Annotated in this window: 53 protein-coding genes and 1 other annotated feature (2 of these 54 cut by a window edge); of the genes, 31 read left to right on the plus strand and 22 right to left on the minus strand. The window is 50.1% G+C overall.

Features of this window, described 5'->3' with window-relative positions:
- The 6 genes from tesA to OH773_RS16535 all read left to right on the plus strand — a co-directional run.
- Positions 1-64, plus strand: partial view of a multifunctional acyl-CoA thioesterase I/protease I/lysophospholipase L1 gene (gene tesA, locus OH773_RS16510; protein ID WP_270140099.1) — the end only. Its footprint begins 566 nt before the window's first position; 64 of the gene's 630 nt are visible here — the last part of the coding sequence; the start codon falls outside the window, past its left edge; it ends in the stop codon at positions 62-64.
- 28 nt (positions 65-92) lie between these two features.
- The gene (locus OH773_RS16515) at positions 93-863 is read left to right on the plus strand and encodes an SDR family oxidoreductase (RefSeq protein WP_270140102.1); all 771 of its coding nucleotides are present in this window, start codon (positions 93-95) and stop codon (positions 861-863) included.
- A 58-nt stretch (positions 864-921) separates the two neighbouring features.
- Positions 922-1,776 (plus strand): co-chaperone YbbN, encoded by an 855-nt coding sequence (locus OH773_RS16520; protein WP_270140104.1) that lies wholly within the window; start codon positions 922-924, stop codon positions 1,774-1,776.
- 619 nt (positions 1,777-2,395) lie between these two features.
- On the plus strand, positions 2,396-3,190 hold the full coding sequence (locus OH773_RS16525; protein ID WP_270140106.1) for a DUF4225 domain-containing protein: 795 nt from the start codon (positions 2,396-2,398) through the stop codon (positions 3,188-3,190).
- A 217-nt stretch (positions 3,191-3,407) separates the two neighbouring features.
- Positions 3,408-4,322: an SPFH domain-containing protein gene (locus tag OH773_RS16530; protein ID WP_270140108.1), complete on the plus strand. Its 915-nt coding sequence runs from the start codon at positions 3,408-3,410 to the stop codon at positions 4,320-4,322.
- Positions 4,319-4,765 carry an NfeD family protein gene (locus OH773_RS16535; RefSeq protein WP_270140110.1) on the plus strand — a complete coding sequence of 149 codons (447 nt, stop codon included), beginning with the start codon at positions 4,319-4,321 and terminating at the stop codon, positions 4,763-4,765. Before OH773_RS16530 ends, OH773_RS16535 begins: the two co-directional genes overlap by 4 nt.
- On the opposite strand, the gene cueR is transcribed toward OH773_RS16535, so the two are convergent.
- Positions 4,762-5,172, minus strand: a complete 411-nt coding sequence (cueR, locus tag OH773_RS16540) for a Cu(I)-responsive transcriptional regulator (protein WP_270140112.1) — start codon at positions 5,170-5,172, stop codon at positions 4,762-4,764. The two genes, OH773_RS16535 and cueR, sit on opposite strands and share 4 nt — an antisense overlap.
- Positions 5,173-5,243: 71 nt before the next feature.
- Here cueR and copA point away from each other — a divergent pair, with 71 nt between their 5' ends.
- The 4 genes from copA (at position 5,244) to OH773_RS16560 (ending at position 10,356) form a co-directional block, all read left to right on the plus strand.
- Entirely contained in the window at positions 5,244-7,751 is a 2,508-nt protein-coding gene (copA, locus tag OH773_RS16545) for a copper-exporting P-type ATPase CopA (protein WP_270145923.1), read from the plus strand.
- Between the two features lie 101 nt (positions 7,752-7,852).
- Positions 7,853-8,647, plus strand: a complete 795-nt coding sequence (locus OH773_RS16550) for a TraB/GumN family protein (protein ID WP_270140114.1) — start codon at positions 7,853-7,855, stop codon at positions 8,645-8,647.
- Positions 8,648-8,897: 250 nt separating this feature from the next.
- Positions 8,898-9,377, plus strand: a complete 480-nt coding sequence (ybaK, locus tag OH773_RS16555) for a Cys-tRNA(Pro)/Cys-tRNA(Cys) deacylase YbaK (protein ID WP_270140116.1) — start codon at positions 8,898-8,900, stop codon at positions 9,375-9,377.
- Between the two features lie 91 nt (positions 9,378-9,468).
- Positions 9,469-10,356 (plus strand): AraC family transcriptional regulator, encoded by an 888-nt coding sequence (locus OH773_RS16560; RefSeq protein WP_270140118.1) that lies wholly within the window; start codon positions 9,469-9,471, stop codon positions 10,354-10,356.
- An 80-nt stretch (positions 10,357-10,436) separates the two neighbouring features.
- On the opposite strand, the gene ushA is transcribed toward OH773_RS16560, so the two are convergent.
- Entirely contained in the window at positions 10,437-12,089 is a 1,653-nt protein-coding gene (gene ushA / locus OH773_RS16565) for a bifunctional UDP-sugar hydrolase/5'-nucleotidase UshA (RefSeq protein ID WP_270140120.1), read from the minus strand.
- A gap of 189 nt (positions 12,090-12,278) precedes the next feature.
- Between ushA and OH773_RS16570 the strand changes: the two genes are divergently transcribed.
- Both OH773_RS16570 and ybaL read left to right on the plus strand, forming a co-directional pair.
- Positions 12,279-13,487 carry an MFS transporter gene (locus tag OH773_RS16570; RefSeq protein WP_270140122.1) on the plus strand — a complete coding sequence of 403 codons (1,209 nt, stop codon included), beginning with the start codon at positions 12,279-12,281 and terminating at the stop codon, positions 13,485-13,487.
- 219 nt (positions 13,488-13,706) lie between these two features.
- Positions 13,707-15,383: a YbaL family putative K(+) efflux transporter gene (gene ybaL, locus OH773_RS16575; protein WP_270140124.1), complete on the plus strand. Its 1,677-nt coding sequence runs from the start codon at positions 13,707-13,709 to the stop codon at positions 15,381-15,383.
- Between the two features lie 103 nt (positions 15,384-15,486).
- Here ybaL and OH773_RS16580 read toward each other — a convergent pair whose 3' ends face one another.
- The 6 genes from OH773_RS16580 to OH773_RS16605 form a co-directional block, all read right to left on the minus strand.
- Positions 15,487-16,791: an inosine/guanosine kinase gene (locus OH773_RS16580; protein ID WP_183271277.1), complete on the minus strand. Its 1,305-nt coding sequence runs from the start codon at positions 16,789-16,791 to the stop codon at positions 15,487-15,489.
- Between the two features lie 63 nt (positions 16,792-16,854).
- Complete coding sequence (gene hemH, locus OH773_RS16585; RefSeq protein WP_270140128.1) at positions 16,855-17,817, minus strand: ferrochelatase; 963 nt, start codon at positions 17,815-17,817, stop codon at positions 16,855-16,857.
- A 134-nt stretch (positions 17,818-17,951) separates the two neighbouring features.
- Positions 17,952-18,596, minus strand: coding sequence for an adenylate kinase (adk, locus tag OH773_RS16590; RefSeq protein WP_270140130.1), 645 nt, complete (start codon positions 18,594-18,596; stop codon positions 17,952-17,954).
- A 209-nt stretch (positions 18,597-18,805) separates the two neighbouring features.
- Entirely contained in the window at positions 18,806-20,680 is a 1,875-nt protein-coding gene (gene htpG / locus OH773_RS16595) for a molecular chaperone HtpG (protein WP_270145925.1), read from the minus strand.
- Between the two features lie 115 nt (positions 20,681-20,795).
- Positions 20,796-21,401: a recombination mediator RecR gene (gene recR, locus OH773_RS16600; RefSeq protein WP_270140132.1), complete on the minus strand. Its 606-nt coding sequence runs from the start codon at positions 21,399-21,401 to the stop codon at positions 20,796-20,798.
- A gap of 107 nt (positions 21,402-21,508) precedes the next feature.
- A complete protein-coding gene (locus OH773_RS16605; RefSeq protein WP_270140134.1) occupies positions 21,509-22,378 on the minus strand; it encodes a pirin family protein in 870 nt (289 codons plus the stop codon).
- 110 nt (positions 22,379-22,488) lie between these two features.
- Between OH773_RS16605 and OH773_RS16610 the strand changes: the two genes are divergently transcribed.
- The gene (locus OH773_RS16610; protein ID WP_270140136.1) at positions 22,489-23,394 is read left to right on the plus strand and encodes a LysR family transcriptional regulator; all 906 of its coding nucleotides are present in this window, start codon (positions 22,489-22,491) and stop codon (positions 23,392-23,394) included.
- 144 nt (positions 23,395-23,538) lie between these two features.
- Here OH773_RS16610 and OH773_RS16615 read toward each other — a convergent pair whose 3' ends face one another.
- The 4 genes from OH773_RS16615 to OH773_RS16630 form a co-directional block, all read right to left on the minus strand.
- On the minus strand, positions 23,539-23,868 hold the full coding sequence (locus OH773_RS16615; RefSeq protein ID WP_124024797.1) for a YbaB/EbfC family nucleoid-associated protein: 330 nt from the start codon (positions 23,866-23,868) through the stop codon (positions 23,539-23,541).
- A gap of 86 nt (positions 23,869-23,954) precedes the next feature.
- The gene (gene dnaX / locus OH773_RS16620; RefSeq protein WP_270140143.1) at positions 23,955-25,871 is read right to left on the minus strand and encodes a DNA polymerase III subunit gamma/tau; all 1,917 of its coding nucleotides are present in this window, start codon (positions 25,869-25,871) and stop codon (positions 23,955-23,957) included.
- Positions 24,558-24,622: a sequence feature (DnaX frameshifting element), on the minus strand. Its footprint overlaps the gene before it by 65 nt.
- A 99-nt stretch (positions 25,872-25,970) precedes the next feature.
- Positions 25,971-26,522, minus strand: coding sequence for an adenine phosphoribosyltransferase (gene apt / locus OH773_RS16625; RefSeq protein ID WP_034458083.1), 552 nt, complete (start codon positions 26,520-26,522; stop codon positions 25,971-25,973).
- 149 nt (positions 26,523-26,671) lie between these two features.
- A complete protein-coding gene (locus tag OH773_RS16630) occupies positions 26,672-27,049 on the minus strand; it encodes a DUF454 family protein (protein ID WP_270140146.1) in 378 nt (125 codons plus the stop codon).
- Between the two features lie 103 nt (positions 27,050-27,152).
- On the opposite strand from OH773_RS16630, the gene priC reads away from it, so the two are divergent.
- Positions 27,153-27,689, plus strand: coding sequence for a primosomal replication protein (gene priC / locus OH773_RS16635; protein ID WP_270140148.1), 537 nt, complete (start codon positions 27,153-27,155; stop codon positions 27,687-27,689).
- A gap of 157 nt (positions 27,690-27,846) precedes the next feature.
- Entirely contained in the window at positions 27,847-28,002 is a 156-nt protein-coding gene (gene rsmS / locus OH773_RS16640; protein ID WP_183271287.1) for a pleiotropic regulatory protein RsmS, read from the plus strand.
- 2 nt (positions 28,003-28,004) lie between these two features.
- On the opposite strand, the gene mscK is transcribed toward rsmS, so the two are convergent.
- Together mscK and acrR are read right to left on the minus strand one after the other, a co-directional pair.
- Positions 28,005-31,385, minus strand: coding sequence for a mechanosensitive channel MscK (gene mscK / locus OH773_RS16645; protein WP_270140150.1), 3,381 nt, complete (start codon positions 31,383-31,385; stop codon positions 28,005-28,007).
- Positions 31,386-31,515: 130 nt separating this feature from the next.
- Complete coding sequence (acrR, locus tag OH773_RS16650; RefSeq protein WP_270145927.1) at positions 31,516-32,157, minus strand: multidrug efflux transporter transcriptional repressor AcrR; 642 nt, start codon at positions 32,155-32,157, stop codon at positions 31,516-31,518.
- Positions 32,158-32,299: 142 nt separating this feature from the next.
- On the opposite strand from acrR, the gene acrA reads away from it, so the two are divergent.
- From acrA to OH773_RS16680, 6 genes are all read left to right on the plus strand, one after another.
- Positions 32,300-33,499: a multidrug efflux RND transporter periplasmic adaptor subunit AcrA gene (gene acrA, locus OH773_RS16655; protein ID WP_270140154.1), complete on the plus strand. Its 1,200-nt coding sequence runs from the start codon at positions 32,300-32,302 to the stop codon at positions 33,497-33,499.
- Positions 33,500-33,521: 22 nt separating this feature from the next.
- A complete protein-coding gene (gene acrB / locus OH773_RS16660; protein WP_270140156.1) occupies positions 33,522-36,671 on the plus strand; it encodes a multidrug efflux RND transporter permease subunit AcrB in 3,150 nt (1,049 codons plus the stop codon).
- Positions 36,672-37,221: 550 nt separating this feature from the next.
- Entirely contained in the window at positions 37,222-37,596 is a 375-nt protein-coding gene (gene tomB, locus OH773_RS16665) for an Hha toxicity modulator TomB (RefSeq protein WP_034458068.1), read from the plus strand.
- Between the two features lie 29 nt (positions 37,597-37,625).
- Positions 37,626-37,844 carry an HHA domain-containing protein gene (locus OH773_RS16670; protein WP_121265420.1) on the plus strand — a complete coding sequence of 73 codons (219 nt, stop codon included), beginning with the start codon at positions 37,626-37,628 and terminating at the stop codon, positions 37,842-37,844.
- Between the two features lie 170 nt (positions 37,845-38,014).
- On the plus strand, positions 38,015-38,581 hold the full coding sequence (gene maa / locus OH773_RS16675) for a maltose O-acetyltransferase (protein ID WP_270140161.1): 567 nt from the start codon (positions 38,015-38,017) through the stop codon (positions 38,579-38,581).
- 102 nt (positions 38,582-38,683) lie between these two features.
- The gene (locus tag OH773_RS16680; protein WP_270140163.1) at positions 38,684-39,142 is read left to right on the plus strand and encodes a YlaC family protein; all 459 of its coding nucleotides are present in this window, start codon (positions 38,684-38,686) and stop codon (positions 39,140-39,142) included.
- A 40-nt stretch (positions 39,143-39,182) separates the two neighbouring features.
- Here the strand turns inward: OH773_RS16680 and ykgO are convergent, their stop codons facing one another.
- Positions 39,183-39,323 carry a type B 50S ribosomal protein L36 gene (ykgO, locus tag OH773_RS16685; protein ID WP_034458060.1) on the minus strand — a complete coding sequence of 47 codons (141 nt, stop codon included), beginning with the start codon at positions 39,321-39,323 and terminating at the stop codon, positions 39,183-39,185.
- 317 nt (positions 39,324-39,640) lie between these two features.
- Between ykgO and OH773_RS16690 the strand changes: the two genes are divergently transcribed.
- From OH773_RS16690 to OH773_RS16705, 4 genes are read left to right on the plus strand one after another with little or no spacing between them, the layout of a single operon-like run.
- Positions 39,641-40,678 (plus strand): isopenicillin N synthase family dioxygenase, encoded by a 1,038-nt coding sequence (locus tag OH773_RS16690; protein WP_270140167.1) that lies wholly within the window; start codon positions 39,641-39,643, stop codon positions 40,676-40,678.
- A gap of 18 nt (positions 40,679-40,696) precedes the next feature.
- Entirely contained in the window at positions 40,697-41,506 is an 810-nt protein-coding gene (locus tag OH773_RS16695; protein WP_270140169.1) for a MetQ/NlpA family ABC transporter substrate-binding protein, read from the plus strand.
- The gene (locus tag OH773_RS16700; RefSeq protein ID WP_270140172.1) at positions 41,503-42,294 is read left to right on the plus strand and encodes a methionine ABC transporter ATP-binding protein; all 792 of its coding nucleotides are present in this window, start codon (positions 41,503-41,505) and stop codon (positions 42,292-42,294) included. Before OH773_RS16695 ends, OH773_RS16700 begins: the two co-directional genes overlap by 4 nt.
- Complete coding sequence (locus tag OH773_RS16705; protein ID WP_270140175.1) at positions 42,279-42,950, plus strand: methionine ABC transporter permease; 672 nt, start codon at positions 42,279-42,281, stop codon at positions 42,948-42,950. Before OH773_RS16700 ends, OH773_RS16705 begins: the two co-directional genes overlap by 16 nt.
- Positions 42,951-42,952: 2 nt before the next feature.
- On the opposite strand, the gene OH773_RS16710 is transcribed toward OH773_RS16705, so the two are convergent.
- On the minus strand, positions 42,953-44,323 hold the full coding sequence (locus OH773_RS16710) for a PTS transporter subunit EIIC (RefSeq protein ID WP_270140178.1): 1,371 nt from the start codon (positions 44,321-44,323) through the stop codon (positions 42,953-42,955).
- 315 nt (positions 44,324-44,638) lie between these two features.
- On the opposite strand from OH773_RS16710, the gene OH773_RS16715 reads away from it, so the two are divergent.
- Entirely contained in the window at positions 44,639-45,838 is a 1,200-nt protein-coding gene (locus tag OH773_RS16715) for an enolase C-terminal domain-like protein (protein ID WP_270140180.1), read from the plus strand.
- On the opposite strand, the gene OH773_RS16720 is transcribed toward OH773_RS16715, so the two are convergent.
- Positions 45,826-46,548 (minus strand): GntR family transcriptional regulator, encoded by a 723-nt coding sequence (locus tag OH773_RS16720; RefSeq protein WP_270140182.1) that lies wholly within the window; start codon positions 46,546-46,548, stop codon positions 45,826-45,828. The two genes, OH773_RS16715 and OH773_RS16720, sit on opposite strands and share 13 nt — an antisense overlap.
- Before the next feature lie 142 nt (positions 46,549-46,690).
- Between OH773_RS16720 and OH773_RS16725 the strand changes: the two genes are divergently transcribed.
- Entirely contained in the window at positions 46,691-48,250 is a 1,560-nt protein-coding gene (locus tag OH773_RS16725; protein WP_270140184.1) for an EAL domain-containing protein, read from the plus strand.
- A gap of 24 nt (positions 48,251-48,274) precedes the next feature.
- On the opposite strand, the gene norR is transcribed toward OH773_RS16725, so the two are convergent.
- On the minus strand, positions 48,275-49,789 hold the full coding sequence (gene norR, locus OH773_RS16730) for a nitric oxide reductase transcriptional regulator NorR (protein WP_270140187.1): 1,515 nt from the start codon (positions 49,787-49,789) through the stop codon (positions 48,275-48,277).
- A 218-nt stretch (positions 49,790-50,007) separates the two neighbouring features.
- Here norR and norV point away from each other — a divergent pair, with 218 nt between their 5' ends.
- Both norV and norW read left to right on the plus strand, forming a co-directional pair.
- Positions 50,008-51,447 (plus strand): anaerobic nitric oxide reductase flavorubredoxin, encoded by a 1,440-nt coding sequence (gene norV / locus OH773_RS16735; RefSeq protein WP_270140189.1) that lies wholly within the window; start codon positions 50,008-50,010, stop codon positions 51,445-51,447.
- Entirely contained in the window at positions 51,444-52,577 is a 1,134-nt protein-coding gene (gene norW / locus OH773_RS16740; RefSeq protein ID WP_270140191.1) for an NADH:flavorubredoxin reductase NorW, read from the plus strand. The genes norV and norW overlap by 4 nt, the downstream gene beginning before the upstream one ends.
- A gap of 49 nt (positions 52,578-52,626) precedes the next feature.
- On the opposite strand, the gene OH773_RS16745 is transcribed toward norW, so the two are convergent.
- The 3 genes from OH773_RS16745 to yczE all read right to left on the minus strand — a co-directional run bounded on the left by OH773_RS16745 (position 52,627) and on the right by yczE (position 54,548).
- On the minus strand, positions 52,627-52,980 hold the full coding sequence (locus OH773_RS16745; protein WP_270140194.1) for a DUF1428 domain-containing protein: 354 nt from the start codon (positions 52,978-52,980) through the stop codon (positions 52,627-52,629).
- A gap of 96 nt (positions 52,981-53,076) precedes the next feature.
- Positions 53,077-53,898 carry a GNAT family N-acetyltransferase gene (locus OH773_RS16750; protein WP_270140197.1) on the minus strand — a complete coding sequence of 274 codons (822 nt, stop codon included), beginning with the start codon at positions 53,896-53,898 and terminating at the stop codon, positions 53,077-53,079.
- Positions 53,899-53,933: 35 nt separating this feature from the next.
- A complete protein-coding gene (gene yczE, locus OH773_RS16755) occupies positions 53,934-54,548 on the minus strand; it encodes a membrane protein YczE (protein ID WP_270145929.1) in 615 nt (204 codons plus the stop codon).
- Between the two features lie 90 nt (positions 54,549-54,638).
- On the opposite strand from yczE, the gene yczR reads away from it, so the two are divergent.
- Positions 54,639-56,069, plus strand: coding sequence for a MocR-like transcription factor YczR (gene yczR, locus OH773_RS16760; protein ID WP_270140200.1), 1,431 nt, complete (start codon positions 54,639-54,641; stop codon positions 56,067-56,069).
- A gap of 19 nt (positions 56,070-56,088) precedes the next feature.
- On the opposite strand, the gene OH773_RS16765 is transcribed toward yczR, so the two are convergent.
- Positions 56,089-56,727, minus strand: coding sequence for a helix-turn-helix domain-containing protein (locus OH773_RS16765; protein ID WP_270140202.1), 639 nt, complete (start codon positions 56,725-56,727; stop codon positions 56,089-56,091).
- A 290-nt stretch (positions 56,728-57,017) separates the two neighbouring features.
- On the opposite strand from OH773_RS16765, the gene OH773_RS16770 reads away from it, so the two are divergent.
- On the plus strand, positions 57,018-57,671 hold the 5' portion of the coding sequence (locus tag OH773_RS16770; RefSeq protein ID WP_270140204.1) for an alkyl/aryl-sulfatase. 1,323 nt of this gene lie beyond the right edge of the window; 654 of the gene's 1,977 nt are visible here — the first part of the coding sequence; its start codon is at positions 57,018-57,020; its stop codon lies beyond the right edge, outside the window.

The raw sequence follows: 57,671 nt of genomic DNA on the forward strand, positions 1-57,671 counted from the left end.
CCAGCCGTTTATTGCCGACTGGATGTCCTCCCGTCTGGCACCTTTAGTAAAACACGACTCATAACCAATCGGAGCTTCGCGCGGGTAAAGTTATGCAAAAATCAGTTTTAATTACAGGTTGTTCCAGTGGTATTGGTCTTGCCTGCGCACAAGATTTAAAACAACAGGGTTACCGCGTTCTGGCCGCCTGCCGCAAGAGCGAAGATGTCGAACGCATGAATCAAGCCGGATTTACCGGCGTATTGCTCGATCTCGACTCCCCTGAAAGCGTGCAAGCCGCGGCAGCAGAGGTTATCGATCTTACGGGTAATCGTCTGTACGGGCTGTTTAATAATGGTGGATTTGGTGTTTATGGGCCGCTACAAACGCTTTCTCGCGAACAGCTTGAGCAGCAATTTTCGACCAATTTATTTGGCACCCATCAACTGACAATGCTGTTGCTTCCGGCGATGATCCCGCATCGTGAAGGGCGAATCGTGATGACCAGTTCGGTCATGGGATTGGTTTCCACGCCGGGTCGTGGAGCCTATGCTGCCAGCAAATATGCGCTGGAAGCGTGGTCTGATGCGCTGCGCATGGAACTGCATCACAGCGGTATTAAAGTCAGTTTGATTGAGCCAGGGCCAATTCGTACGCAGTTTTCGCAAAACGTAAACCAGACGCAAGCCGACCATCCGGTAGAAAATCCGGGGATCGCCGCACGCTTTACGCTTGGCCCGGAAGCAGTGGTGGTAAAAGTGCGCCATGCTTTTGAGAGTCCGAATCCAAAATTACGCTATCCGGTCACGCTAGTCGCCCATGCTTTAACATGGTTGCGTCGTCTGTTACCGGGTCGCATGTTAGATAAAATTTTACGTGGTTAGTTGAAGCACCCGCCGCCAACCCCCATGTAAAAAACAAATCTTGAAAAGAGAGTGACTCATGTCTGCACAGTACAATATCGATATCACCGAAGCGAACCTGCACCAGACGCTAGAACAATCCGTTACTACGCCGGTGCTGTTTTACTTCTGGTCGGCGCGCAGCCAACATTGCGAACAACTCACGCCGGTTCTGGACAAACTTGCCGCACAGTATCAGGGGCAATTTCTGCTCGCCAAAGTGGACTGCGATGCCGAGCAAATGGTCGCATCACAGTTTGGTTTGCGCAGCATTCCTACCGTGTACTTGTTCCAGAATGGCCAACCGGTAGACGGTTTCCAGGGGCCGCAACCAGAAGAAGCAATTCGCGCCCTGCTGGAAAAAGTGCTGCCGCGTGAAGAAGAGTTGAAAGCGCAAGAAGCGATGCTGCTGATGCAAGAAGGCAAACACGCTGAAGCGCTGCCGTTGCTCAAAGATGCGTGGCAACTGTCTGAGCAAAACAGCGAAATTGGCCTGATGCTGGCGGAAGTTCAAATTGCGCTTAATCGCAGCGAAGACGCTGAAGCGGTGCTGAAAACCATTCCATTACAGGATCAAGACAGCCGTTATCAAGGGCTGGTTGCTCAGATTGAGCTGCTGAAGCAAGCGGCTGACACCCCCGAGATCCAATTGCTGCAACAACAGGTTGAGCAAGATCCTGAAAATGCACTGTTAGCCAGCCAACTGGCGCTGCAACTGCATCAGGTCGGGCGCAATGAAGAAGCGCTAGAATTGCTGTATATCCATCTGAAAAAAGACCTCGGTGCCGCAGATGGGCAAGTGCGCAAAATGATGATGGAAATCCTTGCCGCCCTCGGAACAGGTGACGCACTAGCATCTAAATATCGCCGCCAAATTTATTCGTTGCTCTATTAATTCAATTTTCTTTCCGGTGCGGGAATCGAATAGATTTCCGCATTTATTATTAAGCGTAGCACCTAAAAAGGCATAGCCATTTTCTGGCAATAAATTCAATAAAGTACAAAATATTTTATTTATCATCACACTCCTTTACTAATTATTTCTCATTTCTTCACGTGAAATCATTTCGGGAAAGCAGTATTGTTGACAATCATTTTTCGATGTTATTACATAAAAAAATTGATTTGATATCAGCACGCTCAAAAATTTGATCAAGATCGTTTACTTTATGTTTCCCCAGAAAAAGGATTTCATATGGAAGATGGTGAGTTAAAAAAAAGGCTAATTAAGCTTGGATTAAATGAATTTGAAGCAAAAACCCTTATGCAAACATCTGAATACCAGAAAATCAGCATCACCAGGGCATTTGCAAGAAGCTTCGTCGGTACATATACATGTGTATTCGCCTTATTGATAGTTTACATACTTTTCATTTGGAACATGAATAGTAAAGAGATTGCACTATTTTCATTCTTGTATTTATCTTTAATAATTCTCATGTGTTTTCTTACTCCTATTTTCAAAGGGTTATTCTGGAGTCTGAAAGTTTTAATTAATCTAAGAGGCTTGTAACATGAATGGATACTCTGTCGATGCCCTTAACAGAAAAAGAGATGATATTTATAATCTAGCAGTACGTATCACATTCGATTATATGATTACACCACAGATGAGAAGTGGTTTTGTCGCCTCACAATATGCAGAGTCAACTTTCTATATTAAAGAATACTACGCTGGAAGTTCATCTTTTGGCGAAGCTATGTCAGAATTAGATAAACAACATACAGAGCTTAGATCAAGAGAAATAGATTTACTATATGAAAGACTGAATTTTTTTGTAATAGCTGAGAAAAATGAAGATCGAAATTCTTTTAAAACAATAACGCTGAAAAGAGTTGGTTTTGTTGGGGGTGCATTGCAATTTTTCGGAGGGGTGGGAGTATGTTATGCAGGTAAAGGTGCTGCTTGTGCGCGTTACGGAACCCCAATGATGGCACATGGAGCAGAGAATTTTTGGGAGAATGGCTATTATCTTGTATACCGGGAAGATCCCAAAAGTATGCCTCTCCGAAATGCCTACAGAGATGTAGCCAAGCTTCTTGGAGGCGATAATAGATCGGGTGATATTTCTTACTCTATAGGGGATCTTGCGCTATCGACAGCATCCTTATTCAGGCCATCCCTTAAAGCTGACACTGGGAAATTGTTTCATTACATCAAAGATGATTTCATCATTGGCTGGAAAGAAATGGGGCTTTCCGGATTAATTGCCGAAGGTGTCGGAGACGGGGCTACAGGATACTCGATTCAACAACTCAGCCAAACTAATGACATACAAAATATTTTAAATAAAGAGAAAAATAAGTAATACATAAATTTCACGACCTCATCAACAGCATAGTTAATGGGGTTGTGTTTGCCATGAATAAACTCTCGTTTCGAAAACTCTACGGTCGATAGCAAATCACCACTTCTGTAAAGTCTAAGTTCGCTCCTCTTAAAAACGAAATCAGGACCGGGAAGTCGCTGTATGTTTCTGCATAACGGGTTAGACTTACATCAAAATAACAATGGAGGTTTTTTTGATGTTAATCGTCATTCCTGTACTGATCCTCGTCGCGCTGATTATCGTCGGCGCCGGGGTAAAAATCGTGCCGCAAGGTTACCAATGGACCGTGGAGCGCTTCGGCCGGTACACCAACACACTGATGCCAGGCTTAAGCCTTGTGGTGCCGTTCATGGACCGCATTGGCCGCAAAATCAATATGATGGAGCAAGTCCTGGACATCCCTTCCCAGGAAGTCATCTCTAAAGATAACGCCAACGTCGCCATCGATGCCGTGTGCTTTATTCAGGTTGTTGACGCGCCGCGTGCGGCCTATGAAGTCAGTAATCTTGAACTCGCCATCATTAACCTCACCATGACCAACATTCGTACGGTGCTGGGTTCTATGGAGCTTGATGAAATGCTATCGCAGCGTGACAACATCAATACGCGCCTGCTGCATATCGTGGATGAAGCGACGAATCCATGGGGGATCAAAATCACCCGTATCGAGATCCGTGATGTGCGCCCACCGGCTGAACTGATTGACGCGATGAATGCTCAGATGAAAGCCGAGCGTACTAAACGTGCATATATTCTGGAAGCCGAAGGGATCCGCCAGGCTGAAATTGTTAAAGCCGAAGGGGATAAGCAGTCGAAAATCCTGAAGGCTGAAGGTGAACGCCAGTCTGCCTTCCTGCAAGCGGAAGCTCGTGAACGTAGTGCTGAAGCGGAAGCACGTGCAACGCAAATGGTGTCCGAAGCTATCGCCAAAGGGGATATTCAGGCGATTAACTACTTTGTAGCCCAGAAATATACCGACGCGTTGCAGCACATTGGCTCATCCAATAACAGCAAAGTGGTGTTAATGCCGCTGGATGCCACCAGCCTGATGGGGTCTATTGCCGGGATTAGCGAACTTATCGCGCAAAGCGGTAACGAGCGTAAAAAATGATAACCCTGCTGTTTGCTCATGCACATATCTTCTGGCTGACGTTAGGTGGCCTGTTGCTGGCCGCTGAAATGCTCGGTGCCAGCGGTTATCTGCTGTGGAGCGGCGTTGCAGCAGTGTTGACCGGTTTGCTGGTATGGATTGTGCCATTAGGCTGGGAATGGCAAGGCGTTTGCTTTGCCGTTCTCACGCTGGTTGCTGCATTTTTGTGGTGGCGCTGGCTGTCAACACGTAAGCAGCAAGAGCCGGGCGAAGTGCTCAATCAGCGCGGCCATCAGCTCATTGGCAGGCGCTTGCGTCTGGAAACCAATCTGGTGAATGGCCGGGGCCATATCCGCGTGGCGGATAGCTCATGGCCCGTCATGGCCGAGAGTGATTTAACCGCGGGCACTGAAGTTGTGGTGGTCGCGGTTGAAGGCATCACGTTGAAAATACAGGCGGTTTAAGCCTTTTCCTGGCGATGACAGCAGCCTGAAAGATTGTCGATAATGGGGCAATCTGCGCTGTCATCACCCGGGCAGGATTCGGCAAGTGCCAACAATTGCTGGCGCATGGCCTGCAATTCGCTGATGTGTTTCTCAATGTCTGCCACTTTCTGCAACGTGCGCGCTTTTACATCCGCACTGTGTCGCGCCGGATCATTGAACAAGTTAACCAGTTCCCCGCATTCTTCAAGATTAAACCCGACCTGGCGCGCCTGGCGCAGTAATGTCAGCTCATCCAGTTGCTTTTGCGTGTAAGTTCGGTAGCCGTTTTCGCCACGGCTCGGCACCGTCACCAACCCCTTCTCTTCGTAAAAACGGATCGCTTTGCTGGTTAAACCGGTCTTTTTGGCAACATCGCTAATATTCACTTTTCCCCCTTGACCTTCCCCTGACTGGAAGGTTTAAGCTTACCACAATCTCAAAAACAAGGAGTCTGATGATGTCTCATGTAATCGATCTCAACCTTGATGGCCTGACTTGCGGCCATTGCGTTAAACGCGTGAAGGAAAGCCTGGAAAAACGTCCTGACGTTGAACAGGCCGAGGTGACGCAAACTCACGCCAGCGTAACGGGTACTGCTTCCGCTGAGGAGTTAATCGACACGGTGAAACAAGCTGGGTATGAAGCAACGGCGGCCAGCCACCCAAAGTCTGATCCGCTGGTAGAGTCATCAATCCCGTCGGAAGCACTGACAGCGGCATCCACCTCGCTTCCGACAGCCACCGAAGATGACGACGATAGCCAACAGTTGTTGATCAACGGGATGAGCTGCGCCAGTTGTGTGACCCGGGTACAAAGTGCGTTACAAAACGTCCCCGGGGTCAGCATGGCGCGGGTAAACCTTGCCGAGCGCAGCGCCCTGATTATGGGCTCTGCCTCCGCCGAATCATTAGTTAAAGCCGTTGAAAGCGTCGGTTACAGCGCTGAAGCCATTGAAGATGATGCGAAACGCCGTGAACGTCAGCAAGAAACCGCCAACGCTGCCGTTAAGCGTTTCCGCTGGCAGGCGATTCTGGCGCTGGCCGTCGGTATTCCCGTGATGGTATGGGGAATGTTCGGTGACAATATGATGGTTACCGACGACAACCGTTCGTTGTGGCTGGCTATCGGCATTGTCACGCTAGGCGTCATGGTGTTCGCTGGCGGGCATTTCTATCGCAGCGCCTGGCGTAGCTTGCTCAACAAAACCGCCACCATGGATACGCTGGTCGCGCTGGGTACCGGTGCCGCGTGGATCTACTCCATTACCGTCAACATTTGGCCGCAGCACTTCCCGATGGAAGCACGCCATCTTTATTACGAAGCCAGTGCGATGATTATCGGTCTGATTAACCTCGGACATATGCTCGAGCAACGCGCCCGCCAACGTTCTTCGAAAGCGCTGGAACGCCTGCTTGATTTAACGCCGCCTACCGCACGAGTGGTCACTGAGGAAGGTGAGAAAAGTGTCCCGCTGGCTGAAGTGACCGCAGGGATGGTACTGCGATTGACTACCGGTGACCGCGTACCGGTCGATGGTGAAATCACCCAAGGCGAAGCCTGGTTTGACGAAGCGATGCTGACCGGCGAGCCGGTGCCGCAACAAAAATCAACTGATGAGCCGATTCACGCAGGAACCGTGGTGCAAGACGGTAGCGTGCTGTTCCGCGCTACCGCAACAGGTAGCCACACCACGCTTTCACGTATTATCCGTATGGTGCGCCAGGCGCAGAGCAGTAAGCCGGAAATCGGCCAGCTTGCCGATAAAATCTCGGCGGTGTTTGTTCCCGTCGTCGTGCTCATTGCGCTGTTTAGCGCCGCAATCTGGTACTTCTTCGGCCCAGCTCCGCAAATCATTTATACGTTGGTGATTGCGACTACCGTGCTGATTATTGCCTGCCCTTGTGCGTTGGGCCTGGCAACACCGATGTCGATTATTTCTGGTGTGGGCCGTGCCGCTGAGTTTGGTGTTTTAGTCCGTGATGCCGACGCGCTGCAACGCGCCAGTACGCTCGATACTATCGTGTTTGATAAAACCGGGACACTGACCGAAGGTAAGCCGCAAGTGGTCGCGGTCGTCACTGACAATAATTGGTCTGAGGCTGACACGTTGAGGCTCGCAGGCGCTCTGGAACAAGGCTCAAGCCACCCGTTGGCTCGCGCGATTCTGGATAAAACAGACGGTGTAGCGCTACCACAAGTGAACGGCTTCCGCACCTTACGTGGGTTGGGTGTCAGCGGTGAAACCGAAGGGCATCAGTTGTTACTCGGCAACAAAGCGCTGATGGATGAGCAAAATGTGGATACCGCCCAGATGGCGGCAGAAATTGAAGCTCAGGCCAGCCGTGGCGCAACACCGGTTCTGCTGGCGGCCGATGGCAAACTGGTCGCACTATTTGCCATCCGCGATCCCCTGCGCGCCGACAGCGTTAGCGCGTTGCAACGCTTGCACCGTAACGGTTATCGCCTGGTGATGTTGACCGGGGATAACCCAACAACGGCTAACGCGATTGCGAAAGAAGCCGGTATTGACGAAGTGATCGCAGGTGTCTTACCGGATGGCAAAGCCGATGCAATCAAAAAGCTGCAACAGCAGGGCCGCCAGGTGGCAATGGTCGGCGATGGGATCAACGATGCGCCAGCATTAGCGCAGGCTGAAGTTGGGATTGCGATGGGCGGAGGGAGTGATGTCGCTATCGAAACCGCCGCCATTACGCTGATGCGCCACAGTTTGGTTGGGGTGGCTGACGCGCTGGCGATATCCAAAGCTACGCTGCGCAATATGAAGCAGAACCTGTTAGGGGCGTTTGTCTATAACACCCTGGGGATCCCAATTGCCGCCGGGATTTTGTATCCACTGACCGGCACGTTACTCAACCCAGTGGTTGCCGGGGCCGCCATGGCGCTGTCATCCATTACCGTGGTCAGTAACGCCAACCGTTTGTTGCGCTTTAAACCGAAAGACTGACCTTGCCTCCCCGCTTCCACCGAAGCGGGGAAATTTGCGCCCAGCGCATTGCAGCGGTAGCATGACTTTTTAGCCATCTATTTATCCAGGAATAGAGCTATATGGGTCTGTTGCAAAAAATGAGCACGCTTTTCTCTCGCTTCACTGCCGCGACTTATCCCTGGCCCGCGCTTGATATCACACTTCCAGGTAACCGCTCGCTGCACCTGGTCGGCAGTATTCATATGGGCACATGCGACATGGCACCGCTGTCCGAAAAGTTGATAAACAAACTCAGGGATGCCGACGCGCTAATTGTTGAGGCTGACATCACTGAGAGTGGTTCCCCCTTCCCCGATATTCCCGATAACCTGCCGCTAGAGCAGCGCCTGTCTGCCGAAAATTGGGCACAGGTGATGTCGCTAATCGAGGAATTGGGCATCCCGTTGAGCCAAATTGATAACCAACCGGCCTGGCAAATAGCCCTGGTACTGCAAGCTCACCAGGCGCAACGCCTCGGTTTGCGTGCCAATTACGGGATTGATTTTCAGTTACTGGAAGCCGCAAAAGCGATGGCGGTTCCAGTGATTGAACTGGAAGGTGCGCAGCATCAAATTGATATCCTCACCCGTTTGCCCGATGGTGGTATGCCGCTGTTAACCGACACGCTAACGCACTGGCACACGAATGCTCGCCTGCTGCAAATGATGATCAGTTGGTGGTTGGAAGCACCGCCGCAGAGTGGGAATGCGCAATTGCCGAACACGTTTGGCGACGAACTCTACGATGTACTAATGCATCAGCGTAACCTTGCGTGGCAGCATTTCCTGCAGCAATTACCCGCCGGGCGCTATGTCGTTGCCGTCGGCGCATTGCATTTGTATGGAAAGGGAAATTTACCCGAGTTATTGAAGTGATACCCGCAATCATACGAGTGGCAGGACGGTGGCGAGAGATAAAAAAACGGCCAATATCGCTATTGGCCCGTCAAAGAGGAATTTGTATATTGTTGTAGTTATTCTAACCAATTTAATGGCCAGAAATGGAATTGTCGCTCAATGTGACGATTAACGCCATCACTATTAAGTCTCAATATAATTTTTATAAAACATATCACGTTGTTTACTAGATCGTGCGCTTTTAAGACAAAGCCACCAGGAAGGTTATATGACACCAGCAGTAAAACTTCTCGAAAAAAACCGCATTTCATTTCAATTACATGCTTACGACCACGATCCCAGCGAGACAAATTTTGGTGACGAAGTCGTGCGTAAGCTGGGTCTGAATGCAGAACAAGTCTACAAAACCTTACTGGTCGCAATCAACGGCGATATGAAGCAACTCGCGGTAGCCGTCACGCCGGTTTCGGGTCAATTGGATTTGAAGAAAGTGGCTAAAGCATTGGGTGCCAAGAAAGTCGATATGGCCGACCCGATGGTGGCACAACGCATCACTGGTTATCTGGTTGGCGGTATTAGTCCGCTGGGGCAAAAGAAACGCCTGCCGACAGTCATCGACGCCCCCGCACAGAATTTTCCTTCTATCTATGTTTCAGGAGGCAAGCGCGGGCTGGATATTGAACTGGCCGCCGCCGATCTCGCAAAACTGCTGAATGCGACCTTTGCAGAGATTGCCCGTCGCGATTGACGCACTTACCAGGAAATCCTCCTAAAAGAGCAATTTCAGTCAGGAAGACATTCTCGGTCACTGGCAAAGTAAACGCCTTGAGGGAGGAATAATGAATAGCGAAAGACATCAACTTTATGCCCGGCGTTTTGAGCAAGTTTTTGCCTATATCGAACAGCATCTGGACAGCGCACTAACCGTCGAGCAACTCAGCGAAGTCGCCTGTTTTTCGCGTTTTCACTTTCATCGGCAATTCAGCCAATTTTGTGGAATCAGCATTAGCCGTTACATCACGCTAATGCGGTTAAAAAGGGCCTCTTTCCGGCTGGTCAACGACCCACAGGAAAGAGTCATTAACATTGCCCTTGATGCCGGATTTGAAAATCCTGAATCATTTTCCCGAGCCTTCAAAAATACCTTCGGCCTGACGCCCAGCGAGTTTCGCAAAGCTCCTGTCTGGGTTGACTGGCATGTACATTTTCAATTTCCCGGAAGGGAAAATCAGCAGAGGCTTGAAAATATGGATGTGAAAATTATTACCGTCAAACCGATGAAGGTGGCAGTGCTGGAACATCTTGGTGACCCGATGCGGGTCAATAATACGGTTGCGACGTTTATTGAGTGGCGTAAAGCATCAGGGCTTTCAGACTACATTACGCATGGGACTTATGGTGTGCCGTACAGCGACCCGGCGACAACGCAGGGTGAAGAGTTTCGTTTCGATGTTTGCGGGGAGTTAAGCAAAGAAGCCAACGGCCAGGTTCCAGAAAATCCGCAGGGTGTTATCTGTAAAACCTTGCCCGGTGGCCGTTGTGCAGTGGTTCGACATGTCGGGGCCTACGAGCGCATCAGCGATAGCGTTTACTATCTTTATCGCCAGTGGTTGCCGCAAAGTGGTGAGGAATTACGCGATTTCCCGGTCTATTTCCGCTACCTGGAGTTGGATCAAAATCACCCGGAACATGCGCAGCAGACAGACATTTTGTTGCCGTTGAAATAGCCCTCAGAAAACCAAGCCAAGAAAGAGCACGGACAGTCCCCTCTCCCTTTGGGAGAGGGTTAGGGTGAGGGGAAATGCTCTTACTGCCAGCTCACTTCCCCCTTCGGCTCGTAAGCATTCACATCAAGCGGAGAATTTTGCTCGATATACTGTTTCAGCACTTCCGCATCCACAAAACCGGTATTCACGTAGCCCGGTTTTTTGTCGATTTCTGGATATCCATCGCCACCGGAAGCGTTAAAGTTCAAGGTCGCCATACGGTAAGTTTTTGCGGGATCCACCGGCTCACCTTTGATTTTCAAATCTTGCAGGCCTGCAGCTGTTGCCACAAAGCTGACATTTGAGAACTGCGGATACGCGCCGGAGTCAGGTTTCTTCTGCGCAACCGCGCTCAGATACTCGACCACATCTTTTCCCGTCATATCGATATACGTGACGGTATTCCCAAATGGCTGCACTTTCAGCACGTCTTTATAGGTGATGTCTCCGGCTTCAATAGAATCACGGATACCGCCGCCGCTCATGACGGCAAAGTCAGCACTGGTGCGCGCCATTTGCGCCGCAAGCAGCAGGTGCGCAAGGTTAGTTTGCACAAAACGCACTTTGCTGCGATCGCCTTCCATGTGGCCGTTAACACTGCCCACTTTAACATTCAGCTGTGCCTGACCTTTATTCTGGAATGGCGTCAGCAGTGAGAGCATCTGCTGGTTTTCAGGGATCTGCGGCGTGTAGAGCACGCGCTCACTTTCACCGTTATCGTAAGTTATCTTTTTCTTCAGGTTGATGGGGATAAGCTGGTAATGCACCAATTTCATTTCACCATTACGGAACTCGAAATCAGCACGGCCAACGTATTTGCCCCACTCATGCGCCTGAACAATCCAGATCCCGTTTTGCTGATCCGGTGCGCAAGGTGTGCCGGGTACGTAATCAACCTGCTTTTTATTCTCGGCAGCCATACAGACTGGGTTTTGCGAGTGTCCACCCACAATCATCGTCAGCGCGCCAGCCGGCAGACTGCGAGCCATTTCCACATCGCCCGGCGCGTTAGAACCATGTTGACCGTTATCGTAGTGGCCCATATGCGTTGCCGCGATCAAGACGTCTGGTTTTTCAGTCGATTGCAGCTCCTGAATCACCAGTTTTGCTTCATCAGCTGGTTTGCGGAATTCGATGTCGACGAAGTTTTCCGGATTGCCAATTTTTGCCGTGTCGTCCGTGGTTAAACCGATAACCGCGATTTTAATACCCTGTGGCTTGAAGATAGCCCACGGTTTAAACAGGCGCTCGCCGGTGCTTTTCTGGTAAATGTTGGCCGACAGCAGTGGGAATTTGGCCCATTTTTCTTGCTGGCGTAAAACAGAGAGCGGGTTGTCGAATTCATGGTTGCCGATAGCCATCGCATCGTAGCCAATCAGATTCATGCCACGGAAATCAGGCTCCGCATCCTGCAAGTCGGATTCAGGAACCCCAGTGTTGATGTCACCGCCAGACAGAAGCAGCACGCTGCCACCCTGCTCTGCCACCTCTTTACGAATGCTATCGACCAGCGTTTTTTGCGCAGCCAGTCCGTATTCCGCGTGTTCATTACGCCAAAAATGACCATGGTGATCGTTGGTGTGCAGAATGGTGATGTTATAGGTTTTATCTTTTTCCCATGCCAGTGCAGACGCGCTGGTCAGGCTAACTGCCATCAGCAGTGCTGTGGCCACCCCTTTCACTACGAACTTCATCTTAAATCTCCATATTCATTAAATGCTTGCGCATCAATAGCAGACAGCGACTAGCATAGACAAATAACTTTTCACGATTGTGACTTTCTTCGGAACTTTTCAGAAGGTATGTTAGCAGGGTAACGATATTCTACGGTTCCTCCCGTGAGCCGTTCTAAAATATAATAATCAAATCTATTACAGGTACTTATGGCAATCTCGGAACAAACTCTCGCGGCGACGGAGCCTAAAAAGGCGCGCACTGCGTTCGGAATTCTTGGAGCAATCAGCCTTTCTCATTTGCTCAACGATATGATTCAGTCGCTTATTCTGGCCCTCTACCCGCTTTTACAAAGCGAGTTTTCGCTGAGTTTTGTCCAGATTGGGATGATAACGCTGACCTTCCAGGTCACATCATCACTGCTTCAGCCGGTAGTAGGATACTACACCGACAAATACCCGATGCCATGGTCATTGCCGATTGGTATGTGCTTCACACTTTGCGGATTAGTGATTCTGGCCATGGCCGGGAGTTTCCCGATGGTGTTACTGGCGGCAGCGCTCGTGGGCACAGGTTCTTCGGTGTTTCACCCGGAATCTTCCAGGGTAGCGCGTATGGCATCCGGCGGACGTCATGGCCTTGCGCAGTCTCTGTTCCAGGTCGGCGGTAATTTTGGTAGCTCATTAGGCCCGTTGCTAGCCGCGCTGATTATCGCCCCTTACGGCAAAGGTAACGTCGGCTGGTTTGTGCTGGCAGCCCTGTTGGCGATTATTGTCTTGCTGCAGATTAGCCGCTGGTATGCCGCGCAGCATCGCATGGCAAAAGGTAAAGCCGCCGCACCGGTGGTTAACCCGCTCCCACGCAAAAAAGTGATTCAGGCGGTGAGCGTTTTGCTGGTGCTGATTTTCTCCAAGTACTTTTATATGGCGAGTATCAGCAGCTATTACACCTTCTATCTGATGCACAAATTCGGTTTGTCGGTGCAAAACGCCCAGTTCCATCTGTTTGCTTTCTTATTTGCGGTGGCAGCAGGCACCGTGATTGGCGGGCCGGTAGGCGACAAGATTGGCCGTAAATATGTCATCTGGGGTTCAATCCTCGGCGTCGCGCCATTCACCCTTTTCCTGCCGTATGTTTCGCTGGAATGGACGGGGATCCTGACCGTGATTATCGGCTTTATCCTCGCCTCCGCGTTTTCAGCCATTCTGGTGTATGCGCAAGAGTTGATGCCAGGACGCATCGGTATGGTTTCCGGGCTGTTCTTCGGTTTTGCCTTTGGTATGGGGGGTTTGGGTGCTGCGGTGCTCGGTCTGGTCGCCGACCATACAAGCATCGAGTTAGTTTATAAAATATGTGCTTTCCTGCCACTTCTGGGGATACTGACCATATTCTTGCCTGACAATCGTCATAAGTCATAGTTATAAGGGCCAGAGAAGCACTCTGGCCCATCACTCCCGCCATGTATCTCCAGACCTTTCTTAAATTAAGCGTATAAAACTCCCATCAGACACTGCTTTTTGTCTAAATGCGCCTTATATCCAATATTCACTGATTTTACATCTACATCGATGGAAAAATTGTCATAAACTAAAAGTAGATTATTGGATCTGATTTTTGACGAGACGAAAGGAGACGGAATGCATCACGCCACCCCGCTTATCACCACCATTGTTGGAGGCCTGGTATTGGCCTTTTTACTCGGTATGCTCGCCAACAAGCTGCGAATATCACCATTGGTGGGTTACTTATTAGCTGGGGTATTAGCTGGCCCTTTTACGCCAGGTTTTGTCGCGGATACTAAACTTGCCCCTGAATTGGCAGAACTGGGCGTTATCCTGCTGATGTTTGGCGTGGGTTTGCACTTTTCGTTGAAGGATTTGATGGCGGTAAAGGCCATCGCCATCCCAGGAGCTATCGCCCAGATTGGTGTGGCGACGCTTCTGGGAATGGCGCTGTCATCGCTGATGGGCTGGTCGCTGATGACCGGTATCGTGTTCGGCCTGTGTCTTTCCACCGCCAGTACCGTGGTGTTGCTACGTGCGTTAGAAGAACGGCAATTAATTGACAGCCAGCGCGGGCAAATCGCGATTGGCTGGTTGATTGTTGAAGATCTGGTGATGGTATTAACACTGGTTCTGTTGCCTGCGGTTGCCGGTATGATGGAAAAAGGCGACGTCGGTTTTGCGACTCTGGCGCTGGACATGGGGCTGACTATCGGCAAAGTGGTGGCGTTTATCGCGATTATGCTGATTGTAGGTCGCCGCCTGGTGCCGTGGATTCTGGCGCGCAGTGCCGCAACGGGCTCACGCGAACTGTTTACCCTGGCCGTTCTCGCGCTGGCGCTTGGCATTGCCTTTGGTGCGGTCGAACTGTTCGATGTGTCATTTGCACTGGGTGCGTTCTTTGCCGGGATGGTACTCAACGAGTCCGAGCTGAGCCATCGTGCCGCTCATGACACACTCCCGCTACGCGACGCTTTCGCAGTACTATTTTTCGTCTCGGTCGGCATGTTGTTCGACCCGATGATTCTGATTCAGGAACCGCTCGCGGTCATTGGCACCGTCGCTATTATTATCTTTGGCAAATCTTTGGCGGCCTTCTTCCTGGTGCGCCTGTTTGGTCACTCACAACGTACCGCATTAACCATCGCCACAAGCCTTGCGCAAATCGGTGAATTTGCTTTCATCCTTGCGGGTCTGGGAATGGCGCTGAATCTGTTGCCACAGACTGGGCAAAATCTGGTGCTGGCCGGCGCGATTTTGTCGATTATGCTCAATCCCATTTTGTTTGCGGTACTTGAGCGTTATCTCGCGAAAACCGAAACGCTGGAAGAACAAACCCTCGAAGAAGCCATTGAGGACGAGAAGCAGATCCCGGTGGATATTTGCAATCACGCGCTGTTGGTGGGCTTTGGTCGCGTAGGGAGTTTGCTGGGCGAGAAGTTAATGGCTCAGGGCATTCCGTTAGTGGTGATTGAAACCTCCCGTAGCCGGGTTGATGAATTGCGCGAGCGTGGGATCCGTGCAGTACTCGGTAATGCCGCTAATGAAGAGATCATGAATCTCGCCCATCTTGATTGTGCGCGTTGGTTGTTGTTGACGATTCCGAACGGTTACGAGGCCGGTGAGATTGTCGCGACAGCGCGCGCGAAATATCCGGACATCGAGATAATCGCCCGCGCCCATTATGACGATGAGGTGGATTACATCACCGAGCGTGGTGCGAATCAGGTGGTGATGGGCGAGCGTGAGATCGCCAATACGATGATGGGGATGTTGGATAAGCCGGTGGTTCAGGAAACGGTGACGGGTTAAGTTTTCGCCCTCACCCCGACCTTCTCCCCGAGGGAGAAGGGGAAAAACGGACTATCCCCTCTCCTGTGGGAGAGGGTTAGGGTGAGGGCAAAAAACGCGGCGATTAACGCTCCCAGTAAGACTCTTCGAGACTATCTTCGCGCTCTGGCAAACCCCGCGTCAGACGCGGAGAATGCTGGTTCAATACCTGATAACTCACACGGTTCGCGTATTTGCACACCTGCGCCAAAGACGAATAAGTCAGCCAGGTAAACTGATGTTTACTGGAATTTGGCACGTTAGAGCGGTGATAATTATTTGCCGTAATATCATGCAGTAATGCCGCCAGCGCACCATCACCCGCGCCATTGGTATTCATAATTTTCTCAGGCCCACCCATATAAGGTGCGATGTGCGAGAAAATACGCATCGGGTTCTGGCAATCTTTATGGCGCATGGCACGGCTAAATTCGTACTGGTTAAATTCAGCGATCGCACCTGGCAACAGCGGATGTTGCGTAGTGCGTTTAGCTGACTCTTCAGTAAAGGCCGCCATGTACAGCCCGACCGGCCCGGCGGTACACAATACTAAATCGACCCAATCCAGCGCTTTATCGGCCGCCAGCAGCGGATCGTTTTCACCTGTCAGCGCCAGCCCTTCTTCTTCGTTCATCGCCAGAATCGAGACATGCTCTTTCAGGAATGCCTGCCACCATTCTGGGTTTTCGGCAATAACGTATTTGGTGCCCAGCGTCAGCACTACCGGTACGTTGTACTTTTTCGCGTAAGCGATAGCCTGCATGGTCGCTTCCGGCATTGGCTCGCCATCTTTGCAACGCACCAAATATGAGGTCAACACCAGCGCAGACGCACCGGCAATGACCTCTTCAGGAATGCTATCGGCGCGTAGCTGGTTCATATGACCCGGGCTAATGGCAAAGGTACGTTCACCCTGCTCGCCGATCAGCGTAAAGCAGCGGCCAATTGCACCGTCCACACCTTGCAAGTAGTTGAGGTCAGTACGGCTGGAGGTATTGCACAGGTAGCGGTAGGCGTAGCTACCGATTTCGATATTGCTGCACATCACGCCCAGCAAAACAGAGCGGTCATCGGCCAGAACCGAATAGTTGTGCATCGTATTGCCAATGGTGCCGCCGGCAAACTGGTGAGTAATCAGATCTTTTTGCACCAGTTCCTGATATAGCGCTTCGGCCACATCGTCTTCAATCACCAGTGAATGGCCGAAACTCAAACCGTAACGATGTACAAACTCGTCATCCACTTTGGCTTCGATATCCACCAACGTTTGATCGATCCCGACGACCCAGGAAGTGCCAGTTTCATTTTCAGGCTGAGCCTGTTGCAGTAAAGGATCGCGTGCGCTCACCGGGAAGTAGTGTTTGGATTTTCGTTTGCCGGGAAATTTCATGATGTTGTTCGGAAGTAGCTAATCAGGCCGGAAATGGTAGCACATTAACGGCCAAAAGCGGGATCAGCGATATTTTTCTACAAGGCTCATCATCATTGCGATGTGCGCTGGGTCATCATTGAGGGCAGGAATATATTCATATTTGGTGCCACCCGCCTCGAGGAACACTTCACGGTTTTGCACCGCCATCTCTTCGAGGGTTTCGAGGCAATCGGCGGAGAAACCAGGGCACATGACCTGAATATGTTTCACCCCTTTTTCAGCGAGCATTTTGAGCGTTTCATCGGTATACGGCATCAACCAGGGCTCGCGGCCAAAGCGCGACTGATAGGTCATCATCACTTTTTCTGGTGGCAGTTCGAGGGCGGAAAGCAACTCGCGCGTGGTGTCGCGGCAACGCTGCGGATAATCATCGCCTTCGTTGGCATAGCGCTGCGGAATTCCATGGTAGGAAAGCAGCAAAACATCCGGCTCGCCGTGCTGGGCAAAAGAGTGTTTGACCGAAGCCACCAGCGCATTGATGTATGAGGTGTTATCGGCATAGTCACGAATCAGGGAAATCGACGGCAGCGAACGGTAGTTGGCAAAAATGCGACCTAATTCATCCCAGACTGCGGCAACGGTAGAACAAGAGAATTGTGGATACAGCGGCAGCACGACGATGTGATCAACGTTGTGAGACAAAAGTTCGTCCACTGCACTTTTCAAAGACGGTGAGCCATAGCTCATGCCGAGCGCGACTGGAGTACCCGGCATTTGCGCCGCCAGAGCGACTTGCTGACGTCGGCTATAAACAAGCAGCGGCGAGCCTTCGTCCATCCAGACGGACTGATACAGCTTTGCAACCCGTGAGGAGCGCAGCGGTAAAATCACGCCTCGCAGCAGTGGCCACCACAGCAGACGCGGGGTATCAACGACGCGTTTGTCGCTGAGAAACTGGCGCAAGTAGCGTTTTACTGCCGCCGGAGTAGGGGCATCAGGTGTGCCAAGGTTTGCCAGTAAAACACCCACTTTTTCCTGATTCATTTCCACTCCTTATCAACAAATTGCTGACAATTGTAACGTAAAAGTGGCACAGGAGAACCGATTACAGCGAAAGGGTAAAAAATGGATAAAAAAATACCAGGAACAAGTCCTGGTATTTTTATATCAGCAATAAATTAGCCGAGGATTTTAGCCAGCTCTGCGCTCACTTCGGTCACTTTACGCGTACCGTCAATTTTTGCGTATTTGGTGTTACCCGCTTGCGCTTCTTTGCTGTAGTAAGAGATCAGCGGAGCTGTCATCTGATGGTATTCCACCAGGCGCTTACGCACTGTTTCTTCCTGATCGTCTTTACGGGTGGTCAGCTCTTCGCCAGTCACATCGTCTTTGCCTTCCACTTTTGGTGGATTGAAGGTGACGTGGTAAACGCGGCCAGATGGCGCATGTACACGACGACCGACGATACGCTCAACAATCAGTTCGTCTGGTACTGCGAATTCCAGAACGACGTCCACGTTGATGCCAGCTTCTTTCATCGCATCAGCCTGTGGAATGGTACGAGGGAAACCATCAAGCAGGAAACCATTGCGGCAATCTTCCTGGGTAATACGCTCTTTCACCAGAGCGATAACCAGTTCATCTGTAACCAGTTTCCCGGCGTCCATGATGTCTTTTGCTTGTTTACCCAGCTCTGAGCCAGATTTTACTGCGGCACGCAGCATGTCACCGGTGGAGATTTGCGGAATGCCATATTTCTCCATGATGAACTGAGCCTGAGTTCCTTTACCTGCGCCCGGAGCGCCAAGCAGAATAATACGCATTGCGTAATTCCCCATTCGTTTTGATTTTTGTGAATTAGATTTGAAGCGATGACCTTACCATTAAAGGCGTATTCACCTCAAGAATGGCAGGTATTTCAGATGGGGTTAGTTGGTTTGAAATGCCCTCACCCCGGCCCTCTCCCACAGGAGAGGGGAAAATGCTAACTGTCCCCTCTCCCTAAGGGAGAGGGTTAGGGTGAGGGAAAAACTTAGGAAGCCAGCAATTGATTCATACGGCGAATGAATTGGTTTGGATCCTCCAGGGTGCCACGTTCAGCTAACAGAGCCTGGTCGAGCAGTAATTCGACCCATTCGCCGAACTGCGCTTCATCCTGAGTATCCGCAACACGTTTCACCAGGCCGTGATCCGGGTTCAGCTCGAAGATGTACTTCACTTCTGGCACTTCCTGACCCGCAGCAGCAAACAATTTCGCCATTTGCGTGCTCATGTCGTTGCTGTCAGTGGTCACGATAGCTGGCGTGTCGGTCAAACGGTGCGTCAGGCGCACTTCTTTAACACGCTCGCCCAGCAGAGTTTTCACGCGGTCAACAAATGGCTCAAGCGCTTTTTCAGCTTCTTTCGCTTCTGGCGTCTCTTCGTCAGCCAATTTCTCCAGCGTCTCATCAGTCTTACTGACTGACTGGAATGCTTTGCCGTCGAACTCAGTCAGATAGCTCATCATCCACTCATCGATACGGTCAGAAAGCAGCAGAACTTCGATGCCTTTCTTACGCAGCAGTTCCAGATGCGGGCTGCTCTTCGCGGCCGCATAGCTGTCAGCGGTGATGTAGTAAATCTTCTCCTGGCCTTCTTTCATGCGTGAAACGTACTCTTCCAGCGACACAGTTTGTGCAGCAGAATCGGTATGTGTCGTCGCAAAGCGCAGCAGTTTAGCGATAGTTTCCTGGTTCGCATTATCTTCAGCAGGGCCTTCTTTCAGTACCAGGCCAAAGTTTTTCCAGAAGGTTTGGTATTTTTCGCTGTCGTCTTTCGCCAGTTTTTCCAGCATCTGCAATACGCGTTTGGTCAGCGCACTACGCAGGTTCTGAGTCACACGGCTGTCTTGCAGAATTTCACGCGACACGTTCAGCGGCAGATCGTTGGAATCTATCAGGCCGCGCACAAAGCGCAGGTAGTTCGGCATGAACTGTTCTGCGTCGTCCATGATGAACACGCGCTGCACGTACAGTTTCAGGCCGTGTTTATGATCGCGATTCCACATATCCCATGGCGCCTGGGACGGGATGTACAGCAGGCTGGTGTACTCTTGTTTCCCTTCCACGCGGTTGTGGCTATAGGTCAACGGGTCGGTGAAGTCATGAGCGACATGCTTGTAGAACTCGTTGTACTCTTCGTCTTTAATTTCAGACTTGCTACGGGTCCACAGCGCCTGAGCTTTGTTGATTTTTTCCCAGCCGAGGATAGTTTCGCCATCTTTCTCTTCACGGGTTTCAATCTCAACCGGCAGAGCGATGTGATCGGAATACTTGCCGATGATTGAGCGCACACGCCAGTCATCTAAGAACTCGTCTTCACCTTCGCGCAGGTGCAGAGTAATTTCGGTACCGCGATCGGCTTTGGTGATATCCGCAACGGTATATTCGCCCGCACCTTCAGATTCCCAGAACACGGCTTGATCCGCTGGAACACCCGCCGCACGCGTACGCACGGTCACTTTGTCCGCCACGATAAATGCAGAGTAGAAGCCCACACCAAACTGGCCGATAAGCTGGCTGTCTTTCGCCTGGTCGGAACCCATAGATTCGAGGAAAGCTTTGGTGCCAGATTTTGCAATGGTCCCGAGATGATCAATCGCTTCGTCGCGTGTCATACCGATGCCGTTATCAGCAATCGTCAGAGTGCGTTTTTCTTTATCAAATGAGACACGCACACGCAGCTCACCGTCACCCTCGTAAAGATCGGCCTGGGACAGCGCGCGGAAGCGCAATTTGTCTGCCGCATCGGAGGCGTTGGAGATCAGCTCACGCAGGAAAATTTCTTTATTTGAGTAGAGGGAGTGGATCATCAGGTGCAGAAGTTGTTTCACTTCAGACTGGAAGCCACGAGTCTCTTGTCCTTTCATGGTCATTGATACCTCAACAAAATCAAAATACAGGGGTGATGAAAACGTTGAGGGAGATATGAGGATAAGCGGAGGAGATTTCAAGCGGGGGAGAAAAGAATCTCCCCATTTTCAACTAGAACGTAATCTTATGTCGCCCTGCTAACGAATGCGAAAGCGTGGTGCCATCGACCATTTCCAGCTCGCCACCCACCGGCACGCCGTGCGCGATACGGCTGGCATCTACGCCATATTGCCCACAAAGTTCGGCGATATAGTTCGCTGTGGCTTCACCTTCAACCGTTGGGTTGGTTGCAAGGATGAGCTCTTTGATAGTTTCGTGCTCAAGGCGCTGTTCCAGCCTGTCGAGGCCGATATCCTGGGGACCAATGCCGTCGAGCGGTGAAAGATGCCCCATCAACACAAAATAGCGTCCAGAGAATTGACCCGTCGCTTCAATCGCATGGATATCCGCAGGCGTTTCCACCACGCAAATTTGGCCATTTTCCTGGCGGCGTGGATTGGAACAAATGGCGCAGACTTCTTGTTCGGTAAAAGTACGGCAATCCGCGCAGTGACCAATTTCGGACATTGCACGCGTGAGAGCTTGCGCTAGTCGCATTCCGCCGCTGCGATCGCGTTGCAGGAGCGCGAATGCCATACGTTGAGCTGACTTCGGGCCAACACCTGGCAGGCAGCGTAGGGATTCCATAAGGGCGGTAAGTAAAGGACTGGTTTGCATCGCTCAGACTTCTGAAAAAAGAGTGGGACATAGCCTAACATTAGCCCAGCGGACGGGCATAGAAAAAGATATTCCCCCTGCGGGATGTCTCGCACAGGGGGAATGATTTACGCGATATTCTGGCCAAAACGACCCTGATTGAAATCGTCGATAGCCTCTTTAATTTCTTCACGGGTGTTCATCACAAACGGCCCGTAACCCACCACTGGCTCATTGAGTGGTTCACCGCTCAGCACCAGCACAACGGCGTCGTTATTGGCTTCAAGCGTGACGGTTTCGCCTTTTGCATCTAGTACCACCAGCTGCGCCTCACGAGCAATTTCCTCACCGTTAACCTGCACCGTGCCTTTCAGCACAACCAGTGCAGTGTTCCAGCCGTCAGGCAGCGTCAGTTGTGTGGTGCTTTGCGCATTCAGACGCACATCCAATACGCGCAGCGGTGAAAACGTGCGTGCTGGGCCTTTACTGCCATCCATTTCACCCGCGATAACACGAACCTGACCTGCGTTATCGGGCAATGTCACTACCGGAATATCCGCATCGGTAATCGACTGGTAGTTCGGAGGCGTTGACTTGTCCTTCGCCGGCAGATTGACCCACAGTTGAACCATTTCCAGGGTGCCGCCCTTCTCGCTGAACGCTGGCGAATGGAACTCTTCGTGCAAAATCCCGTTACCGGCCGTCATCCATTGCACATCGCCCGGGCCAATCACCCCGCCACTGCCGGTGGAGTCACGGTGCGCCACCTCACCTTTGTAGACGATAGTGACCGTTTCAAAACCGCGATGCGGATGCACATCAACACCACGTTGCCCTTTGTTGCTCGGTTTAAAATCCGCCGGGCCTGCGTAGTCCAGCAGCAAAAATGGGCTGAGCTGTTTTTCAAATTTCGAATAGGAGAACAGTGAACGAACCGGGAATCCATCACCCACCCAGTGGGAAGCCGGTGCGGAATACACGCCTAAAATTGATTTCATCGTTATCTCCATTGAGTGTCGATTTCTGTTGAGTTAAAGCTTACTCATAAGACGAAAATCCCGGTAGACTCCAGAAATGAACTCAGCGTTCCATATATAGGACAATCACGATGCAAGATCTCAACGACCTGTGGTACTTCGTGCAAGTGGTCGATTTCGAGGGGTTTTCTCCCGCCAGCCGCGCAATTGGCATTCCAAAATCCCGGTTAAGTCGGCGTATCGCCTTGCTGGAGGAGAGTCTGGAAACGCGGCTTATTCAGCGCTCAACGCGCAGCTTCACCGTGACGGAGGCCGGGCAGATTTTTTATCGCCATTGCAAAGCGATGATTATTGAGGCCGAAGCGGCACAAGAGGCGATAAACACGCTGCGAGCCGAACCGCGTGGGCTTATTCGCCTGACGTGTCCGATTGCCCTGCTGCATGTGCATATTGGCGATATGCTGGCGCGGTTTATGACGATGTATCCGCAAGTGACGGTGCAGCTTGAGGAGACTAACCGCCAGGTTGATGTATTGAATGAAAACGTCGATTTGGCGGTACGCGTTCGCCCATTACCACTGGAAGATAGTGACCTGGTGATGCGCAAACTGGCCGATCGCAATATGTGTCTGGTTGCCAGCCCTGAGTTAGTTGAGCGATTTTCGCCACTATCGTCACCCGCCGATCTACAATACTGGCCGAGTCTGGCACTCTCCAAACCGCAGCAGGTGTACCGCTGGTGTCTGTTTGGCCCGGATAACCAGGAAGTGATCCTGCACCATAAGCCACGTTTTGTGACCACTGATATGATTGCACTACGGGCAGCGGCACTGGCAGGTGTTGGTATTGTTCAACTACCCATATTGATGATTAAGAAGCAGATACTGGATGGAACGTTGGTGCGATTGTTACCGGATTGGCGTACAAGACGGGAAATCATACATTTGGTGTTTCCTTCACGTCGCGGGCAGTTACCAGCGGTCAGGGCACTGATTGATTTTCTGGTGGAGAGTTATGCGGCGTTTGATGAAGAGTGATTTTATGCCAACAAAATGATATCCCTAAATAATTCGCGTTGCGGGTAGGCGGCAAGGGAACAAATCCCCAGGAGCTTACACAAGTAAGTGACTGGGGTTTGCGAGTGTAGCCAACACCCCCGCAACACGAAGTATGACGGGATATTAGAATGGCATTTTGAAGCCTGGTGGCAATTGCATACCGCTGGAAACGCCAGCCATTTTCTCTTTCTGCGCTTCGCCGATACGACGAGCTGCATCGTTGAAGGCTGCAGCAACCAGATCTTCAACCATCTCTTTATCGTCTTCCATCAGGCTTGGATCGATTTCCACACGACGGCAGTTATGCGCACCATTGATGGTCACTTTTACCAAACCCGCACCTGATTCGCCGGTGACTTCCATGTTGGCGATTTCTTCCTGAACCTGGGCCATTTTTTCCTGCATCTGCTGGGCTTGCTTCATGATGTTGCCCAGACCGCCTTTTCCAAACATAGTCTTCTCTCTTTTGCTCGGGCCGTTAATCACACGTCACGATTAACGGCTATCAGGGTTTACAACAAACCGGTTTAACCAGCCTGTCAAATTGGTCGAATACTGTCTTCATCCAGCTCCGCATCAAAAAAACGACGCAGCGTTTGGATATTGTTATCAGTACTCATAGATTCCCGCGCGCGCGCCAGCTTCTCTTCATAGATTGCCTGACGCCATTCCAGCGGGGTACGTTGTGCAAGATTATCATCTTCAATAATAGTCAGCTCAACAGTTTCTCCGCTAAAAGTACTCATCGCATCAGCCAGCGTTTTCTGCGCCGACGGTGAATTCAGATGCCGTAATGCCGGGCGCAGGTGCAAACAAACTCGGCTGCCATCCTGCTCTTTCCAGGCATTTAGCGCTAATTGCTGCACGAGTTTTGGCAACACCAGTTGGCTAATTTCCGCCGCCCAACTGTCACGCTCGGTGGCTTCCAATGCCAGTTTCTGCGCAAGCTCAGGCGTTTTCTCATGCTCCAGCGCGCGCTTTAATGCTTTTGGTGTCGCAACCGGTTCTTCGACGACATCAGAAACAATTTGCGACTTCCAGCGATAAGCTTCTGGCTTCTCGGCAGGTTTTTCTTCTGCCACAGCTGGCCGGGACTGAATACGCTCGGTTACCGAGGCTAAACGTTCCAGAGCGGTGGTTTTAGCTGCCGGCCGCGCTAGATCTGGCGCTGCCGGCTCACTCTTTTTTGCTTTGTTGGCTCCCTGCTGGCGCATTAATTGGGTTCGCGCTTGCAGCACCTGGCTTGTGGTGTCCGGCAATGGGGTTTCATTTTGCCGTGGCGGAGGTGATGTTTGTTGTCGAACCGGAACAGGATTGACGACAGGAATACTCGCGACTTGTCGCGGTTGCTCCGGTTCTGGTAATGGTTTGCGCGGATGGAACGCCAGCGCACGCAGCAGTGTCATCTCAATGCCCATACGACGATCGGGAGCCCAGGAGAGCTCTTTGCGACCAATCAGCAGGGTTTGATAATACAACTGGACTTCAGCAGGCGGTACGACTCTCGCGAGCTCACGCATACGCTGTTCGATTGCCGCCATGTCGTTGCCCAATGCAGCCGGAGAGAGTTGCACCATGGCCACACGGTGCAGCAAGCCCAACATTTCTACCAGCAGCGCTTCCCACTCAATACCGCGGCCGGCAGCATCGTTCAGCAAGCTCATGACTCGCTCACCATCGGCCTGCACCATCGCTTCGATGAGCGCCAGTGCCTGGTCGTCATCCAACGTGCCGAGCATGGTGCTGACTGCCGCAGTGGTCACCTGTCCATCACCACTGGCAATCGCCTGATCGGTAAGACTTAGTGCGTCACGCAGACTGCCATCTGCAGCACGGGCCAACAGTTGCAGCGCGCGAGTTTCAGACGGGATTTTCTCCTCGCCAAGAATGTATTCCAACTGATGGCGGATTTGTTCGACATCCAACGCTTTCAGGTGGAATTGCAGGCAGCGGGAAAGAATGGTCACCGGCAACTTTTGCGGATCGGTTGTCGCCAGTAAGAATTTCACATGCGAAGGTGGCTCTTCCAGCGTCTTCAACAGTGCGTTGAAGCTGTGGCGGGAGAGCATATGGACTTCATCGATTAAGTAGACTTTGAAGCGGCCACGCGCCGGTGCGTACTGAACGTTGTCCAGCAAGTCACGGGTGTCTTCGACTTTGGTGCGTGAGGCGGCGTCAATCTCTATCAGATCAACAAAGCGTCCTTGTTCGATTTCGCGGCAGTTATCGCACACACCGCAAGGGGTGGCAGTGATGCCGGTTTCACAATTTAACCCTTTCGCCAACAAGCGAGCGATGGACGTTTTACCCACGCCGCGCGTCCCTGAAAAGAGATAGGCGTGGTGGATTCGGCCCATGGATAAGCCATTAGCCAGCGCAGTCAACACGTGTTGCTGGCCGACGACATCAGCAAAAGTTTGTGGGCGCCATTTGCGGGCTAAGACCTGGTAGCTCATTCGAGATAGGCTCTACTTCGCGGGTGTGAATTGAGGGGTAATGCTAACATAAGCCTCACCCATCGGGCGAGGCTTCTCAAAGAAGAGGTGAGGCAGAACTCAGTGGCCAGGGAAAAGTACGAGGCTGTAGCTTTTCACGCCCATTTTTTCCAGACGCTGTTCACCACCAATATCAAACAGATTGATGATAAATGCAGCATCGGTCACTTCACCACCCAGACGGCGGATAAGTTTAACGGTCGCTTCAATGGTGCCACCCGTGGCCAGTAAATCGTCCACGACCAGAACTTTGTCGCCAGGCTCGATGGCATCAACGTGGATTTCCAGTTGATCGGTGCCGTATTCCAGCTCGTAGTTCTCCGCGATCGTTTCGCGTGGCAGTTTTCCTGGTTTACGCACCGGCACAAAACCGACACCTAATTCCAGCGCAACCGGCGCGCCAAACAAAAAGCCGCGCGCTTCAGTACCCACCACTTTAGTGATACCGGCATCTTTAAAGCGTGAGACTAATAATTCGATGCTGGTGGCGTAGGCTTTCGGATCTTCAAGCAAGCTGGTAACGTCACGGAATAAGATCCCAGGCTTCGGGTAGTCTGGAATGCTTTTAATGCTGTTTTTCAGATATTCAAGCTGCTGCGCAGTCGCGGTCATAATTAATGCCTGCTAAAAACGGGGTTCTAACTAAGCACGTATCTGTTTAATAAACACACTATCGGTGATTCATTAATCAATCATACCGTGCTCGAAAGCGGTCGAATTTACTGTCTGCAAACAACAATTGCAACCACAGCAAATGCGCTTTATGGCTTTTGTTGCTTTTCGTCAATTACCGGCATCCGCCACATACAGAACAGCAACGCGCACATCATCATCAATAAGAGTAGTCGGACCCAAAGAATGTTGACCAGGTAAATGGACACAGCAAAAGTTAAAACAATAAAAATCAATGCCCTGGGTTTAGCGCCTGGAGGTAAGGCCCGATGCTGCTGCCAATGGCGGATGTAACTGCCAAACCATGAGCGGTAGAGTAACCAGTGGTGGAAGCGCGGCGAGGAACGGGCGAAACACCAGGCTGCCAGAAGTAAAAAAGGAGTGGTGGGAAGTAAAGGTAATACGACTCCCAGCGTAGCAAGGACTACCGCCAGCCAACCAATGATGATTAATATAGTCCGTTTCATTTCTGTTCCATTAATATACCCGTCATACTTCAAGCTGCAGAGGAGTTGGCCGCAACTCGAATTATTTAGGGTATACCTGTCTGTCATTCTGGAGAGTCATTTTGTGAAAACCGCTGCGCTGTTACAAGCTTTGGATATTCGCGTCGCGGAACTCGCGCAGGCCATTGCACCCATTTCGTTGCAACGCGCCTCGCAAGCACGCTTTGATCGTAAGCTGTTTACCACGCACAGCACGCAGCTAAAAGATTATCTGACCGAAGTTCAGGCAAATCACGCACAGTTACAGCTTAGCGTGAAAGTCGGCAAAGCGGATCAAGTTGCGTACCTTGCCGAAAAACTGGTGGCGCAAATTGCCGCATTGCAGCGTGAACTGGCGACCTTACAGATGCGTAAAAACGATCCCCAGCCGCCGGTTGTCGAAAACCTGTATGAGAAACTCTCCACGCATCAGGATTATGAACGCCGCCTGCAAAGTATGATTAGCGATCGTGAAAGCCAGCTTTCTGTTCAAGCCACTCTCGCAGGACAGCAAAAATTGCAAAAAGAGCTGGCCGCCCTTGAAGGCCGTCTGCAGCGCTGCCGCCAGGCTACAGCGCGTATCGAACGTGCGATTGAACGCCGCGAGCGCGGATTAAGCTAATACCCTACATACTTCAAGCTGCAGGTGCGTTGGCTGCACCCGTGCGCCCCAGTCACATAGTTATCTATGCTCCTGGGGACTTACGGCCTGGCCGCCTTCCTGCAACTCGAATTATTTTGGGTATATATTTATTATTTGATTATTACGGATTAACTAAATGTCGCTGGAAAACGCACCGGACGAAGTCAAACTGGCAGTCGATTTGATCATGCTGTTGGAACAACATGAAATCCCGACGGAAACCGCGCTTGCGGCGCTTGAGATTGTCCGCCAGGATTTTTTGCGTAAGCGGGAAGAGAACGCTTCCCGCTAATTTTACTGTACGTGAACGATATCGCCACCGTTCGTTTTGCCATTGCTATCGCGTTTCACTTCTGTCAATTCATCCCCTTTTTCATTACGCAGATGAACTTCGAGTTGGTTGAAGGCGATATTAATGTCATTTTCGCGACACAGGCGATCGATGGTCCGGTTCAACTCATCAACGGTATAGCTGCGATCGCGCAGTTCACGCACGTACAAGCGTAATTCGTGATCCAGTGTGCTTGGCCCAAAGGTGGTGAAGAATACCGTTGGCTCAGGATCGTGCATCACTTTTGGATGGTCATGCGCCGCTTTGAGTAAGATTTCGCGCACTTTATCCAGATCGGATCCGTAAGCGACGCCAAGGCGGATAACCACTCGCGTTATGGTGTCGGTCAGCGACCAGTTGATCAATCGCTCCGTAACAAACGCTTTGTTCGGGATGATCACTTCTTTGCGATCGAAGTCCGTTATCGTGGTCGCACGAATACGAATTTTGCTGACACTCCCCGAGAAGGTACCGATGGTCACCGTATCGCCGATACGCACCGGGCGTTCGAACAGAATAATCAGACCAGAAACGAAGTTACCGAATATCTCCTGCAAACCGAAGCCCAGACCAACCGATAACGCGGCCGCCAACCATTGCAATTTATCCCACGACACACCGAGCGAACCAAAAATGGTCATCGCACCGACAGCAATAATCACGTAGTTAAGAATGGTAGTAATGGCGTATGAAGCGCCCTGACGCATTTGCAGGCGCGAAAGCACCAGCACTTCCAGCAAGCCCGGTAAGTTGCGAATCAGCACCCAGGCCACCGCAAAAGCAATCACCGCAAATAACAGACTGCCCATGGTGACGTTTTTCACCACGGCGGCCCCCGCTTCCGTGCCGCTATAACTCCAAAGCTGGATGCTATCGAGGTAACCGAATACCCCAAACAAATCTGACCAAATGGTGTAGAAGAAAAGCGCAAACAATGCGAACAGAGCAATAATGGCAAGGCGCATGGTTTGTTGGTTGATCTGATCAAGCGCCAACGGCGGCTCTTCTACCGGTTCGCCACCTTCAGCACCTTCTTTCACCAGGTTTTCGCGGCGCAACACAGCCCGACGATAGGCCATACGACGCGCTGTTACACTCAATCCACGCAGTACAGTTTGGTAAACCAGGTTCCAGATGAGAACCAGATAGATGGTTTCTATCCAACGTCCCGCAAGGCGTAAAGTCGTATAGAAATAGCCCATCGCCGTCAGCACCATCAACACCACAGGCACCACGCCCATCACCGTGACGGTAAACAACTGCATGGTGTGGTTGTTTTTGTTGCGCCAGTTTTCACGACACATCGGGAAGACCAATGTCGTGATAAGCAACAAGTTGAAGAAAATAATAAGCTGGCCCAGCGCATCTTCAACCAGATGCAATGGAGAGCGTTCACCGAGAACCGACCAGAATAACAGCGGCAACAGTGCACAACCGATTCGCACCAATTGGCGGCGATAATGGCTGCACTGCTGTGGCGACATATTAAAGTGGCTGACAGCAACGCCGTTGGTCGAAAGCACCTGGTACGTCAGGCCAAAGACCAGCCAGGATAGAGAAAGCTGTTTACAGAACGCCAGCATGGTTTCGCTGATGTTCATATCTATTCCGGCAAACCCTAAGCCGATGGCATAGATAATCAATGCGCCGGGTAAGACTTTCACCAGCGTCAACGCGATGGCTTTCGGCGTCAGCATTTGGCTGTCGTTACGCAGTTGCCCAACCCGACTTGCCTGCTTTTCCAAATAGCGATCAATGGCTTTAAAGCGCCAGCGAATCACACCAGCCAGCAGCAGAGCCGGCACCATCAGCAGCAGAATGGTGAGTATTTTTAGCGAGCTTTCCGGCCCCTTAATATTGATACGGGCATTTTTAAACTGATCGCGTATTGAAGAAGGCAACGATTTCAGCCAGTCCCAATCCATCGGTTTGTTACTGGTGACCCAAAAAATCTGCTCGGTCAGAATTTGGTCGAGCGATTTCGTCACATTCTGCAGTTGCTGCTTATTATTCTGCAGGTTGATGGCCAACATTAATTGCATGCCGAGTTGCTTGTTTAACTGATCCAGCAATTCACGGCGGGTATCCAGAATTTGTAACAGCGCGTCGTGGACATCAGGCGTGACTTCAGTGGTGTGCCCTTCTTCTATTTTCGCCACTAAGTCATCAGGCTGGAACAATGCATCACGCTGCTGATTGACATCAAACTGCTCGAGGCGAATATCCGCAATTCGATTGGTCAGGTCTTCCGTGTCTTCCGCTGAAGGCATGTTCTGCTGTTGCTGCTGATAGAGGATGCGCGATAATAGCAAACTACCTTTCAGAACAGCAATTTGCTCTTTCAAATTGCGTTCTGATTGCAGTGCACGATCCAACGTATTTTTGATGCGGATGCTCGGCGGCACCATCTCATTGGCATGTTGAGTGGCGTCTATCAGGCGTTGGCTTAACTGGTGGTTAATATCCAGTTCTTGTTTCACCAACGGGTTCTGCTGAATTTTAACGGTATCTTCCGAGTCGATGGCTTCCTGCGCAGTTTGCTGGGTCAGCGTCAGGCGTTTGCTGCTGACGGCCTTTTGCAACAGTTGCAGCGTGTGTTCCATCTGGTTGATATGGGCGTTGGTGTAATCACGTTGTTTTTGCAGAGTATCTTGCAACAGCGTGTTGCCTTTCAGGCTGTCGCGCTGCTGGTCCAGTTGCGCGTTCAGTAACGCCTGCTGCGCCAGTAACAATGTTTGCTGGCTTGGACGCAATTCCGCAGCACCAGGCGTGACTCCATTCAGGCGATTACGGATTGCCTCAAGCTGAGCTGAAGCAGCCATCATCGCATTCTGCACGCGCTCTGGTTGCGTTTGCAGCGAAATCAGTTGGCTATTCCAGGTGGCTAAATCGCTTTGTGAATTCTGTAAATCCGTCATCAAGTCATTGAGACGAGACTCTAGCTGGCGCAAACTCAGCGCTTCAATTTCAGCCTCTTCATTGGCCTGGTCTTCTCGCTGATTTTTAAGCTCGTTTAGAGCATCCGTTGCTTTGCGCAGTGTTTTTGGCGCTTCACTGATCTGCTGATGGAGTTTTGCCGCTTCATCCTTGATCCGGTCAATTTTGTCCAAAACCTCAAGCGTTTCATTGAGATCTTGTTGTGTCAGTTTGTCATTTGGTGACAGCGTCTTTTGCTTATTAAGCGCGGTCAGCTGGTTTTGAATTTCATCGCGGCTCGGGAGATCGTTATTATTATTTTTCGCCGAAACTGGCTGCGCTAGCAGACAAAACAGGCTAATAAACGCGATAAATAAAAACCGTGCTGGTATGCGACGTGAATACAGTGAACACAAGAGTTGCGGCATAGTTTGACTGTGATTTAGAACAGGCCGAATGGATGGCGAGTTAAAGACGAAATACGAGCGTTCAGATTAGCACGACTTTTCAGAAAATCCTTGGTCAACTCGCTTCGGAATTGCCCTAATAAGCATAATTTTAGTGTGGAGTCGTACGAAGGGTTGGGCAGGTTTGAAACATTTCAATCAAAATAGCAACGTAGTCTTCTGCCTGACCGTGTAAATCAAAGCTATCTGGCGCAAGCAGCCAGTTTTCGATAAGGCCGGTGATATAACTGCGCATCAAAATAACGGCAAGGTGAATCCGCAAATCGGCTGGTAACATTTCTGCATCAATGCAACGCTGCAACGAATTTTCAATTCGCTCCTTCCCTTCCAGATAAAATTCGCGTCTGGCCTGTTGTAACACCGCCAGTTCTCCAACAAATTCGCATTTGTGGAAGATGATTTCTGTCATTAAGCGGCGACGCTCATCAGTGACAGTTGCTTGCAATATGTAAATTAATAACTCTCTTACAACAGAAAGTGGATCGTCAGGAAATTTTGCCTGATACTCAGTCTCTAAATCACCAATACTGGATTCAGTTAGCTCCCAGATTTCATTAAACAAATCCGACTTATTTTTGAAATGCCAATAGATTGCACCACGGGTAACACCGGCCGCTTTAGCAATATCAGCCAGCGAAGTTGAAGACACACCGTGTTGAGAAAACAAGCGAATTGCCACATCGAGAAGATGTTGGCGAGTTGCAAGCGCTTGTTGTTTGGTTTTTCGTGCCATAAATGGGGAAAGTAAGGTGGTTGGATTTACATACATTTGTGAATGTATGTACCATAGCACGACGATAATATAAACGCAGCAATGGGTTTGTGGACATTTGATCCATTGAACAACTTTGAAATCGGACACTCGAGGTTTACATATGAACAAAAACAGAGGGTTTACGCCTCTGGCGGCCGTTCTGATGCTTTCAGGCAGCTTAGTGCTTACAGGATGTAATGACAAAGAAGCACAAAAGAGTGCGCCGCATACCCCAGAAGTGGGTGTCGTCACTCTGAAAAGTGCTCCTTTGCAGATAACTACTGAGCTTCCGGGCCGTACCAGTGCTTATCGTATTGCAGAAGTTCGCCCACAGGTCAGTGGCATCATTTTGAAACGCAACTTTGAAGAAGGAAGTGAAATAAAAGCTGGCGTTTCGCTGTACCAAATCGACCCTGCGACTTATCAGGCCGCATATGACAGCGCCAAAGGTGACCTCGCGAAAGCTCAAGCAAGTGCAAATATTGCGCAGCTGACGTTGAAGCGTTATCAGAAACTGTTGGGTACTAAGTACATCAGTCAACAAGACTACGACACCGCGCTTGCCGATTCTCAACAGGCAAATGCTTCTGTCGTTGCTGCAAAAGCCGCTGTTGAAACAGCTCGTATTAATCTGGCTTATACCAAAGTGACCTCTCCGATCAGTGGCCGCATTGGTAAATCTGATGTTACTGAAGGCGCGCTGGTCACTAGCGGTCAGGCAACTGCAATGGCTACCGTACAACAGCTCGACCCGATTTATGTGGATGTGACCCAATCAAGCAACGATTTCTTGCGCCTTAAGCAAGAGTTGGCTGATGGCAAACTGAAGCAAGAAAACGGCAAAGCCAAAGTGAAGTTAGTCACTAACGACGGTGTTGCGTTCCCACAAGAAGGTTCTTTAGAGTTTTCTGACGTCACCGTTGACCAGAGCACCGGCTCGATCACACTGCGTGCCATCTTCCCTAACCCAGATAAAACGCTGCTTCCGGGCATGTTTGTCCGCGCACAGTTGGAAGAAGGGACTAATCCAAACGCACTGCTCGTTCCACAACAAGGTGTGACTCGTACACCACGTGGCGATGCTTCTGCGATGGTGATTGGCAAAGATGACAAAGTTGAAGTCCGTAATATTACAGCAACACAGGCTATCGGCGATAAATGGCTGGTAACCAATGGGTTGCAGGATGGCGATCGCGTTATTGTGACCGGTTTACAAAAAGTTAAACCCGGTGTTCAGGTAAAAGCGCAGGAAATAGCGGCAGAAGATAAAGGCCAGGATCAAGCAGCCGCTGGCGCTCAGACTGAACAAACGAAGTCTTAACTTAAACAGGAGACGTTAAGACATGGCTAAGTTTTTTATCGATCGCCCGATTTTTGCCTGGGTTATCGCCATCATTATTATGTTGGCGGGCGGGCTTGCGATCATGAAATTGCCAATCGCGCAATATCCAACCATTGCGCCACCAGCGATTTCGATCTCAGCAAACTATCCAGGTGCGGATGCGAAAACGGTACAGGATACCGTTACACAGGTTATCGAACAGAACATGAACGGTATCGACAACCTGCTGTACATGTCCTCTTCCAGTGATTCCTCTGGTTCTGTAACCATTACCATTACTTTTGACTCTGGTACTGACGCGGATATCGCACAGGTTCAGGTTCAGAACAAATTGCAACTTGCGATGCCGCTGCTTCCTCAAGAAGTACAGCAGCAAGGTGTTAGCGTTGAGAAGTCCTCCAGTAGCTTCCTGATGGTTCTCGGTATGATCAACACCGATGGATCCATGACACAGGAAGATATTTCGGACTACGTTGGCGCGACCATTAAAGACCCTATCAGCCGTACTCGTGGTGTCGGTGATGTTCAGCTGTTTGGTGCTCAGTACGCGATGCGTATCTGGATGGATCCAAACAAACTGAATAACTACCAGCTCACTCCGGTCGATATTATTAATGCTATTAAAGCGCAGAACGCCCAGGTAGCAGCAGGTCAGTTAGGTGGTACTCCACCGGTTAAAGGTCAGCAACTTAACGCCTCAATCATTGCTCAGACCCGTTTGAAATCTGCCGATGAGTTCAGCAAAATTTTGCTGAAAGTGAATCAAGATGGCTCACGTGTTCTGCTTAAAGATGTGGCAAAAGTTGAGTTGGGCGGCGAGAACTATAACGTTGTCGCACGTTACAACGGCCAACCCGCATCTGGTTTAGGTATTAAACTGGCAACCGGTGCTAACGCCCTGGATACTGCCAACGCGGTACGTGCCACAGTTGAAAAACTGCAACCGTACTTCCCGGCGGGTCTGAAAGTGGTTTATCCGTATGACACCACGCCATTCGTTAAAATCTCTATCAAAGAGGTAGTAAAAACCCTCGTTGAAGCAATCGTGCTGGTGTTCCTGGTAATGTATCTGTTCTTACAGAACTTCCGCGCCACATTGATTCCAACGATTGCAGTACCGGTGGTATTGCTGGGGACGTTCGCTATCCTTGCCGTCTTTGGCTATTCGATAAACACCCTAACGATGTTCGGGATGGTGCTTGCGATAGGCCTGTTGGTTGATGACGCCATCGTGGTGGTAGAAAACGTTGAGCGTGTGATGGTGGAGGAAGGATTGCCACCGAAAGAAGCCACACGCAAATCAATGGAGCAGATTCAGGGCGCTCTGGTCGGGATCGCGATGGTACTGTCAGCGGTATTTATACCGATGGCATTCTTCGGCGGTTCTACAGGGGCAATCTATCGTCAGTTCTCTATTACCATCGTATCGGCAATGGTGCTTTCTGTTCTGGTCGCAATGATTCTGACACCAGCACTTTGCGCCACCTTGCTCAAGCCGATTGCGAAAGGCGAACACCACGAGAAGAAAGGCTTCTTCGGCTGGTTTAACAACATGTTCGATAAGAGCACGCATCATTATACCGACAGCGTCGGTAACATTTTGCGTAGCACGGGTCGTTACCTGGTGTTGTATCTGTTGATTGTGGTGGGCATGGCTCTCCTGTTTATTCGTCTGCCAAGCTCCTTCTTGCCAGATGAAGACCAGGGTGTATTCCTGACCATGGCTCAGTTGCCTGCGGGTGCGACACAAGAGCGTACACAAGCCGTTCTTGATGACGTGAGCAAGTACTACCTGGAAAAAGAGAAAGACAACGTTAACTCCGTATTTACCGTTAACGGCTTTGGCTTCTCGGGTCAAGGACAGAACACCGGTCTGGCATTCGTATCCTTGAAAGATTGGGATGAACGTCCAGGTGAAGAGAACAAGGTTCCGGCGATTGCAGCTCGCGCCAGTGCCCAGTTCTCAAAAATCCAGGATGCCATCGTATTCGCATTTAACCTGCCAGCTATCGTGGAACTGGGTACAGCAACGGGCTTCGACTTCCAGTTGATTGACCAGGCTAACCTTGGGCACGAAAAACTGACTCAGGCGCGTAACCAGTTGTTTGGTGAAGTGGCTAAACACTCTGACCTGTTAGTGGGTGTGCGTCCAAACGGTCTGGAAGATACGCCGCAGTTTAAAGTCGATATCGACCAGGAAAAAGCGCAAGCATTGGGTGTGTCTATCAGCGATATCAACACCACACTGGGTGCTGCATGGGGTGGTAGCTACGTGAACGACTTCATCGACCGTGGTCGTGTGAAGAAAGTTTACCTGATGGCTGATGCACCATTCCGTATGCTGCCAAGCGATATCAACAACTGGTATGTGCGTGGTTCTACCGGTCAGATGGTGCCATTCTCTGCGTTCTCTACTGCGCATTGGGAATACGGTTCACCACGTCTGGAACGTTACAACGGCTTGCCTTCCATGGAAATCTTGGGTCAGGCTGCACCGGGTAAGAGTACCGGTGAAGCGATGAACATGATGGAAGAATTGGCCAGCAAACTGCCAACCGGTATCGGTTATGACTGGACAGGTATGTCATATCAGGAACGTCTGTCTGGTAACCAGGCCCCTGCCCTGTATGCCATTTCCTTGATAGTGGTATTCCTGTGTCTGGCAGCATTGTATGAGAGCTGGTCCATTCCGTTCTCGGTCATGCTGGTTGTTCCATTGGGTGTTGTCGGTGCGTTACTTGCCGCGACCTTGCGTGGGCTGACCAACGACGTGTACTTCCAGGTAGGCCTGCTGACAACCATTGGTTTGTCGGCGAAGAACGCGATACTTATCGTGGAATTCGCCAAAGACTTAATGGAGAAAGAAGGCAAAGGCTTGATTGAAGCTACGCTTGAAGCCGTTCGTATGCGTCTGCGTCCGATTCTGATGACATCACTGGCGTTTATCCTCGGGGTAATGCCACTGGTAATCAGCTCCGGTGCGGGCTCCGGTGCACAGAACGCCGTAGGTACGGGCGTAATGGGCGGGATGGTGACTGCAACTGTCCTGGCTATCTTCTTCGTACCGGTGTTCTTCGTGGTTGTGCGCCGTCGCTTCAGTCGTAAGAGTGAAGACCTTGAGCACGCTCACCCGATTGAGCATCACAAGTAAGTTCTGAACTGTAATAAAAGGCCGCGCAAGCGGCCTTTTTTATATCTGCTCACCTAATTTGTCGTATTCTTAAATAGTGAAAGCGGCTTACTTGCTCTGCTAAAAGTTTCAAAATGTTGCGATTCAGATGATATCTCTCTCGAATATCATGACAAAATATTTCTTAAACTAACTGATGAGTTTGCAAGTAGAGATTCATGCTTTTTTATTAGGAATATTCTTATCCTGTTATTTATTTATGATCATCCACAAAGCATTGCAACAGCATCAAGGCAACCCATTGAAAATAAAGTTATTTTTTAATGACCTATAAAATGTGTTTTAAAAGACAATGCTTATAAAAAGTATGAAAGTCTTTATAAACATTACGTTAGAGTAAACCGGTTTGATACAAATGTAATTTTTCGTAATAGTGAAAGGAAATCTACCGCGGATTGATTTATAGTAAAAGTATATGGAATAATCGTTGTTATTGATCCCCACCTCATCCAGGTGTGTCCACCCCAACGCGTAGTGTTTATCAAATTTCTTCGATAAAAGGGGCTGCATTATGGACGAATACTCACCAAAACGGCATGATATTGCGCAGCTTAAATTTCTCTGCGAAAACCTGTATCATGACTGCCTTACCAACCTTGGCGAGAGTAATCATGGTTGGGTTAATGATCCTACTTCGGCCATTAACTTGCAGTTGAATGAATTGATTGAGCACATAGCTGCCTTCGCACTTAATTACAAAATTAAGTACGATGATGAGAGTAAATTGATTGAACAAATTGACGAATATTTGGACGATACATTTATGCTATTCAGCAACTACGGCATCAACGCACAAGACTTGCAGAAATGGCGTAAGTCAGGGAATCGATTATTCCGATGTTTCGTCACAGAGAGCCGCGCTAACCCTGTAAGTCTCTCCTTTTAAAAATATTACAAGATGTATAAGGTGATTTCATGACAACTAAACCATTAACTAAGACCGATTATTTGATGCGCCTGCGACGCTGCCAAACAATTGATACCTTAGAACGTGTAATTGAAAAAAATAAATACGAATTATCAGATAATGAACTGGCGGTATTTTATTCAGCTGCTGACCATCGACTCGCTGAACTCACTATGAATAAGCTTTACGATAAAATACCACCTTCTGTATGGAAATTTATCCGCTAATACTTCGTAAATGTTATTACGTTCAAGATTTAAACCGAATGCTGCTGTAGCCACGTTTGTCGCTGTTCATTCTGTGTGATTAAAATCACAAAAAGAAACAACGCTTTTATTAATCACAAGCGAATCGCTTACGGTAACGCCTGTTCTGTCTATTGATTAAAGGCATCGCTATGAGTGAAGAAAAACGGAAAATGATTGCAGGCGAGCTTTATCGCCCTGATTGCCAACAACTTCGTGATGACCGCATCAAAGCTCGCCACTTGATTCATCGCTTTAATCACACCGCGCCGGATGAACAGGCGGTACGGGCAGAATTGCTGGGGCAACTTCTCGGTCAAAGTCTTAATGCTTATATTGAGCCGTCGTTCCGCTGTGATTATGGCTACAATATTTTTCTCGGCAAAAACTTCTACGCCAATTTTGACTGCGTCATTCTTGATGTTTGTCCGGTTCACATTGGCGAAAACTGCATGCTGGCGCCTGGCGTTCATATCTATACCGCAACCCATCCGCTGGATGCAAAAACACGCAACAGTGGCGTTGAGTTTGGCAAACCCGTCACGATTGGCGATAACGTCTGGATTGGCGGACGCGCGGTCATCAATCCCGGTGTCACTATCGGCGATAACGTAGTGATTGGCTCAGGCTCAGTGGTCACGAAAGATATTCCAGCCAATGCGGTGGTAGCAGGAAACCCAGCGCGTGTGATTAAAATGGTTCCTGTCGTCAGCCCGTAACTGTTATGGTTTTTTTTGGCATAACTGTTACTTTTTTACCCTTACAGGGCTTCTTAGAATAGCTGTTCTCTGCCTGTCGTGTTTCCGTTCAGAAGGCCCATAATGACCGAAATTCAGCGTCTGCTCACCGATACTATCGAGCAACTTAATACCGATGAAAAACGCGACAACCGTCCACGTTTTAGCATCAGCTTCATTCGCAAACATCCGGGCCTGTTTATCGGTATGTGGGTAGGTTGGTTTGCCACACTGTGGGTGATGCTGGAGTCGGACACCCTGGCAGGCTCGGTCTGGTTACTGGTGGTACTGTTTGCACTACTGAATGGCTTCTTCTTTTTTGATGTGAACCCTCGCTATCGCTACGACGATATTGATGTGCTTGATTTACGCGTTTGCTATAACGGCGAGTGGTACAACACGCGCAACGTCCCATCGACATTGATTGATAAAATCCTGCATTCCCCTGGTGTTGACGAACAACAAAAATCGCTACTGCATAAAATGGTTGCCACGAAAGGCGAACTCTCTTTTTACGATATATTCTCACTCGGGCGTTCTTAGCCTTCCCGAGTTGTAAAGAAAGGGGCTTAAGCCCCTTGTCTTAACGTCGCTTCTTCCCGCCCTGCACCGCTTTAAATCGCGGATTACTTTTGCAAATCACATACAGCCGTCCTTTGCGTTTTACAATCTGGCAATCCGGATGACGCTGCTTTGCACTGCGCAATGAATTCAGAACCTGCATAACTTACGCCCTCATTTATATGTTATAACATAACAATAAAATAAAGAGTGAACGGAAAAAATGCAAGCCCGTTTGCCAACAAAACTCTCCGCACCGTCGATATCCAGATTCTGAAAATACTTAGAACCCCCACTCGCCATAACTTAGAAGATAACAATATTGGGCGGCGACACAGGCTTGCGGCAATGTAATTTCCACGAACACAAATCATTTAAGAAAGGGATTAACCATGAATCAGCGCTGTTGTCGGGATGTATGTTGTTGGGTAAAAAAATCAAAATTTGTCGGGAATACATCTGAATTAAGCGGAGTCCGGAATGAGCAGAACAACGACCCAGGCCTTGCCAATACTCGATCTCTTAGCCCTTAATGGCACCGCCACCGATAGTGCGGCATTTCTTAAACAATTACGCCATGCCGCTCGTGACATCGGTTTCTTCTACCTGATTAATCATGGTGTCAGCACTGAGCTGCAACAGGCCGTTCAGAATGAAGCACGCGAGTTTTTCTCTTTGCCCGAAGAGGAAAAACAAAAAGTGGCGATGATCAACTCCCCTCATTTTCGTGGTTACAACCGCGCTGCAAGCGAATTAACACGCGGTAAACCAGACTGGCGTGAACAGTTTGATATCGGCGCTGAACGCCCGGCACTTCCGGTCAATGACGCACAGCACGGTTGGCTGCGATTACAAGGCCCAAATCTGTGGCCAGAATCGTTACCGACTCTGAAACCTACCCTGTTGCAATTTCAGCGTGAAATGACCGCTGTCGCACTCAAACTACTGCGTACTTTTGCGCAGGCGTTAGAACTTCCAGCGAACAGCTTCGATAACCTGTACGGCAATAAACCCAACGAACACATCAAGTTGATTCGTTATCCAGGTAAGCCCGCAACGGAAGGGAATCAGGGTGTCGGTGCCCATAAAGATTCAGGATTCCTGAGTTTCCTGTTGCAAGACCAACAGCAGGGTTTGCAGGTCGAAGTCTCGCCGGATAACTGGATAGATGCCGCTCCTCTGCCTGGTAGTTTTGTGGTGAATATCGGTGAATTGCTGGAGCTTGCCACCAATGGCTATTTACGGGCGACGGTACATCGGGTTGTTTCCCCTCCACCAGGCCAGGAACGCCAGTCGATTGCATTTTTCCTCGGCGCTCAGTTAGACGCTGTCGTCCCGGTTTATGCATTGCCGCCTGAACTCGCACAGCACGCCCATGGGCCTGAAAGTGATCCTCGCAACCCGTTGCTGCGTGATGTTGGATGGAATTATCTAAAAGGTCGCCTACGTTCACATCCCGACGTGGCGGAACGTTATTACCCGGATGTCTTGCGTAACAGCACTGAACTCATCGCTTAAACATTAAAGGAAAACACCATGAAAAATGCCTCTTTTAAACTGGCAGGGATCGCGCTGTCTTTGACTCTGGCTTTCAGCGCTCACGCAGCAGAAACCTTGCGCATCGCGGCTGATGCCGTACCCCATGCAGAAATCCTCGCATTTGTGCAGAAGCTCGATCCTAATTTAAAGCTCAAAGTGGTTGAGTTGAGTAACGGCGTGAATGCCAACGAATTGCTGGCGAACGGAGATGTCGATGCTAACTATTTCCAGCACGTCCCCTATTTGCGCGATCAGGAAAAAGCGCTGGGTAAAAAATTCACCGTCGCGGCGACCGTGCATATCGAACCGCTTGGTATCTATTCACACAAATATAAAGACCTGAAGTCGGTTCCCGAAAACGCCACCATTGCCCTGCCGAACAACGTTACCAACTTGAGTCGCGCACTCTATCTTTTGCAGGACAAGGGGCTTATCACGCTGAAATCCGAATTTAAAGATGCCTCGGTGAATCAAGCCACGCCACGTGATATCGCCAGCAATCCTAAGAAGCTGAAGATCGTTGAGATCGAAGCACCACAACTGCCGCGTTCGCTTGATGATGTTGATCTGGCCGTCATCAATGGCAACTACGCGCTGGAAGCAGGATTAACCCCTTCGAAAGATGCACTGGGTCTGGAAAGTGCGACGCACAATCCGTACGCCAATATTCTGGTCACCAATCCAAACCTGGCTAATGATCCGCGTATCAAAGAGTTGGCGAAAGATCTGCAATCGCCGCAGGTTGCTGAATACATTCGTAAGCAGTTTAACGGTTCAGTGATCCCGGTTGCCGCGCCACAATCATGATAACCCTTGAGCGGCTGAGCAAAGTGTATGCCGGAGCAGGCCAACCGGCACTGGACGATATCTCGCTAACGGTACCGGATGGCGCAATCTACGGCATTCTCGGGCGCAGTGGTGCCGGGAAAAGCACCTTGATTCGCTGCCTTAATTTACTGGAGCGGCCCACGTCGGGCCGTATTCTGATGAATGGAGTGGATATCACCACGCTTGATAACCGTGAATTGCGCGTTCATCGCCAGCGTACCGGCATGGTGTTCCAGCACTTCAATTTGATTCATGCGCGCAATGTGGCTGATAACATTGCCGTGCCACTGGAAATCGCAGGGCAACCACGTGAAGTTCGCCAGAAACGCATTACAGAACTGCTCGAGTTAGTCGGCCTGAGCGATAAAGCGCAGGCTTTCCCCTCACAGCTTTCTGGTGGGCAAAAACAACGTGTCGGCATCGCACGGGCGCTTGCTGCGCACCCTGATGTTTTACTTTGTGATGAAGCCACCAGCGCCTTAGACAGCGAAACCACCGCTTCTGTGCTGGCGCTATTAATGGATATTAACCGCAAGCTGGGCGTCACGATTGTGTTGATTACTCATCAACTGGAAGTCGTGAAAGCGATTTGCGATCACGCAGCGCTACTGGAAAACGGTAGGCTAGTTGAAAGCGGTTCATTATCTGAATTGCTGGCTACCCCCTATTCCCGTCTGCGTCAGGCATTGCTGCCTGGCGACGCCGCAGAACAAGCATTTTTACGCCGGATTGGCGTTTCAGGGAGAATGTTATGCGAAGTCGCTTAGCCTGGGAGGATTTGTGGCCATTACTGCTTGATGGCACCCTCGATACGCTTTACATGGTCGGGCTTGCGGCGTTGTTTACCGTGATAATCGGCTTACCGCTCGGGGTATTGCTGTTTCTCACTCGTCGCGACGGAGTGCTACCCGCGCCGGTCTTCAATCAGATTATCGGGAGTGTGGTGAATGTCGGGCGTTCACTGCCGTTTATTGTGCTGTTGATTGCCTTAATCCCATTCACCCGCATTATTATTGGCACCACGTTGGGCAGTACTGCGGCGGTGGTTCCCATTACGATTGGCGCATTTCCGTTTTTTGCGCGGGTGGTGGAAAACGCATTAGATGAAGTCGACAAAGGCCGCATCGAAGCCATTTTATCGATGGGTGGCAATGTCTGGCATATCATCGGAAAAGTGTTGTTACCCGAGGCGCTACCGGCGCTGCTGGCGGGGATCACGCTCACGGTCGTGATGCTAATTGGGTTTTCGTCAATGGCAGGAGTGATTGGCGGCGGTGGACTGGGGGATCTGGCGATCCGTTACGGATACCAGCGATTTAACGATCAGGTCATGGTCGGCACCGTGGTGATTTTAGTGGTGATGGTGCAATTAGTACAAAGCGTCGGTGACAGACTGGTGCGCCGTCTGGCGCACCGACGCTGAATTTATTGTTTCTCACGCACCAAAAGAGTGGTCAACGTAAACGACAACCCTAATGCCAGCGCCACACCGGTCAGTGCAAAGATAAAGTACGGGCCGATGTAAGCTGGCAAACTGAAAATACTCGACAAAATATAGCCATACAAACGCACACCGAAGAAGGCGATGAATGCCGAGGCGATGGAACTTGCCACCGTTGCGGCGATAAACGCTTTTTTATAGCGAGTCAGAACGCCGAACAGCGCAGGTTCCGTAATCCCAAGCAGAGCCGAAATCGCCGCAGGCAGAACTACCGCACGCTCTTCACGTGATTTGCTCTGCTTCCAGATAGCAAAAGTGGAACCCGCAATCGCCATATTGGCCATAAACATCATGGGCATCAGCATGTCGTAACCACGGTCGGTAAAGTTTTGCAGGGCGATAGGCGTCATCGCGTGATGCATCCCCGTCAAAATGGCCACCGGACGTATAGCCCCGACAACCAGACCGGCAAAACTTGCTGAGACACCAAACAAACCTTCGATAAACCACGCCAGTGCTTTGCCCAGATAAATCCCCAGAGGCCCAATCACCACCAGCGCGACCAATGCGGCGAGAAACAGGGTGAGCGTTGGAGTAAACACGGTTTTCAAAATATCCGGCATGATTTTATCCACCCAGCGATGGATGTAACTCAGTGCCAGAACAGAGAAAATAACCGGGATAACGCTTGAAGCGTAGTTAAACACTGAAACAGGCACGACGTTCAGGAAATAGAACGCATCGACGGCATTAGGTGAATGCGTTGCCAGCGCCTTCGCCGCTTCAATCAGCGACGGGTACATCAAACATGCGGCAACCGCAGCAGCCAGATATTCATTGGTTTTGAAGATACGCGCGGCAGATATCGCCAGGAAAAAGGGCAAAAAGTAGAACACGCCGCTCGCAATCAAATCGATGACGATGACCGTGTCGCTTTTCGCTGAAACCATTTTCAGTGCAATTAGCCCTGCCAGCAGGCCTTTGATCATCCCCGCCCCTGCAATTGCGGGAACTATCGGGCCAAACACGCCTGACACCGTATCCATAAACATCGATACCAGGCTCTTACGTGCTTTCTTCTGCTGGGTTGGTGCGGTTTGTTCAGGAGCGGAACCGAGTACCTGACTCAATTGTTCGTACCAACTGTTTACCTGTGGGCCAATAATAATCTGGAATTGATCGCTCTGAATTTGCGCCCCTAAAACACCGGGGATTTTTTTAATCTCAGATTGATCAATTTTATTTTCGTCAATCAAAGAGAAGCGCAAGCGCGTCATACAGTGCCAGGCTTTACTAATATTATCCGCACCACCTATCAGGTGAATAATATTATTAATGGCATCACGAGTCCCCATCTGTCACTCCCGAAAAAATTGCTTATTGTTATGTGTTGAATGCCAATGATGGTAGGGAATCACAAACACAAAAACAAACCAATAAAACTTGAACAACATCACACTTAGCCAATGGAAAGGCACTTAAACCACCAAAAGACGATAATTGGTATGGTTTTTATCTACATCACGCCTCTTTTCCTGACCAATAAAAATATGCAAAAAAAACATTTACCCGCACACAAAAATAAGGTGATAGTAAATAACAGAAGCCGACATTGAATAAGTCACCACCCATGAACTGCCCTAAATAATTCCAGGGTGTGGAGTAATTTTGTGAAACCAACCATTATTGAAAATATCGAATGTTTCATCACCCGTCCTGACCGCCACAACCTGGTCACGGTGCGCGTCACCACCGATAAAGGCGTGATTGGCCACGGTTGTGCCACTTTCCAGCAGCGCCCTTTGGCCGTCAAAGCGATGGTCGACGAATATCTCAAACCGTTGCTTCTCAGGCGTGATGCCAACAACATTGAAGACTTGTGGCAAATGATGACGGTCAACGCCTACTGGCGCAACGGCCCGGTTATCAACAACGCGATTGCCGGGGTCGATATGGCGCTTTGGGATATTAAAGGCCAACTGGCAGATATGCCGCTGTATCAACTTCTGGGGGGGAAATCGAAAGACGCTATCGCCGCTTACAGCCACGCCGCCAGTGAAACACTGGAAGGATTATTCCTCGAAGTCGACAAACTGCTGGCGCAAGGGTATCGCTATATTCGCTGTCAGTTAGGTTTTTACGGCGGTACGCCACAAGGGCTGCACGCCACGAAATCGCCAACCCCTGGAGCGTATTATTGCCAGGATGAATACATGGCGAATACCGTGGGGATGTTCAAAGCGCTACGCGAGAAGTACGGTAACCAGTTCCATATTCTGCATGATGTGCATGAACGTTTATTCCCACAGCAAGCGGTGCAACTGGCAAAAGCACTCGAACCATACCAACCCTGGTTTATCGAAGATATTCTGCCGCCACAACACAGTGCATGGTTAGAACAAGTCCGCGCGCACTCCACCGTTCCACTGGCAATGGGCGAACTGTTTAATAACCCGGCTGAATGGCATGATCTCATTGTGAATCGGCGCATTGATTTTATCCGCTGCCACGTTTCGCAAATCGGCGGGATAACGCCTGCGCTCAAACTCGCCATTCTTTGCCAGGCATTTGGCGTGCGTCTGGCCTGGCATGGCCCCGGAGATATGACACCGATTGGCGTGGCAGTGAATACGCATTTAAATATTCATCTGCACAATGCGGCGATTCAGGAATTTATCCCGAATCAACCGAATACCGAATCAGTGTTCCCTGGCGCGCCAGTCGCCGAGCAAGGCTATATCTATCCGATTGAAAAACCGGGCATTGGTGTGAGCTTCAACCAACAAAAAGCAGAGGCCTTCCCCGTGGAGTATCGCCCGCATGAGTGGACGCAGAGCCGCTTACCCAACGGGGCCATTCATACTCCCTGAGTGCCCTGCCGCCAGGCCAAATTGTCATGGTTATAGGGGATGACGTAAGTACAGGAATAATTGATATCGACGATTTCGCTGATTTCAAATACCCGTCCCCCTTCGAGGATCCCGCGGTTGATGATATGCATCGCCGGGATCCCTTTTTTACATTCCAGTAATGCTGCCTGTTCCTTGCTAATCGATACGGCCTGATAACTGGTTAGCAGGTGTGAAATTCGAAATCCTTTACTGAGCACATATTGTTGAATGGATCGTTCAATCACTTGCTGATTAAGATCGGGGAAATCCTGCACAGGCATTCGTGAAATCTCAATTTGCACCTTTTGATTATCGACATATCGCAAGCGGCAAAACTGCCAGATGTACGCATTTTCATCCACACCAAAGACTTGCTGCTCTTCGCGATTCGGTAGCTTTTTATGCAGATTGACCATACGAAACGCCATCTGATCAAAACGTTTTTCGGTAATGGAGTTATATACCAGCGGATTATTACGGGCTTGTGTGTTAATCCAAATCCCGGATCCCTGAATAATTTCAACCACCCCAATACTCACCAGCCTTTCCAGGGCTTTGCGAATAGTGAAACGCGAAACATCATATTCTGCTGCAAGCTGACGCTCTGGGGGTAATTTGCGTCGTTGCGAATCATTATGCTGATAAATTTTGCTCAACAAATCCTGGATAACAAACTCTTTTTTCTTCATTCAATGCTCACCAGATGCTCGCGTCTAAAGATTCCATGCTCACTTAGCATGAAAACATAACATCCCTCAAACATGTGAGATAGACTAACCTCTTCTATGTAAAACCATTATAAAAACTATTCTCATAACGGGGTCTACCGGAATGACGTCCCGAAAGCTCATCAGCCTGGTCAGCGGTATCCTTATTTTGGCCGTATTGCTTCCCATTTTGTTGAGCATTTATCTTGCTCATCGTAAAGCTGAACAAGCTTTTCATAATGAATTGAATGAATTTGCCGACCACGCTTTGATGCGTACCGGGCAAGTCATCGACGACGCTATTTCTGCCGTTGACGATATTAACCGCTTTAAAGATCAAACCTGCTCTCACGCACACGCTGAAGCCATGCGCCGTACCGCCCTTGAATATCGCAATGTGCAAGAAGTGATGCTTGAAAAGGATAACCGCATTCTGTGCAGTTCGCTGGAATCGTTTGCCTACAATGAACGGCTAGGCGAACCTGATCGCATCGGTGAACACGGCTTTAGCGCGTGGTATACCACTCCCCCGATACCGGGTTTTAAACGTAAGATGATTTTTATCGGCAAACCGCCGCATATTGCGTTAGTCGACCCCATGTCATTTATTGATGTGCTTCCTTTTGGAAGTTATACGCTCAATATTGCGATGGTGGGTCTGGGTAAAAACGAACTTATCGCCACAAACAGTACCTATGTTTCAGATGACTGGCGCAAGCCACTGGCACAGGGCGCAGAAGAGTTTCAAAGCGATAATAATATCTATGTCATTCGTCGGGATGAGAATCTTGGCCTGGCTATGATCGCCTGGGCATCAGTGGAGCCGCTGACCGAAGCCTGGTATCAGCAACTCTATATTTGGCTACCTGTGGGATTAATCATCAGCTTCGGCACAGGATGGTTTTTACTTCGTGTTTTACGTCGGCTGTTATCGCCTCAAAATCGTTTGATGGATGCCATCAAAAACCATGAGTTACGCGTGGTTTACCAGCCTATAGTGAATCTTGAAAGTGGCGAAAGTGTCGGCGCGGAAGCATTAATTCGCTGGCAGCAGCAAGACGGGACCATGCTCACTCCGGATGTCTTTATTCCGCTGGCAGAACATACCGGTCTGGTCACGCAATTAACAGAGCAAGTCATTGAACTGATATTCCTCGAGCTGGGCGAGTGGCTCCACCAACATCCTGATTATCATATTTCAGTTAATTTAGGCACCCGCGATGTCCGGAGCTTACATATACTGGAAGTCATCATCCCTTATTTGTCACGTTACTCCGTCAAACCGGGTCAAATAGCATTTGAAATTACCGAACGCGGCTTTGCCGATCCGAAAGTGACCGCGCCGATTATTGCGCAATATCGCCAGGCAGGTCATGCAATCTATATTGATGATTTTGGCACGGGCTATTCTAGCCTGAGTTATTTACAGGATCTTGATGTCGATATTCTGAAAATAGATAAGTCATTTGTTGATGCGATTGGATATAAAAATATCACTCCGCATATCATTGAAATGGCCAACTCGTTGGGGATTTTAATGGTCGCCGAGGGGATCGAAACCCCCGTCCAGGCCACCTGGTTACGTACTCAGGGTGTGCAGTACGGCCAGGGCTGGTTGTTCAGTAAAGCTCTGCCAAAAGATAAGTTCATCGAATGGGTCGCAAACTATAGCGCCAGGGGATGAAACGCACCTGAAAAATGCCAGACACTATTTCACGCCAAGGCGTTTTGCCAGGCGGTGTAAATTGGCGACATCTAATTGTAGCTGTCTGGCACTCGCCGCCCAGTTTCCGGCGTTGGCATCCAGGGTACTGATAATAATCTGGCGCTGGAAATCGTCGGTTGCGGTACGCAAATTATCCACCACCGGCACGGTTTCTCCCTGGATGTCAGCCGGTTTGGTATCTGCTTCGCTCAGTTGAAAATGTTGCGGCTGAAGCCAGACTTCACCGCCCGGCTTGCCTGAACGCGCTAACACGGTCGCGCGGTAAAGCGCATGTTCCAGCTCGCGAATGTTCCCTGGCCAGTCGTAACGACGCAGTAAATCACGCGCAGCATCGCTCAACGCCACCTGTTTAAGCCCCATTTTTACGCGGCTTTGCTCGCAGAAAAACCCCGCCAGCAGCGTGATGTCATCACCGCGCTCGCGCAACGGCGGAACATGCAGCGGAAACACGCTCAGACGATGGAACAAATCGGCACGAAACTCCCCTGCCAGCACATGCTGTTTAAGATCACGATTGGTCGCCGCCAGTACGCGCACATTGACTCTTTGGCTGCTGTCATCGCCCACTCGCTGTATATCGCCGTACTGTAAAACACGCAGCAATTTTGCCTGTAGCGTTAACGGCAACTCCCCGATCTCATCCAGAAACAGCGTGCCGTTATCTGCCATCTCAAACTTACCCGTTCGATGGTGAATAGCCCCGGTAAATGCCCCTTTCACGTGACCGAACAGCTCGCTTTCCGCCACACTTTCCGGCAATGCCGCACAGTTGAGGTACACCAGAGGATTGGCGGCACGCGCCGAACCACTGTGAATGGCCCGCGCCACCAGCTCTTTGCCGACGCCCGTTTCCCCGGTGATCAGCACATTGAGATCGGAACCGGCGACGATTTCGATCTCTTTCTTAAGCTGCATAATGCCCGCAGATAACCCGACCATTTCAGTGCTGTTGGTTTTACTGGCGGCGGGGAGCATGGCTACAGCAGGCGTTTGATTTTCAAGTTGTTCCATCAGCATGGCATTATTTAATGCACCGGCCGCCAACACGCTAATCAAACGCAACTCTTCATCACTGAAGTGATCGAACTGCAAAGGGTCCATTCCATCGACGGTTAACGCGCCAATCAGGTTTTGATCGGCAAATAGCGGTAGGCCGAGGCAAGCATGCACTTTTAAATCGGTATGGTCGGGAATGAGCCCGTCGTAGGGATCGGGTAATTCGCTCTCTGCGGGAAAACGCACCACATCCCCTGCCCGTGCAATAGCCTCAAGGCGCGGGTGTGCATCTAAATCGAAGCGCCGTCCGAGCACATCTTCCGCCAGCCCATCAATGGCCAACGGGCGAAATTGCCGGGCTTCATAACGCAGCAACGCCGTCGCATCACCACCTAAAAGCTGGCGCAAGGTGCGAATCAAACGAGCAAAACGATCCTGATGTGAAATGCCGCTTTGCAGCTCGATAGCAATATTGGCGAGAGAGGTAATAGACAGGCTCATAAGCGGCTCCATAAAACAATTTCGCTAACTTACTCTTCGGTAGTCAAAAAGACAATTCAATTGTCAAAACGACATCTCTTTGCATTGTCATTATGACAATTCAATTTTATCCATCTTCATTAAAACACTTTAAAATCAACAACATAAAAAGTTGGCACGCCATTTGTAATATATCCAACACAAGCATCATTTTTTTAATTCTTTTTGAGGTATGACAGATGGCTATTTTAGTAAAAAACAACATTCATTGGGTTGGCCAACGTGACTGGGAAGTGCGTGATTTCCACGGCACCGAATACAAAACGCTGCGTGGCAGCAGCTACAATAGCTATCTTATCCGTGAAGAAAAAAATGTGCTGATCGACACCGTCGACCACAAATTCAGCCGCGAGTTTGTGCAGAATTTGCGTAGTGAAATCGACCTGGCGGACATTGATTGCATCATCATCAACCATGCGGAAGAAGACCACGCGGGCGCACTGACTGAGTTGATGTCCTGCATCCCGGATACTCCGATTTACTGTACGGCTAACGCCATTGACTCCATTACCGGCCACCATCACCATCCTGAATGGAACTTCAACGTGGTGAAAACCGGTGACAGCCTGGATATTGGCAACGGCAAACAGCTGATCTTCGTTGAAACCCCAATGCTGCACTGGCCTGACAGTATGATGACTTACATGACGGGCGATGCAGTACTGTTCAGTAATGACGCCTTCGGCCAGCACTATTGCGATGAACGCCTGTTCAACGACGAGGTCGATCAAAGCGAACTGTTCGAACAATGCCAGCGCTACTACGCCAACATTCTGACACCGTTCAGCCGTTTGGTGACGCCGAAAATTACCGAGATCCTTGGCTTCAACCTGCCGGTGGACATGATTGCCACTTCCCACGGTGTGGTCTGGCGCGAAAACCCAACTCAGATTGTCGAAATGTACCTGAAATGGGCGGCAGATTATCAGGAAGACAGAATCACGATTTTCTACGACACCATGTCTAACAACACCCGAATGATGGCCGACGCGATTGGTCAGGGGATTAATGAAGTTGACCCGAGTGTGGCGGTAAAAATCTTTAACGTGGCCCGCAGCGACAAAAACGACATCCTCACCAACGTGTTCCGTTCCAAGGGCGTGCTGGTCGGCACCTCCACCATGAACAACGTGATGATGCCAAAAATCGCCGGACTGGTTGAGGAAATGACCGGCCTGCGTTTCCGTAATAAACGTGCCAGCGCCTTCGGTTCCCATGGCTGGAGTGGCGGCGCGGTAGACCGCCTGTCTACCCGCTTGCAAGACGCGGGTTTTGAAATGTCGATGAGCCTGAAAGCCAAGTGGCGTCCGGATCTCGACGCGCTGGAAATCTGCCGCCAGCATGGTCGCGAAATTGCCCGTCAGTGGGCTTTGGCACCGCTGGTTTCAGCACCTGCTGCCCCACAGCAGGTAAACGTTGCTGAAGTGAAAACCTGCGCTGACTTAGGTCCGCAAATGCAGTGCAGCGTGTGCCAATGGATTTACGATCCAGCAACCGGTGAATCCATGCAGGACGTCGCACCTGGCACCCCGTGGAGCGAAGTGCCTGACACCTTCCTGTGCCCGGAATGCTCGCTCGGCAAAGACGTGTTTGATGTACTGGCGACGGAGGCAAAATGAAACATGGCATTGTGATTATCGGTTCGGGCTTTGCTGCCCGCCAACTGGTTAAAAACATCCGCAAGCATGATGCGCAGGTTCCTGTGCGCCTGATTGCCGCCGACAGTATGGATGAATACAACAAGCCCGATCTCAGCCACGTTATCAGCCTGAACCAACGTGCAGACGACCTCACCCGGCAGCGTGCCGGGGAGTTTGCCGAGCAGTTTAATCTCACGCTGAACGCCAATAGCTGGGTTTCATCAATCGACCGCCACGAACGTCTGGTGAAATGTGGTGACCAGCAATGGCCGTATGACAAACTGGTTCTGGCGACCGGTTCAAGCGCCCTGCTTCCGCCGATTCCGGGTAAAGAGTTGATGCTGACGCTCAACAGCCAGCAAGAGTTTATGGCCTGCGAATCATCGCTGCGTGATGCTCGCCGGGTAATGATTCTAGGCGGCGGCCTGATTGGTACTGAACTGGCGATGGATTTTTGTCGCGCTGGCAAACAGGTGATTCTGGTGGATAACGCTTCCAGCCTGCTCGCCTCGCTGATGCCTGCTGAAGTCAGCAGCCGCCTTCAGCATCGACTGAATCAAATGGGCGTGGAACTGTTGTTTAATCAGCGGCTTGAATCACTGGCAAAAACAGAACAAAGCATAAATGCCACGCTGAGTAGTGGGAGAATGGTCAATGTAGATGCGGTTGTCGCCGCAATTGGCCTGCGTTCCAATATCGGGCTGGCGCAACACGCCGGTCTTGATGTGAATCGCGGTATTCAGGTCAATCGCCAGTTGCAGACTTCCGATGCCAATATCTACGCGCTCGGAGATTGTGCAGAAATAGACGGCAAGGTACTGCCGTTCCTGCAACCGATTCAATTTAGCGCCATGACGCTGGCCAAAAATCTGTTGGGCGCGGCTGACGGTCTTGCGCTTCCAGCCATGCTGGTAAAAGTAAAAACACCTGAATTGCCGTTACATCTGGCGGGCGAAACGCAGCGCAGTGATTTGCACTGGCAGATTTCAGTCGAGCCGCAAGGTTTAATCGCGAAAGGTTATGACATCGAGCAGCAATTGCGGGCGTTTATTGTGAGTGAAGCCCATATGAAACAGGCATTTGGATTGTTGCGCGAACTTCAGGTTTAACAGTTTTTACTGGGTGGATGACGCGATGTCATCCACCCAACCGCCCGCTTTACTCGTCGAGCAGTGGCGCAAAGCCACCATAGATCATGCGCTTGCCATCAAACGGCATTGACTCGCCAAATTCTTTCATCCGTGGGTCAGACATCATTTTGGCATTAGCTGCATCACGCACGGCTTTAGACGGGTATTCAATCCAGCTGAAAACAACTTCTTCGCTTTCTTCGGCTTTCACCGCCATACGAAAATCGGTGAGCTTGCCGTCGGGCACATCGTCAGCCCAACATTCCACTACGCGTAGCGCACCAAACTCTTTAAATAACGGCGCCGCTTTAGCGGCCATTTCCTTATACGCGTCTTTATTGGCTGCCGGTACAGCAACAACGAAACCATCAACATAAGGCATTGTAAACCTCCACGGTGTGGGGAAGACGGGTAGATGTTTTCCACCCGTGATGATTACGATTGATAAGTTTAGTCGTTAAGAATGAATGTCGCCTGTTCAGAGTCTGAGCAACATTTCATATTGCGTAACGGGATCCTGACGGTAGCCGCTACTTAAGAAAACTGGCGCAACAGGCTCGGGAATAGCCGTTGCGGTATAAAGTCCGCTAAAACGTTCGCGCAGCAACGTCAGCAATTTTTTCGCTAATCCCTGGCCACGCGCGGCTGGGTCAACATAAAGCATGCGCACTCTGTACCCTTGAGGAGCGGTCGCCACCATGGCGTACGCCACATCATTTAAAACGAACGCTTTGCCCGGTAATTTATAGAGCGTTTCTGGCGCACTCAGCCATGGCAATCGCAGGTTGGCATCGGTCATCATTTTGTTTGCCATTACCAGCGGGTCGATTTCCTGCAATTCGCCCGTTTGTGTAAACAACGCAGCACTGACGGCGTTAAACCCGACCAGAGTCTGCTGGCGCACAAATCCCATGCGTTCATACAACGCAAGTCCAGAGTCATTGCCGACAATGACTTCCAGCCACATGCTTCGGTCGCCACGCTCACGCGCTTCATCGATCAGTTGCTGCATAAACTGTCTGCCGAACCCTTGCCCGCGTAACTCAGGACGAATCGCGAAGGCGGCAAGACGGCTGGTTTGTCCACGCCGACTAATAATTGCCAGCGCTTTCGGTTCACCATTCTGCGTCCAGACTCGACTGTCATTCAGGCTCATATCTTCTGCCGCAAAACGCACTGCAAAGGTTTCACCGTCAATGGTGAAAGGAACCAGATATCCTTCAAAGCAGTGGGACAAAATGTCTGCTAGCTGATAGCTATTCCAGTGTGCCGCCGCGTTGCTGATGACCTCACTATGCATTGTTACCTCATCGAATCGGGGTTTTGGCTTCAACATTAGGGCACAATAGTCGGTTCAACCAGGTTTTTTTGTGAACGAGGCTGAATGCGAAACCACGGTAAACAGAGTTGAATCAATGGGCCAATCGCCAGTGCATACAGCACCGTTCCGACACCCAATGTGCCGCCCATCATCCACCCCGCCAGCAACACAGTTAACTCAATCGCCGTACGTACGCTTCGTACCGACCAACCGGTGCGCGCATTAATTCCGGTCATCAAACCATCTCGCGGGCCGGAACCAAACCCAGCACCAATGTACATCCCGGTCGCAATCGCATTCACCAGAATGGCGGCTAAGAGTAAAAAGCTGCGCATCACCATGGATTCAATCGGCGGCATTAAGGCGAGGGCGGCGTCAGCGGCCAGGCCCAGCACAATCACGTTGCTGATTGTCCCAAGCCCTGGTTTCTGGCGCAGCGGGATCCACAGCAGCAACACCAGTGCACCCACCACGATCATTACCATGCCAATATTTAAAGAGAAGATCCGCGCCACGCCGAGGTGGAAAACGTTCCAGGGATCAGCCCCTAAATTGGCCCGTACGAACATCGCCGTGGAAACCCCATACAATACCAGGCCGGTATACAGTTGCAGCAAGCGACGAGCGATCATGATCTTCCCCTCAGTTTTCTTTTGTGGCTTTACTTTCATGCAAAATGGAGCTGATATTAAGGTCCAGTTGATACAAAGTGGATTGCTATGACACAGCGCAGAACCGGTTCTTCATCCCTGACAAAATTGCTGGGAAACTGGCAACAGGATCTCCCCCGAACGCCGGTTTATCGCCAACTGGCAGATGGGTTACGGTTGTTGATTCTGGATGGACGTCTGCCACTCGACAGCCGCCTGCCGGGTGAGCGCGAACTGGCAACGGCGCTCGGTATTAGTCGAACAACAGTGGCGACCGCACTCGCGCAATTGCGTGATGAAGGATACCTGGCAAGTCGGCAAGGGTCAGGTTCTGTCACTATGTTGCCAGAAGGGAAACAAAGCGTTTCTCCACTCCCCGGCCAGGCTGCCACGTTAGATCTCTCCACCGCTGCACTTGCTGCTGGCCCGGAAATTCATCAGGCCTATGCCAACGCGCTGATCGCCTTACCGGAACATCTGGGGTCGACCGGTTACAACCAGCAGGGTTTACCTGAATTGCGTCAGGTTATCGCCCAACGCTACGCTGCCCGTGGGCTGCCGACTCACGCCGATCAAATTATGGTTGTTAATGGTGCACTGAGTGGCTTTGGGTTGATCCTGCGTCTGTTGACTGGGCCTGGAGATCGCGTGGTCATGGACCACCCCACTTACCCGATGGCACTGACAGCAATCAAAGGAGCTTCGTGTCGCGCCGTTCCCGTAAGTCTGACCGAACAGGGTTGGGATACTGAGGGGCTTGCGGCCACGATTGCCCAAACTTCCCCACGACTGGCCTATTTAATTGCGGATTTCCATAATCCCACCGGGCGTTGTATGGACGTGCAAACGCGTACCGCTATCGCTGATATTGCCGCACACACGCGCACCACCATCGTGGTGGATGAAACCATGGTCGATCTGTGGTTTGACAACCCACCACCGCCACCGTTGGCCGCTTTTGATAACGATGATCGGATAATCACCCTGGGATCGGGGGGGAAAAGTTTCTGGGGCGGTTTGAGGATAGGCTGGATTCGTGCCTCAGCGCGGACCATTGCGTCACTGATGCAAATCCGTGACACGCTGGATCTGGGCTCGCCAATACTCGAACAACTCGCAGCCATCCACTTGTTTAACGAAGCTGAAAACTTCTTGCCTGAGCGACGCGCCATGCTGTGTCGCCATAGAGATACCTGCGCCGAAACAGTCAAAGAGTTGTTCCCGGACTGGAAAATAACCGTTCAGCCCGAAGGAGGATTATCCTGGTGGATTGAGCTGCAAAAACCGTTGGCAACCGTCTTTGCGGCCAGCGCGGAATCCATCGGTATTCGCATTGGCGCAGGCCCACGTTTTGGAGCCGAAGGGGCGTTTGAACGGTATTTGCGTTTGCCATTCACCCTTGAACCCACGCAAATGCGTGCAGCGCTGGAGCGATTAAAGCCGATTTGGGATAACCTGGCGCAATCCGGGAATGAGTATTTAAGAAGAGCCGTGGTTTAGCAGGAGGCAGAATGTCTCTTTAATAATCTTCAGGTAATATTTTATTAATAGAAATCAACTTGCCATTTTTCACTGAAATATATCCCCCTTCCTTCAAATCAGCGAGCACACGAAACACATGCGTGCGCGATAATTTAGTCCGGCGAATAATAAAATTCGCCAGACCTTCACTTTCATTAGGAAATGTTTTAGCTCTATAGAGATAACGATATAACATTGGCTTAATCGTCTGATAGCTTGTCAGCTGTTTCCGCTCAGAATGAAGCTCCAGAGAAAATATGGTCATGAAAATCAAAATTTTTGATAACACCTGCATATACTCAGCATTTTGATAAAAGATCTCATCAAAATCCTGCCAGGAGATTTTAACCATCTCAACAGGTGTCATGCATTTATATTCAAAGTCTACTTGTGGGCAATATCTTTCCATCAGACCAATGGGCATGAGTTCTATGGCATTGCCAATAGTGAGCTCACTTTCCGCATGGGAGATGGCGATAGAACCTTCCAGAGGAAAGTAAATAAAACCCGGTGCTGGCTCTATTTTTTCTTTATCTGGAAAGATGAGCCGCTCACCTTTTTCGCACACATCAACAACAAAGTCACCCAGATCAAGCGATTGATAACAAAAATGAATATTTTCAAAATCAGCTTTCACAGGCACCTCAAATAGACGAACAGTTGTTGCAGTATAGTGTTACTGAAGGTTGGATGCCTGTACAGAGTTAAGTTGTTATTTTCACACCCGCAACAGCAAGTATCACGGGTATAGTCCCATTTGGCACTATTGCGCTGTAAAACAATCCACTAAAATTGTCGAAATAGTAAATACATTTTTTAACCTGCATCAACAGTCAATATTAGTGAGTATTTAAAAAATATATTTACTCTTGCCATGGCGACTCCGATTCGTCAAATACATAACATTGCCATTTAGAGGTTGAATTAATGAGATTGAATCTGATAGCCAAAAGTCTGGCTGTCGCGGGTTTACTGGTCACAATGTCAGTAACAGCGGCAACACCTGCGCCGACAAAAGAAGCAACGGCAGCAACCAAGCGCGCTAATGACGCGCTTTACAACCAACTTCCTTTCTCTAATAAAACCGACTTTACCAACGCACATAAAGGTTTTATTGCCGCACTTCCACAAAGTGTTATTAAAGGTGAGTACGGAAATGTTGTCTGGGACCCTCAACAATATTCTTTCATCAAAGAAGGCGATAAAGCGCCCGATACGGTAAATCCAAGCCTTTGGCGTCAGTCTCAACTCATCAATATTGGCGGTCTGTTTGAAGTCACTGACGGTGTTTACCAGATCCGTAATCTTGATTTGTCCAATATGACGATTATCGAGGGCCAAAAAGGTATTACCGTGGTCGACCCGCTCGTTTCCGCAGAAACAGCGAAAGTCGGCATGGATCTTTATTATAAAAATCGCGGTAAAAAGCCGGTTGTTGCGGTTATTTACACCCATAGCCACGTTGACCATTACGGCGGTGTCCGTGGTGTGGTTGATGAAGCCGATGTGAAAGCTGGGAAAGTTAAAATCTATGGTCCACAGGGGTTTATGGAAGCTTCTGTTGACGAAAATATCATGGCG

The organism is Buttiauxella sp. WJP83 (genome assembly GCF_027594725.1).
In the GTDB taxonomy this organism is placed as follows: Bacteria; Pseudomonadota; Gammaproteobacteria; order Enterobacterales; family Enterobacteriaceae; genus Buttiauxella; species Buttiauxella selenatireducens.

Coding starts and splice junctions, on each gene's coding strand:
- ybaK (WP_270140116.1), top strand. CDS start 8,898: ATGACACCAGCAGTAAAACTTCTCGAAAAAAACCGCATTTCATTTCAA.
- acrA (WP_270140154.1), top strand. CDS start 32,300: ATGAACAAAAACAGAGGGTTTACGCCTCTGGCGGCCGTTCTGATGCTT.
- OH773_RS16690 (WP_270140167.1), top strand. CDS start 39,641: ATGAGCAGAACAACGACCCAGGCCTTGCCAATACTCGATCTCTTAGCC.
- OH773_RS16580 (WP_183271277.1), bottom strand. CDS start 16,791: ATGAAATTTCCCGGCAAACGAAAATCCAAACACTACTTCCCGGTGAGC.
- OH773_RS16605 (WP_270140134.1), bottom strand. CDS start 22,378: ATGAAATCAATTTTAGGCGTGTATTCCGCACCGGCTTCCCACTGGGTG.
- OH773_RS16530 (WP_270140108.1), top strand. CDS start 3,408: ATGTTAATCGTCATTCCTGTACTGATCCTCGTCGCGCTGATTATCGTC.
- OH773_RS16725 (WP_270140184.1), top strand. CDS start 46,691: ATGACGTCCCGAAAGCTCATCAGCCTGGTCAGCGGTATCCTTATTTTG.
- OH773_RS16550 (WP_270140114.1), top strand. CDS start 7,853: ATGGGTCTGTTGCAAAAAATGAGCACGCTTTTCTCTCGCTTCACTGCC.
- acrR (WP_270145927.1), bottom strand. CDS start 32,157: ATGGCACGAAAAACCAAACAACAAGCGCTTGCAACTCGCCAACATCTT.
- OH773_RS16610 (WP_270140136.1), top strand. CDS start 22,489: ATGCAAGATCTCAACGACCTGTGGTACTTCGTGCAAGTGGTCGATTTC.
- OH773_RS16720 (WP_270140182.1), bottom strand. CDS start 46,548: ATGAAGAAAAAAGAGTTTGTTATCCAGGATTTGTTGAGCAAAATTTAT.
- dnaX (WP_270140143.1), bottom strand. CDS start 25,871: ATGAGCTACCAGGTCTTAGCCCGCAAATGGCGCCCACAAACTTTTGCT.
- recR (WP_270140132.1), bottom strand. CDS start 21,401: ATGCAAACCAGTCCTTTACTTACCGCCCTTATGGAATCCCTACGCTGC.
- adk (WP_270140130.1), bottom strand. CDS start 18,596: ATGCGTATTATTCTGCTTGGCGCTCCGGGCGCAGGTAAAGGAACTCAG.
- ybaL (WP_270140124.1), top strand. CDS start 13,707: ATGCATCACGCCACCCCGCTTATCACCACCATTGTTGGAGGCCTGGTA.
- OH773_RS16705 (WP_270140175.1), top strand. CDS start 42,279: ATGCGAAGTCGCTTAGCCTGGGAGGATTTGTGGCCATTACTGCTTGAT.
- mscK (WP_270140150.1), bottom strand. CDS start 31,385: ATGCCGCAACTCTTGTGTTCACTGTATTCACGTCGCATACCAGCACGG.
- OH773_RS16525 (WP_270140106.1), top strand. CDS start 2,396: ATGAATGGATACTCTGTCGATGCCCTTAACAGAAAAAGAGATGATATT.
- OH773_RS16570 (WP_270140122.1), top strand. CDS start 12,279: ATGGCAATCTCGGAACAAACTCTCGCGGCGACGGAGCCTAAAAAGGCG.
- OH773_RS16680 (WP_270140163.1), top strand. CDS start 38,684: ATGACCGAAATTCAGCGTCTGCTCACCGATACTATCGAGCAACTTAAT.
- OH773_RS16535 (WP_270140110.1), top strand. CDS start 4,319: ATGATAACCCTGCTGTTTGCTCATGCACATATCTTCTGGCTGACGTTA.
- norR (WP_270140187.1), bottom strand. CDS start 49,789: ATGAGCCTGTCTATTACCTCTCTCGCCAATATTGCTATCGAGCTGCAA.
- OH773_RS16515 (WP_270140102.1), top strand. CDS start 93: ATGCAAAAATCAGTTTTAATTACAGGTTGTTCCAGTGGTATTGGTCTT.
- OH773_RS16670 (WP_121265420.1), top strand. CDS start 37,626: ATGACAACTAAACCATTAACTAAGACCGATTATTTGATGCGCCTGCGA.
- OH773_RS16615 (WP_124024797.1), bottom strand. CDS start 23,868: ATGTTTGGAAAAGGCGGTCTGGGCAACATCATGAAGCAAGCCCAGCAG.
- ushA (WP_270140120.1), bottom strand. CDS start 12,089: ATGAAGTTCGTAGTGAAAGGGGTGGCCACAGCACTGCTGATGGCAGTT.
- apt (WP_034458083.1), bottom strand. CDS start 26,522: ATGACCGCGACTGCGCAGCAGCTTGAATATCTGAAAAACAGCATTAAA.
- OH773_RS16750 (WP_270140197.1), bottom strand. CDS start 53,898: ATGCATAGTGAGGTCATCAGCAACGCGGCGGCACACTGGAATAGCTAT.
- copA (WP_270145923.1), top strand. CDS start 5,244: ATGTCTCATGTAATCGATCTCAACCTTGATGGCCTGACTTGCGGCCAT.
- hemH (WP_270140128.1), bottom strand. CDS start 17,817: ATGAATCAGGAAAAAGTGGGTGTTTTACTGGCAAACCTTGGCACACCT.
- OH773_RS16630 (WP_270140146.1), bottom strand. CDS start 27,049: ATGAAACGGACTATATTAATCATCATTGGTTGGCTGGCGGTAGTCCTT.
- htpG (WP_270145925.1), bottom strand. CDS start 20,680: ATGAAAGGACAAGAGACTCGTGGCTTCCAGTCTGAAGTGAAACAACTT.
- OH773_RS16520 (WP_270140104.1), top strand. CDS start 922: ATGTCTGCACAGTACAATATCGATATCACCGAAGCGAACCTGCACCAG.
- OH773_RS16695 (WP_270140169.1), top strand. CDS start 40,697: ATGAAAAATGCCTCTTTTAAACTGGCAGGGATCGCGCTGTCTTTGACT.
- OH773_RS16745 (WP_270140194.1), bottom strand. CDS start 52,980: ATGCCTTATGTTGATGGTTTCGTTGTTGCTGTACCGGCAGCCAATAAA.
- ykgO (WP_034458060.1), bottom strand. CDS start 39,323: ATGCAGGTTCTGAATTCATTGCGCAGTGCAAAGCAGCGTCATCCGGAT.
- yczR (WP_270140200.1), top strand. CDS start 54,639: ATGACACAGCGCAGAACCGGTTCTTCATCCCTGACAAAATTGCTGGGA.
- tomB (WP_034458068.1), top strand. CDS start 37,222: ATGGACGAATACTCACCAAAACGGCATGATATTGCGCAGCTTAAATTT.
- maa (WP_270140161.1), top strand. CDS start 38,015: ATGAGTGAAGAAAAACGGAAAATGATTGCAGGCGAGCTTTATCGCCCT.
- OH773_RS16560 (WP_270140118.1), top strand. CDS start 9,469: ATGAATAGCGAAAGACATCAACTTTATGCCCGGCGTTTTGAGCAAGTT.
- OH773_RS16700 (WP_270140172.1), top strand. CDS start 41,503: ATGATAACCCTTGAGCGGCTGAGCAAAGTGTATGCCGGAGCAGGCCAA.
- acrB (WP_270140156.1), top strand. CDS start 33,522: ATGGCTAAGTTTTTTATCGATCGCCCGATTTTTGCCTGGGTTATCGCC.
- OH773_RS16710 (WP_270140178.1), bottom strand. CDS start 44,323: ATGGGGACTCGTGATGCCATTAATAATATTATTCACCTGATAGGTGGT.
- norV (WP_270140189.1), top strand. CDS start 50,008: ATGGCTATTTTAGTAAAAAACAACATTCATTGGGTTGGCCAACGTGAC.
- rsmS (WP_183271287.1), top strand. CDS start 27,847: ATGTCGCTGGAAAACGCACCGGACGAAGTCAAACTGGCAGTCGATTTG.
- norW (WP_270140191.1), top strand. CDS start 51,444: ATGAAACATGGCATTGTGATTATCGGTTCGGGCTTTGCTGCCCGCCAA.